Source organism: Nonomuraea longicatena, assembly GCF_039525605.1.
Classification (GTDB): Bacteria; Actinomycetota; Actinomycetes; order Streptosporangiales; family Streptosporangiaceae; genus Nonomuraea; species Nonomuraea longicatena.
Genome location: NZ_BAAAHQ010000023.1, coordinates 56,627 through 112,253, shown reverse-complemented (window position 1 = coordinate 112,253; position 55,627 = coordinate 56,627). Strand labels below are relative to the sequence as shown.

Here is a 55,627-nt window from a genome sequence, read left to right as displayed (position 1 = left end):
GTGGACGGCCGCGATGGCGGCCTGCAACTGGTACGGCCCGAGCGGCGTGCCGGCGAGCGCGCCGCTGACCAGGGCGACGCCCTCGTCGATGGCCCGGCGGTCCCAGCGGGAGCGGTCCTGCTCGGCCAGCGGGATCAGCCTGCCGTCCGCGTCGGTGCGCGCTGCGCGCCGGGCGTCGGTGAGCAGCATGAGCGCCAGCAGTCCCATGACCTCGCCGTCGTCGGGAAGCAGGCGGCGCACCTCGCGGGTGAGCCGGATGGCCTCCGAGGTCAGGTCGGCGCGCTGGAGGTCGGGGCCGGAGGTGGCGGTGTAGCCCTCGTTGAAGATCAGGTAGAGCACGTGGAGCACGACGCGGAAGCGTTCCGCGCGCTCGCCGTCCGGCGGCGGTGCGAACGTGGCGCCCGCCGCCTTGATGCGCTGCTTGGCACGGCTGATGCGCTGGGCCATGGTCGCCTCGGGCACCAGGAAGGCGCGGGCGATCTCGGCCGTGGTGAGACCGCCGACCGCGCGCAGGGTGAGCGCGAGCTGGGAGGGCGGCGTGAGCGACGGGTGGCAGCACAGGAACAGCAGGGTCAGTGTGTCGTCCTGGCCGGGCACCTCGCCCTGCGAGGGCGCCCATGCGGAGACGGTCTCCTCCCTGCGGCGCCGGGCCGATTCGCTGCGCACCTGGTCGATGAGGCGACGAGAGGCGACGGTGACGAGCCAGCCCTTCGGGTTGTCCGGCACGCCGCGCTCCGGCCACTGGGTGGCGGCCTCCAGGAGGGCCTCCTGCACGGCGTCCTCGGCGGCGTCGAACCGGTCGTAGCGCCGGGCGAGGACGCCGAGGACCTGCGGCGCGAGTGTACGCAGCAGGTCCTCGGCTCCGCTCACTCGGTGACCTCCCCGATGACCGCCCGCACCTCCATCGCGCTCTCGCGCGCGTCGGGCCAGCGTGCGGCGATCTCGGTGGCGCGCTCGACGCTCTCGACATCGACGACCAGGAACCCGGCCATCAGCTCCTTGGCCTCCAGGAACGGGCCGTCGGTGATCACGGGGACGTCGTCGCGGACCTTGACCGTGCGGGCGGTGTCGGCGAGCGCCATGCCGCCGACGAACTCGCCGGAGGCCCTGAGCTCATCCATGATCGTGTCGACCTCGGCCCTGATCCGGTCCATGTCGGCGGACTGCCGGGACTCGGCGTTGTTGTAGATCAGCAGCATGTACTTCACGTGCTGGCTCCTCTCTCATCACCACCTGAGTCGGAGCCGAAGACGCCGCCTCGACTTGCCTTTATACGGCAAGCCGGAGTGCGGTCACCACGTCGGGGTGAGGTTGAGGCGGAACAGGTCGCCGGGATCGTAGGCGCGCTTGACCTCGCGCAGGCTCTGCAGGTTGGCCGGGGTGAAGGAGCGGGCGGCCCGCTCGCGGTCGGCGGCGAAGTTGAGGAACGCGCCGCCCTGCGGCAGACCTTCGAGGAGGCGGTCGGCGACGACGGTGAAGGCCGTGTCGCGGTGGGCGGCGGGTCCGGCGTCGGGGCCCGGTTCGGCGATGGCGCCGCCCCAGTGCCTGATCTCGACGGTGGTGTCCGCGGTGGCCGCGAGCCGTTCGACGAGGGCGTCGCCGAGCGAGGTGTACGCCTCCATCGTGCGGGCCGGGGTGCCGCCCATAGCGGTGCGCGAGTACGGCATCGGCCGCAGGTCGTCGGTGAGCGAGGCGCCGAGACGCCGCCAGAGGGGTGCCAGCAGCCGCCCGGTGACGCGCGCCTCGCCGAGCGCCTTGATCACGAGGGTGCGTTCCGGGGTCACGACGGCGGCGGTGCTCAGCTCGGGGCAGGCGTCGGCGGCCCAGTCGCGGTACTCGGCCAGTTGCGCGGCGAGGTCGGTGACGGTGAAGGTGACGGTACCTGCGAGAACGGTCGTCACCGGGTAGAGTTCGAACTCCAGTTCTGTGACCACCGCGAAGCCGGCGCCGCCGCCACGCAACGCCCAGAACAGTTCGGGGTGGTCGTCGTGGCCGATGTCCAGGATGCGTCCGTCGGCGGTGACGACCTCGGCGCGCACGACGCTGTCGGCGGCCAGGCCGTACCTTCGGGCCAGCCAGCCGAGCCCGCCGCCGAGCGTGTAGCCGATGACGCCGACCGTGGTCCCCGAGCCCGACAGCGGCGCGAGCCCGTGTCGGGCGGCCGCCTTCACCACCTCGCCCCACTGGGTTCCCGCGCGGACGACGGCGGTGCGGCGGACCGGGTCGACGTGCACCCCCGTCATGGACGAGGTGCGCAGCAGCAGGCCGCCGTCGGCGGGCACATGGGTGCCGTGGCCGGTGGACTGGACCGCGAGCGGCAGGCCGAGCTCGCTCGCGGCGACGACGGCGGAGCGCACAGCGTCGGCTGTTTCAGCCTCCACGATCATCGCGGGCCGGGGGTCCATCTCCGGGTTGATCGGATTGCGCCGAAGCTCGTCGTAACCGGGATCGCCGGGCAGAAAAGTGCTTGATGCGGTGATCAGGAGTGCCATGTCACCACTGTGCTCCGGGCCGTTTACGGAATCTTTCCGATGCGCTTACGGTGACCCTTACGCGTTCCGGGACAGACCGGACCGCCTATCGCGGAACCAAGCTTGCCGCGATAGGTCGTACGGTGTGCTTCATGAACGAGCTCACGTGGTCACAGGTCAGCGCGCGGCGGCTGGACAGGCAGGGCCTGGCCGGACCGGTCGAGGGCGCCTCCCCCGCCGACGCGGTCTCGGCCATGTGCGGCGCGCACGCCCAGGTGCTGTCGGCCGCCGAGTTGTCGGTCGCGCTGCGGCTGCGCGGCGCGGACAGGACCCGCGTCCAGGACGCGCTCCGGGGCGGGCAGAGCCTGATCAAGACGTTCGGCCCGCGCGGCACGGTGCATCTGCTCGCCGCCCGCGACCTGCCCGTGTGGCTCGGCGCGCTGTCCACGATCCCCGCGACCCACAACCGGATGCCCGACGGCGTCCGGCTCACCCCCGGCCAGCACGAGGAGGTCGTGGCCGCCATCAGGACGGCGCTGACCGGTGCCTGCCTGACCACCGACGAACTCGGCGCGGCCGTCGTCGAGGCCACCGGCCCGTGGGCGGGCGAGAAGGTCATGCCCGCTTTCCAGGACCTGTGGCCGCGCTGGCGGCAGGCCGTCCACAGCGCCGCGCACCAGGGGGCGCTGTGCTTCGGCCCGAACCGGGGCCGCCTGGTCACCTACACGGCGCCGCCCGCCTCCGGCCCGGTCGGCGACGCGCGCGCCCGGCTGACGGCGGCCTATCTGCACGCCTACGGCCCGGCCACCCCTCAGCAGTTCGCCCGCTGGTTGGGCACCCCCGTGACCTGGGCGCGGGCGGCCTTCGCCGAGGTGGAAACCGAGGAGGTGCGTTTCGCGGGCGGCACGGCGTGGGTCCTTCCCGGCGACGCCTCGGCGCCGGAACGGGAGCCGCGCGGGGTGCGGCTGCTGCCGTACTTCGACGGGTACACGATCGCGGCGCAGCCGCGCGAACTGCTGTTCCCCGGCCGGGCGGCCGAGCGGGCGCTGGCGGGCGGCCAGGCGGGCAACTACCCGGTGGTGCTGGTCGACGGCGTCGTCGGCGGGGTGTGGCACCAGCGGCGCGCGGGCAGGCGGATCGCGGTGACGGTGGAGTCGTTCGCGCCGCTGTCGCGGGCGCACCTGCTGGAACTGGAGGAGCAGGTCGCCAGGGTCGGCGAGATCATGCTCGGCACACCCGACCTCACGCTGGGCGAGGTCTCCGTCGGCCCGCACGCCTGAAGCGCGGTTCCGGCCGTGGGGCGCGACGAAGCGCCGCCGCGCCCGCGCCGCCGTACCCGCGCCGAGTGAGCCCGCGTCGGGTGAGCCCGCCCGGGACGGTCGGGCTTAGGTCGGGCTCAGGTCGGACACGGGTCGGGCGGGCTCAGGTCGGGCGCGGCGCGGCGGGTGGCTCGGGTCAGGCGTCGAAGACGGCCGCGAACGACGGGATCCGCGCCCGGTAGTCCTCGAACAGCCGCCTGGCCACACTCACCGAGTCGACCAGCGGGTGCAGCGCGAAGGCGGCCACCGCCAGCCGGGGGGAGCGGGTCAGCGCGGCCTCGATGGTCGTCTGCTCGACGGCCTTGACCTGCTGGACCAGACCGAGGAAGCGGCCGGGCAGCGGCTCGGTGGCCAGCGGGCGGATGCCGGCGCCCGTCACCGAGCAGGGGATCTCGACGACCGCGTCGGCGGGCAGGCCGGGCACGGCGGCGCCGTTGCGCACGTTGAGGATCATCGTGGACGGCTCGCCCCTGGCGATGGCCGCCATCAGCGCCAGCGCGATGCCCTCGTAGCCGCCCGCCGCGAGATCGACGGCGTCGCGCTCGCCCGCGTCGGTGATGTCGCGGGTGTCGGCCATGTAGCTCTGGTCGCGCTCGCGGCGGGTGCGCTCCCAGACCTCCAGCGCCCGCGAGGGGTGCTCGCACACCTCGGTGTAGAAGCGGTCCTGCTGGCCGAGCAGGGCCTCGCCCCGGGTCTGCCGGCCCAGCGCGGCCACGGACTCGCGGTTGAAGTAGTAGTAGTACAGGTACTCGTTGGGCAGCGCGCCGAGCGTGCGCACCCAGTCGGCGCCGAAGATGCGCCCCTCCTCGACCTGCTGGAGGGCGTGGTCGTCGGCGAGCAGGTCGGGCAGCACGTCGCGGCCGTCGTAGGTGAGCCCGCGCAGCCAGCCGAGGTGGTTGAGACCGACGTAGCCGGGCGTGGCCCGCGCCGGGTCGAGGCCGAGGGCGGCGCAGGCGCGCCGGATGAGGCCGATCGGCGAGTCGCAGATGCCGACGACCCGGTCGCCGAGGACTCCCCTCATCGCCTCGGTGATCATTCCGGCGGGGTTGGTGAAGTTGATGACCCAGGCGTCCGGCGCGAGCGCGGCCACCCGTTCGGCCACGTGCATGGCGACGGGGACGGTGCGCAGGCCGTAGGCGATGCCACCGGGGCCGGTGGTCTCCTGGCCGAGCAGGCCGTGATCCAGCGCGACGCGCTCGTCGGCGGTGCGTCCGTCCAGGCCGCCGACGCGGATGGCGGAGAACACGAAGTCGGCTCCGGCCACCGCGTCGTCGAGGTCGGTCGTGGTGCGGACCGGCAGGTCGCGACCGTGGCGGGCGGCCTGCCTGGCCAGGACGTGCTCGATGGCGCGCAGCCGTTCGGTCGAGACGTCGTGGAGGACGACCTCCTCGACCCGGGGCTTGCCGGTGTCGCCCAGCAGCGCGCCGTACACCAGCGGCACGCGGAAGCCGCCGCCCCCGAGGATGACCAGCTTCACGCGAACACCACCTCGGCTCCGGCCGCGGAGCAGTTGGCGAGGGTCTCGGCGTCGGCGCCCCGGTTGGTCACGATGACGTCGATGTCCTCCGGCCCGCACACGCGTAGTGCGCCGCTGCCGGGGAACTTGTGGTGGTCGACCAGCAGGACCACCTGCCGGGCCGAGGCGATCATGGCGCGTTTCAAGGGGACCTCCGCGAGTGTGGTGTCGACGAGTTGTCCGTCCGGTCGGACGCCGCTGCCTCCGAGGAAGACGCGGTCGGCCACGACCTGGCGGAGCGACTCCTCCGTCAGGACGCCGACCAGCGAGTGGTACTGCTTGCGCAGCCTGCCGCCGAGGAGCAGCAGTTCGACGACGGGGTCGGAGCGCAGGACGTCCAGGACGGCCAGGCTGGAGGTGACGACGGTGACCTCGCGCCCGCGCAGCCTGCGGGCCAGGCACACGGTGGTGGTACCGATGTCGAGCAGGACCACGTCGCCGTCGCGCACGAGTTCGGCGGCGCGGGCGGCGACGGCGTCCTTGTCCTGTTCGTCCACCGCGGCGACCTCGGAGAACGGCCGGTCGTCGTCGGCGTCGAAACTCGCGAGGGCGCCGCCGCGCACGCGGCGCAGGGTCCCGTCGCGGTCGAGCACCTCGAGGTCCCTGCGGATGGTGGAGGGGCTCACGCCGAGCAGCCTGGCGAGGTCGGCCACGCTGGTGGCACCGGACTGGCGGACTCTGCGCATGATTTCTTCATGCCTGAGGTGCTGAAGCACGGCATGATGCTAGCAGTCATATCCACCCAATTGCGAGCAACTTTCCGCACAAGAGACTTGATATGAGCGACCAAACATGCAAGATTGCGCACATCGTGCGACCAGCCGAGGAGGGAACTCCCGTGTCCGAGCCGGCCTATGACCCCCTCGCCGCGCTGCGCGGTCCGCAAGGCCCGCAGTTCGACGTATTCCTAGCGGGCACCGTTTTTCTCGACATCATCTTCACCGGCCTGCCCGCGATGCCCGCGTCGGGCACCGAGGTCTGGGCCGAAGGTATGGGCTCCTGTCCAGGTGGCATCGCCAACCTGGCCATCGCCACCAGCAGACTGGGCCTGCGTACGTCGCTCGCCGCCGCGTTCGGCGACGACGACTACGGCGACTTCTGCTGGCGGACGTTGGAAGAGCAGGAGTCGGTCGATCTGTCCCGCTCCCAACGATTCAAGCAGTGGCACTCACCGGTCACCGTCTCCATGGCCGTCGACCGCGACCGGAGCATGGTGACCCACGGCCACGCCGCCCCCGTGAAACCCTCGGAGATGATCGGCTCCCCGCCGCGCTCCGAGGCCGTCATCGTCACCCTCGACCCCGACGAGCCACTCGGCGGCACCGGTGACGACAACTGGGCCGAACTGGCCCGCCGCAACGGCGCGCTGATCTTCGCCGACATCGGGTGGGACCCGACCGGCGACTGGTCACCCGCCCTGCTGGACCAGCTCGCCTACTGTCACGCCTTCATGCCCAACGCGGTCGAGGCGATGGCCTACACCGGCACCGACACACCGCGCGACGCGCTCTACGCGCTCGCCGACCGGGTGCCGCTGGCCATCGTCACCGACGGCGTGAACGGCTCGATGGCCATCGACGCCAAGACCGGCGAGGAGGCGTTCGTACCCGCTCCACGGGTCGCGGCGCTCGACCCGACCGGCGCCGGCGACGTCTTCGGCGCCGGCATCGTGCTCGGCACGCTGTGCGGATGGCCGCTGACCGACCGCCTGGCCTTCGCCGGGCTGTGCGCCGCGCTCGCCGTCCAGCAGTTCGGCGGATCCCTGGCCGCTCCCGGCTGGGGCGACATCGCCGACTGGTGGCACGAGGTTCGCGCCGCCGCCGGGCACAACGGCGCCTACGGCGAGTCCCTCGCCCGCCGTTACGCCTTCCTCGACCGGCTGGTGCCCACGGTCCCGGTGGGCGCCGTACACCGGGCGGCCGCCACCATCGCCCGCTACGCGGACCTGCAGCAACCGGCACACAAGGAGTAACCCAGATGGCCGCCTCGATCCCCCGGACACTCCTCGCGATCAGCGCGGGCCTGCTCACGCTGGCCGCGTGCGCGCCCGGAACCTCGGCACCTCCCGCATCGAACTCCGCCCAGCCGACCCCCGCCTCGGTACGCACCGACCCGGCCGCCATGGGCAAGATCACCCTCACGGTCTGGGACCAGGAGGTGCGCGGCGGGCAAGCCGCCCAGATGAAGGCGCTCAACACCGCCTTCCAGGCCAAGTACCCCAACATCACCATCAACCGGGTCTCGCGCTCGTTCGACGACCTCAACACCACGCTGCGGCTGGCGCTGTCGGGCAACGAGCCGCCCGACGTCGTCCAGGCCAACAACGGCCGCCCGCAGATGGGCGCCTTCGTCAAGGCGGGGCAGCTGCGCCCGCTCGACCCCTACGCCAAGGCGTACGGCTGGAGCGAGCGCTTCCCCCAGTCGGTGCTGCAGTACGTGAGCTACAGCCCCGACGGCAAGGACTTCGGCCAGGGCAGCCTGTACGGTCTCCCCCAGGTCGGCGAGGTCGTCGGCATCCTGTACAACAAGGACAAGCTCACCAAGCTCGGCCTCCAGCCGCCGAAGACGTGGGCCGACTTCGAGGCCGCGCTCGCCAAGGCCAAGTCGGGCGGCGAAGTGCCGATCCAGCTCGGCAACCTGGACAAGTGGCCCGGGGTGCACGTGCTGGGGACCGTACAGGGCCAGCATGTGCCGGCCGACCAGATCCGCGCCCTCGGCTTCGGCCGCAAGGGCGCCACCTGGAACACGCCGGAGAACACCAAGACGGCGCAGCAGCTCGCCGACTGGGTGGGCAAGGGCTACTTCAACAAGGGCTTCAACGGCCAGGGCTACGACCCGTCGTGGCAGGCGTTCGGCAAGGGTGAGGGCGTCTTCCTCATCGGCGGGAGCTGGCTCATCGCCGACCTCGCCAAGACGATGGGCGCCAAGCTGGGCTTCATGCTGCCGCCCGGCTCGCCGCCGGTGGCCACGGGCGGCACCGGGCTGCCGTTCTCCGTCACCTCCAAGAGCGCCAACCCCGACGCGGCCGCCGCCTACATCGACTTCATCACCAACGCCGAGGCGATGAAGGTGCTGGCCGAGAACGGGCTGATGCCGGTCTCCGACACGCAGTCCCAGCAGGTGGCGGAGGGGCCGGTGAAGGACATGTTCACGGCGTTCGGCACGGCCAGCCAGGAGAACGGCCTGGTGCCCTACCTCGACTACGCCACCCCGACCTTCGGTGACACGCTCGGCGCCGCGCTGCAGGACCTGCTGGCGGACAAGAAGTCGCCGCAGGAGTTCCTGGACGCGCTGGAGAAGGACTACAAGTCGTTCGTGGACAGCAACGGATGACCGGCAGACCGCCGGGAGAGCCGCGCCGCGCCGCCTACCTGTTCATCCTGCCCGCCTTCCTGGTGTACGCGCTCTTCCTGCTCTACCCCATCGGCCGGGCGGTGCAGTTGTCGCTCTACGACTGGGACGGGCTGTCGCTGGGCACGTGGGCGGGGCTGGACAACTATGTGGAGATCGTGGCGGACGAGGGGCTGCGCGCCGCCTTCTGGCACGCTTTGGTGCTGATCGGCTTCTTCTGCGTGCTGCCGCTCGGCATCGGGCTGCTGCTGGCCGCGATCCTCAACCACTCCAAGGTGCGCGGGCTCGGTTTCTTCCGGACGGTCGTCTTCCTGCCGCAGGTGGTCGCCATGGTCGTGGTGGCCGTGGCCTGGCGGCGTGTCTACGCTCCCGACGGCACGCTCAACGACGTGCTGAGCGCGATCGGCCTCGACGGGCTGACCAGGGGCTGGCTGGGCGACTACGCCTTCGCGCTGCCCGCCGTCGGCGTGATCGGCACCTGGTTCGAGACGGGCCTGGTGACCGTGCTGCTGCTGGCGGGCATGAGCCGGATCCCGGGCGAGTTGTACGAGGCGGCCCGGCTCGACGGCGCGGGTGCGGTCCGCGAGTTCTTCGCGGTCACGCTCCCCGCCGTGCGCGGCGAGATCGCGGTCGCGCTCACGCTGACCGTCATCGCCGCGCTGCGCACCTTCGACCTCGTGTACATGACCACGCGCGGCGGCCCGGGCGACTCCACGAGCGTGCCCGCCTACGAGGTGTACTCACGGGCCTTCGAGGAGGGCCAGGTGGGCTCGGCGGCGGCGATCGGGGTGACCATCACCGTGGTCATCTTCACCATCTCGTTCGCGATCAACCGCTTCGCCGACAGGGGCAGCTCGTGATCTCCAACGCCGAACGCATGGCCAACTACGCGATCCTGCTGGTGTTCGCGGCCTTCGCGCTGTTTCCGATCGTGACGATCCTGGGGGCGGCGCTCGGCCCCTCCGACAGCGGCGACACGGCCGGGCTCGCCAACTTCGCGCAGGCGTGGGAGATCGGCCGGTTCGGCTCCTACCTGCGCACGAGCGTCCTGGTGTCGGTGTTCGTGGTGGTCGGCAGCGTGGTGCTGTCGGTCATGAGCGGGTACGCCTTCGGCACCATGCGCTTTCGCGGCTCGTCCGCGCTGTTCTACCTGTTCCTGCTCGGGATCATGATGCCGAGCGAGGCCATCGCCGTACCCCTCTACTTCGACCTGCGCTCTCTCGGCCTGACCGACACGTTCTGGTCGATCGCGATGCCGCAGCTCGCGCTCTCCGTGGCGTTCGGCACGTTCTGGATGCGCGCCTACTTCCGGGCGAGCAACCGGGCGATCGTCGAGGCCGCCCGCATCGACGGCGCCTCCACCTGGCGCATCCTGTGGCAGGTGCTGGTGCCGCCGGCGCGGCCCGCCATCGTCACGCTGACCGTGCTGGTGTTCATGTGGACGTGGAACGAGTTCCTCATCCCGCTGATCATGGTCACCAAGGAGTCGCTGCGCACCGCCCCCCTCGGCCTGGCCTTCTTCCAGGGCCAGCACACCGCCGGCTTCACCCTGCTCGCCGCCGGCGCCGTCATCGTCGCGACCCCGGTCGTGATCTTCTACCTGTTCCTCCAGCGTCACTTCATCCGCGGTCTGCTCCACGGAGCGGTTCGCGAGTAATCCTCACGGAGGTCCCATGCGCGCGCTCCTCATGGCCGCACTACTCCATCTCTCACCCGCCCAGGCGGCCGCCGCGCCGCCGCCGTTAGCGCCCGATCCCACTGCTTCGCCGTCGGCCGCTGCCGCCGAGCGGGCCGCGTCGTCGCCCGCCGACCTGGACGCGCTGTTCGTCGGCGCGCATCCCGACGACGAGGCCTTCAGCCTGTCCACGCTCGGGCAGTGGAACGAGGACCACGGCGTGCGCACCGGCGTCGTCACCGTCACCAGGGGCGAGGGCGGCGGCAACGCGGTCGGCCCCGAGGAGGGCCCGGCGCTCGGCCTGCTGCGCGAGCAGGAGGAACGCGCCGCGGTCGGCAAGGCCGGGGTGCGCGAGGTGTTCAACCTCGACGACGTCGACTTCTACTACACGGTCAGTGCCCCGCTCACCGACCAGGTGTGGGGCGGCGACACGCTGGAGAAGGTCGTCCGGCTGGTCAGGCAGACCCGCCCGGAGATCCTCATGACGATGGACCCGGCCCCCACGCCGGGCAACCACGGCAACCACCAGCAGGCCGCCAGGCTGACCGCCGAGGCGTTCTACGCCGCCGGCGACCCGTCGGTCTTCCCTGACCAGATCCGCAAGGAGGGACTGCGCCCGTTCGCACCCGCCAAGCTGCTGCTCGGCCGGCCGCGCGGCAACTCGCAGAACGGCCCGTCGTGTTCGTCGACGTTCCGGCCGAACGACCCGACGCAGAACGTCTTCGGCGTCTGGAGCGGGAAGACCTCCACCTCCCAGAAGCGCACCTGGGCCGCCATCGAGCGCGACGCCCAGCGCGTGTACGCCTCGCAGGGCTGGGCGGGCTTCCCCGACGTGCCCACGGATCCGGCGCAGCTCGGCTGCGACTTCTTCGCGCAGGTGGACTCGCGGGTGCCGTTCCCGGCACCCGGCTCGGCGGCCGCCGCGGCGCCGACCGCGATCCTCGACGGCGCCCTCACCAGGGCGGCGGGGACCGTCCCGCTCGGCACCCGGCTGGAGCTGTCGCCCAGTTCGTTCGCGGTACGGCCGGGCAAGCCGTTCACGGTGAAGGTCACCGCGAGCGGCACCGGGGAGCTCGGCCGCTCCTCCGTGGCGCTGCGGGTGCCGGAGGGCTGGCAGGTCAGCGGCTCCGGCGACCTCGGACGGCTGAAGCCGGGCCGAGACGCGAGCGCGAGCTTCACGGTCACGCCCTCGAAGGAGGGGCGGGCCCGGGTAGGGGCCGAGCTCACCACCGAGCGGGGCACGGGCTACACCGACCGGCAGGTCGAGGTGGGCCCGGCCGTACGGGCGACGCAGCAGCTCCTGCCGCAGGTCGCGCAGTACGAGAAGTGGGCCGAGCCCATGCCGCAGTTGCGCGGGCTGGTGCCGCCGGTGCTCACGCTGCCGTCCGGCGGCACCCGCACGGTCGGCGTGGCCGTCTCCAACTCCGGTGACAGCGCCCAGTCGGGTACCGTGCGGATCCAGTTGCCCGACGGCTTCACCGCCGACCGGACCGAGGCCCCGTACTCCGGGCTGGCGCCGGGGGCGACGACGACGGTACCGTTCACGGTCACCAACTCCGACCCGTCGCTGAAGACCTCCAACGAGGGCGGCGACTACCTGTACACGATCACCGCGACCGGCTCGGACGGCTCCAGCGTGGCCAAGCCCGCGCTCGAACTCGTACCCGCCACCACGATCCCGCAGGCGTCCTCGGCCCCGGTCGTGGACGGCGCCGAGGGCGACGGCGAGTACTCCGGCGCCGCGCTGGACATCTCCCGGCTCTGGGAGGGCAGCGCCTGCACGTCGGCGGCCGACTGCTCGGGCACGGCCAAGCTCGCCTGGCACGGCACCGACCTGTACGTGCTGGCCAAGGTGAAGGACGACGTGCTCGGCACCCGTCTGGCCGCCTCCGACTGCAAGCGGCACTGGCGGACCGACGCGGTGGAGGTCACGCTCGACCCGCGCGGCACCTCGGAGAACACCTCGACGACGTTCAAGGCCGCGGTGCTGCCGGTGACGGCGGAGGGCCCGGCGTGCGTGCTGCGTGACGCCGACAGCGGCCAGGGTCAGCAGACGCCGGGGCTGAAGGCGGCCTCGAAGGTCGGCACCGGGGAGTACACGGTCGAACTGGCCATCCCGTTCGCCGCGCTGCCCGACAAGGTCGATCCCCGCAAGCTGGGGGTGAACGTGCTGGTCTACGACTCCGACACCCAGGACAAGACCGGTCAGACCCGGATCGGCTGGTCCACGTGGGGCGGGGTGCAGGGCGACCCGTACCGCTGGGGTGCGGCCGAGCTCACCGGGTACGAGCCGCCGGCCCGTGAGCCGTCGGCGCCGGTGATCCCGGATGTGGCGCTGTCCAGCCTGGACTCTCCGCAGTCGCTGGAGCAGTCCGTACGGCTCGGCCTGCCGCTGGCCGGCGGCCCCGCCGCGAAGGACCGGGCCCGGATCGTCTCGGCCAAGACCGAGCAGGGCGGTGTGAAGGTCACGTTGCGGGCGGGCGGGGCGGGCAAGGCCCACCTGTTCGTCCGCGACGCCGACGGCACGGCGGGCAGCCGGGTCGTCGACGTCGCCGGGGCGGGCACCACTACGGTCACCGTCCCGCTGACCCGGGCGGCCTCGGCGCGGCCGGTCGTGCTGGCCGGTTGGCAGGCCGCCTCGGGCGGGACGCACGCCTCACAGGCGCGAGTGCGTTGATCGGCGGGCGGGCGGCATCCTCCAGCAGGGCCGCCCGCCTACCTGTCTGTCAGGGGTTGCCGGGGTAGATCCTCGGCGCGACGGGCTGGAGTTGGCGGCTGTTCCCGGCCGCCCCGAACGGGGCCTTCACCTGGGCGATGGTGGTGTCGGTGGCCTCGGCGTGGTCGTTGAAGACGATCCAGTGGACCGGCGTGTACGGGGAGGACGTGAGCGAGCCGGAGTAGCGGAAGCTCGCCTTGCCGGCCGGGAGCATTCCGGCGAGGTTCACGGAGCCGATGTTCCAGCTCCCGCCGTGGTTGGTCGGCACGCCGTTGAAGGCGTGGTCGTGCGCGTCGGAGGCCGGAAAGCTCACGCCGTCGATGAGGACGCCGAGCACCACGGTGTCCCCGGCGGGGGTCTTGTTGACGAAGTGGGCCTCTGAGGGGGCCACTGCCTGGCCCTGGAACTTGTGCTCGGCGTCGAAGTGGTAGTGCACTTCTTCGAGCACGTACTTCGTGCTGCCGTACATGACGTGCGGGTCGCTGAGCTTGTCGGGGATGAAGGCGACATCGTCGTGGCTGTCGACGACGCCCAAGGGGGCCTTGTCGCGGAACTCCATCTTCCCGTCGGCGTAGCCGTAGTTGATGGTGAGCGCCGGGGTGGCGGGGCCGCAGTTCTGCGAGCGGTCGATCTCCACCGGGCTCTGGACGTGGCCGGGGGCTCCGGTACACGCCTGCTGGGCCTGCGCGGGTGCTGCGACGAGTGCTGCCGTCGTCGCGACGGCGATCAGTAACTTGGTTAAGCGAGAGAGCATGTACTACCTTTCGTTCGCGGATCATCCCGGACTCGGTGGTGGCACGCGCGCGCTGGAGCCGTCACCGCCGAGACGAATCTGCCGGTGGGGCGTTCTCACGATAAGTCGGGATTCGTGATCATTCGAGGCTTGCGTTTTCCGGCAAAACCGTGACCCTAGGCTTCGGTCGGCCGAATTCGCACGCCAGAGGGGGTGCGGGCCGAATCAAAAATGATCTAGATTCTTCCGGAAACGGGGGTACGGCTCGGCTACGGCCGCCCGCGCTCGAAGATTTTCAACCCGCGATCGCCACCCGGCGCGTACTCTCCCTCACTCACCGCCACGACACTCGCCCTCTCCCGGCACCCGCCCTCTCCCGGAACCCGGCTTTCCCCCCGCACTCGCCTCCCGCGCCCCTTCCGGCCTCGGCGGCCCGTCCGGGACAGGGGCGAGGGTGGCACTGTCGTGCCGGTACAGCTCCGGGCGGGGGGCGTAGTACGGCAGGTGGTCGAAGGGGCACCACAGCAGCCGCATGACGTCCGTGCCGCCGGGGAAGGGCGGCTCGGTCACGTCGGCGGCGAACAGTTGCACGACCGGCACCAGCGGGTGCGGCCGCGACCTCCGGGAAGACCTTCTCCACGTCGATCGGGCGCGGCGGGGTGGTGCGGGCCATCGGGGCGGCTCCTGGGCTGGGCGTGATCTTCCGTCACACTCTGAGGTCGGCCGCCCATTCGCCGAGCCCGCGCATGACGGGCTGGTCCGGTTCGGTGAGGGCGACGGCGTGGAAGGCGTGCGGCAGCCCTTCGTGCACCTCCAGCCGCACGTCCACGCCCGCCTCCCGGGCGGCCCGTGTCAGCCGCAGCGCGTCGTCCAGCAGGATCTCGTCGCCGCCCACGGCCACCAGCAGCGGCGGCAAACCGGCGAGGTCGCCGTGCAGCGGCGACTGCGGCGCCCGATCGGGTTCGGCGCCGTCGAGGTAGGCGGCGACCGAGACGGCGAGCAGGTCCGGCGGCAGGATGTCCAGGCCCGCTCCGCCGCGCAGGGACCCGCCGCTCAACGTCAGGTCGGTGACCGGCGCGAACAGCGCGGCCCCGCGCGGCATGGCGGCGCCGGCGCGCTTCAGTTCCAGCAGCGCCGACAGCGCGATGGCGCCGCCGGCGGACTCGCCGAACACGAGCACGTCCTCCGGCCGGACACCCTGGGCCAGCACGGCGCGGTAGGCGGCGACCACGTCGTCCATGGCCGCCGGGAACGGGTGGGCGGGGGCGAGCCGGTAGTCGACGTGCCGCACGGGACGGCGCAGGGTCTGCGACAGCCGGTAGGCCATCACGGCCTCGATCTCCGGCTGTGCCATGACGAAGGCGCCGCCGTGGACGTACAGAACGGCTCCGGGACCGGAGCCGGGCGCACTGATCCACGAACCGAGGACGCGGGCGTCGGCGGGCAGGTTCATCGGCAGCGCGGCGAGCCCGGCGAGGTAGGCGCGGACGTGGTCGCGCTCCTGCGGGGAGTAGGGGACGTGCATGGGGTAAGTGTGGAGGCCGCGGGTCAGCTGAGGTAGTCGCGCAGCGCCAGGGAACGCGACGGGTGACGGAGCTTCGACATCGTCTTCGACTCGATCTGGCGGATGCGCTCGCGGGTCACGCCGTACACCTTGCCGATCTCGTCCAGCGTCATCGGCCTGCCGTCGGCCAGGCCGTAGCGCATGGTGATGACCCCGGCCTCGCGCTCGGACAACTCGCCGAGCAGGTCGCGCAACTGCTGCTGCATGAGCGTGAAGGAGACGGCGTCGGCGGGCGAGACGGCCTCGGTGTCCTCGATGAGGTCGCCGAACTCGCTGTCGCCCTCCTCGCCGAGCGGGGTGCTCAGCGAGATCGGCTCGCGGCTGTATGCCTGCACCTCGACGACCCGCTCCGGGGTCAGCTCGACCTGCGGGGCGATCTCCTCCGGCGTCGGCTCGCGGCCCAGCTCGATCTGGAGCTGCCGTTCGACCCGGGCCACCTTGTTGATCAGCTCGACCATGTGCACCGGGATGCGGATCGTGCGCGCCTGGTCGGCCATCGCGCGGGTGATGGCCTGCTTGATCCACCATGTCGCGTACGTCGAGAACTTGAAGCCCAGCCGATAGTCGAACTTCTCGATCGTACGGATCAGGCCGAGGTTGCCCTCCTGGATGAGGTCGAGGAACAGCATGCCGCGCCCGGTGTAACGCTTGGCGATGGAGACGACCAGGCGCAGGTTGGCCTCCAGCATGCGCTCCTTGGCGCGGGTGCCGTCGTGGACGATCCACTCCAGTTCGGCACGGAGTTCGGCGGCCATGGCCGGCTCGGTGTCGAGCCGCTCTCGGGCGAACAGCCCCGCCTCGATGCGCTTGGCCAGTTCGATCTCCTGCTCCGCCGTGAGGAGGGGGACCCGGCCGATCTCCTTCAGATACGCCTTCACTGAGTCGCCGGTGCCCGGTGCGCTGTCGTCGAGTACGGGAAGCTCTGCTACGTCGGACAAGACACTCTCCTCGCTTCGGTCGGCCGGCTTCGGCTGGAGGTCTCCATTCCACGCTACCCAACGAGGCGCGAACCCTACCGCCACAGAATTCGCGAGACCCGGCCCGGCCCAGCTCACCTGGGAGAACACCGGTCCGTCCGGGAAACTTCCCCGTGGGGGCCCCGGATTCCGGCCCGGTGCGGCGTGGCGGCGGGTGGCGCGACCCCGTCAGGAGCGTCTCCCTGGAGGCCCCCGGCCGGAGTGCGGCGGGTGGCGGGTGGCCGGCCGGGCCGTGCGAGGACTCAGGGCCAGCGCACCCGCGCGGCCGGGAAGCCGCAGAAGGCCAGCAGCCGCGCCCCCTCCTCCTCCAGCTCCGCGCGCGTGCCGTCCGGCAGCGGCGCGAAGGGCCGCATGACGAGGGTGCCGTCCGCGATGTCCCACATTCCGGCGACCGCCCCGTCCACCAGGAACGTCGGGTACACGGCGGCTCCGACGCACACCTGCCTGCGCCGCTCGTCGGTGAGCATGCGCCTGCGGTCGGCGTAGGCCACGATGAGGTTGTCGAACCACGGCAGGAAGCGCACCGGCGCCGGGGTGTCGGCGGCGACGAGCGGCGCGCCGGGCAGGTCGTAGAGGACTCTGCCCGACTCGTCCAGGTAGGTGCGCAGGTCCATGCGCTCGGCGACGGCCTTGAGACGGGTCAGGCCCGACCACGCCTGTATGTCCATGACGCTCGCCGGGCCGAAGGCGGCCAGGTAGCGGGTCACGAGCCGATCCAGTGGCGGGTCCGCCTCCAGCGGGTGCCCCAGCCACTCCTCCGCCAGCGTGAACGGCGTCGCGCCGCCCTGGTTCCAGGTGCCGTTGGGCGGGGTGTGCACGATCGGGACCAGGAACTGCGCGGACGCGGCCAGCGCGAGGGGCTCCACCCCGGGCCAGCGTTCGGCCAGCAGGTCGCGCAGCCGAGGCCGGGTGAGGGTGCGGCCGGTCAGGTGCCGCCGGGTCAGCGCGGTCAGTTCACCCAGGTCCACGTCCCGCGTCGCCTTGCCGAAGGCGCCCTTCCGGGTACGGCTCATCGGCGCCTGCGCGAGCGACCTCAGCCATCGGTAGTCGGCGGCGGAGCTGAGGTGCTGGGTGGCGCGCAGCAGCGTCCCCCTGACCACCTGCCTGCCGTACAGGAGGGAGGTCAGGTCGTCGTGGGCGAAGCCGTTCAGCCGCGACCACAGTCCGACGTACGGCGGGTTGGCCTCCTGTCCCTGCACGGCGACGAGCCGTTCGATCGCCTCCAGGGCGGTGAGGTCCGCCCGCTCCAGCAGCAGTTGCCGCTGGAGGGTGGTCCGGTTGAGTGTCGCCTGGCTCAGTGGCATGACCGCCACGGTAGGCGGCGATGCGGCAGGATTCGTTCCGCGATTCCCGATCCCCTAGGCTCGCCCGAATGACGATCGTTTACGCATGGCGGGGCGACTTCGACAACGCGGCCGTCAACGCGCTGCACGCCGAGGGCTTCGAGCACCCGGTGCTCGACATCGACTGGGCGGCGCAGGTCCACCGCCACAGCCTCGGCTGGGTCACCGCGCGGCGCGACGGCGACCTCGTCGGCTTCGTCAACGTCGCCTGGGACGGCGGTGTCCACGCCTTCGTCCTGGACACACTGGTCAGCCTGGCGACACGCCGCTCGGGGGTCGGGACCGGGCTCGTCGCGCGGGCCGTCGAAGGGGCGCGGGCAGCCGGGTGCGAGTGGCTGCACGTCGACTTCGACGACCACCTGCGGGCGTTCTACTTCGACGCGTGCGGCTTCGAGCCGACGGACGCGGGGCTCATCGCCCTCCGACGGTGAGGACGCGCTCCCGTCCCACGTCTGTCCCGGCCCACGGGAACGGCCCCGAGTGGGCGGGGGAGCCACTCGGGGCCGGAGACGGTCGGCCGACCGGGAATCAGCCGACTGTCAGGCTCAGCCCGTAGGCGGAGAGGATCTCGTTGACCGGCTGGTGGTAGGTGGTACCGCCGACCGAGCAGTTGCCCGAGCCGCCGGACGTGACGCCCTGGGCCTGGTTGCCCGAGATGAACGAGCCGCCGGAGTCACCGGGCTGCGCGCACGCGCTGGTGCGGGTCAGGCCGGTCACGGTGCCCTGCGGGTAGCGGACGGTGGCGTTGTGCTGCTGGATGGTGCCGCAGCGCCAGCCGGTGGTGGAGCCGGAGCGGCAGATCGAGGCGCCGACGGACGCCTGCGTGGAGCCCCTGACGATCACCGTGGCGCCGCCGGAGCCGCGCACCCACGGCCGGACGGTGTTGCCGGGCGCGGCGACCCACCCGTAGTCGTTGCCGGGGAAGGAGGAGCCCTGGAAGCTGCCGCTCGGGTTCGTGGTGGTGGAGCCGACGCGGCCGCAGTGTCCCGCGGTCACGAAGCCCGGGGTGGCGCCCCGGGTGACGGAGAAGCCGACGCTGCAGCGGCTGGAGCCGATGTAGTACGCGGATCCGCCGATGATGTCGATGTACGGCTTGGGCGACTCGCCGGACACTCTCACGGCGACCGCGTTCCTGTCGACGCCCGCGGCGTCGGCCAGAGCCTCACCGGCCGCCTGGGTGGGGGCCACGACGGCGACGGTGTTGGCGGTCACGTCGATGAACCAGGCGGCTGCGCCGGACTTGGCGCCGGCCGCGTCGAGCTGGTCCTTGACGCCGGTGAGCTGGGTGAGCGAGCGGCCGACGACGACGGGCTGGGCGCCGCGCGCCTCGATGGCGGCGGTCTCGGCCTTGTCCGTGGTCGCCACGAGCAGCCGGGAGGCGTCGGCGTTGAGCCACGAGCCCGCGTACGACTCGCCGAGGGAGGAGCTGAGTTCCGATTCGGTGGCGGCGGCGCGCTGCTCGTTGGCCAGGCGGGTTCTCGCCTGCTGCTCGGTGAGGCCGAGGTCGCGTTCCATCGCGTCGATCATCGCGGGGTCCGCCGCGCTGGAGGGCGGTTCGGCCGCGAACGCGGGGCCGAACGGGGCCGCTACGCACAGCGCCAGGATGGCGGCACCTGCGAGGACGGATCCTTGACGTAACATGTGCACTCCTTTTGGGGGGTGCTGTAAAGATAGACATGGATGTCCCGATGCGTGACATCCCAAAGTGCATCTACCGCCGCGTTATGCAGCTCCGCCTCGGCGAGTATGAAGGAGTCATGGTCTACTCCCTCGAAACTGTGCGAAACGACTACCCAGCGCTCTCCGACGGATACGCCTACCTCGACGGCGCCGCGGGCACGCAGACCCCCGCCCCGGTGATCGAGGCCGTCGCCCGCGCCTACCGCGAGGGGATCGGCAACGTGGGCGGCGCCTTCCCGGCCAGCCGCCGCGCCGACGCGATCGTCGCGGCCTGCCGGGCCGCGGTCGCCGACCTGGTCGGCGGGGTGCCCGAGGGGGTGATCCTGGGGCCGAACATGACCACGCTCACCTACCGTCTGGCCCGGGTGCTGGCCGGTCCCGGCGACGAGGTGGTGGTGTCACGGCTGGACCACGACGCCAACGTGCGGCCGTGGGCGCAGACCGGGGCGCGGCTGCGCTGGGCGCAGGTGGATCCGGTGACGGGCGAGCTGCCGGTCGAGCAGTACGCGAAGCTGGTGGGGCCGCGCACGCGGGTCGTGGCCGTCACCGCGGCCAGCAACATCCTCGGCACCAGGCCGGACGTGGCGGCCATCTGCGAGATCGCGCACGCGGCCGGGGCGCTGACCTATGTGGACGGCGTGCACGCGACCGCGCACGGGCCGGTGGACGTGCACGCGCTGGGCGCCGACTTCTACGCGACGAGCGCCTACAAGTGGTCGGGTCCGCACGTGGGCGCGGTGGTGGCCGACCCGGTGGCGCTGGCGTCGCTGCATCCGGACAAGCTGGTGCCGGCGCCGGAGACCGTACCGGAGCGGTTCGAGATCGGCACCTCGGCCTTCGCCGACCTCGCCGGGGTGACGGCGGCCGTCGACCATCTGGCCGGGCTGGTGCCCGGCGGCGGAAGCAGGCGCGAGCGGCTGCTGGCCTCGATGCGGGTGGCGCAGGAGCACGAGCTGGAGCTGTTCGCCGGCCTGCTGGCGGGACTGGAGCGGCTGCCGCACGTCACCCTGTACGGGAAACCGGCCCGCCGCACCGCCACGGCGTACTTCACCGTGGCCGGGCTGAGCCCGCGCCAGGTCGCCGAGCGGCTCGCGGCCCGCAAGGTGAACGTCTGGAGCGGCCACAACTACGCGTGGGAGCTGACCGGCGCGCTCGGCCTGCGCGAGTCGGGCGGCGCGGTGCGCGCCGGGCTGGTCCACTACAACGACCGCTCGGACGTCGAGAGGCTGCTCGACGGGGTGGCCGAGCTGAGGCAGGACCGGCGCTGACCCTTGGCCAGGAATTTACTCGGCCTTTTTCCCGCTACTGGGGACATGAACGACAGCAGCCCTGCCCGAACCGCGGCCCAGCTCCTGGTCCAGGCCCTGGAGGCCGAAGGCGTCGAGTACGTCTTCGGCATCCCGGGCGAGGAGAACATCCACTTCGTGGACGCGCTCAACGACTCCTCCATCCGCTACATCCTGGTCCGCCACGAGCAGGGCGCCGCCTTCATGGCCGAGATCTACGGCCGCCTCACCGGCAAGGCCGGGGTCGCCTCCGCCACGCTCGGTCCCGGCGCCATCAACCTGCAACTCGGCGTCGCCGACGCGACGACCAACTCCACCCCCGTGGTCGCGATCACCGCCCAGGTCGGCCTCGACCGCATCTACAAGGAGTCGCACCAGGTCGTGGACCTGGTGTCGCTGTTCCGCCCGATCACCAAGTGGGCGGACCTGGTACCCACCGCCGAGGCGCTGCCCGAGATGGTGCGCAAGGCGTTCAAGACCGCGCAGACCGAACGGCCGGGCGCGGTGTACCTGGCGATCCCCGAGGACGTGGAGAAGGCGCCGGTGCCCGACGGTCTCCAGCCGCTGAAGGTGAACGTGGTGCGCCCCCACGACCCCTCCCCCACGCAGGTGGCGCGGGCCGCCGAACTGCTCGGCCAGGCCAGGCGGCCGGTCGTGCTCGCGGGCCACGGCGCCAGCCGGGCGGGCGCCTCCGAGGCGCTGGTGCGCTTCGCCGAGCGGCTGGGCCTGCCGGTGGCGACCACGTTCAACGGCAAGGGCGTCTTCCCCGACGACCACCCGCACGCGCTCGGCGCGGTCGGTTTCATGCGCCACGACTACGTGAACTTCGGTTTCGACGAGGCCGACGTGCTGATCAGCGTCGGGTACGAGTTGCAGGAGTTCGACCCGGTCAAGATCAACCCGAACGGCGACAAGCGGATCATCCACATCCACCGGTTCCCTGCCGAGGTGGACGACCACTACGACGTCGCGGTCGGCATCCAGGGCGACATCTCGCGCTCGCTGGACGCGCTGGCGGCCGCCGCGCCCAAGACGTTCGCCATCAACGGCACCGGCGAGAAGATCCGCCGCCTGATCGGCGAGGAGCTGGCGCAGGCCGCGAACGAGGACGGCTTCCCGCTGACGCCCCGCCGGGTGGTCGCCGACATCCGGGAGGCGATGGGGCGGCAGGACATCGTGCTCGCCGACACCGGCGCGGTGAAGATGTGGATGGCCCGCATGTACCCGACGTACGAGCCGAACACCATGCTGGTCTCCAACGGGCTGTCGTCGATGGGCTTCTCCGTGCCCGGCGCCCTCGCGGCCAAGCTGGCCTTCCCCGAGCGGAAGGTGCTGGCGGCCACCGGCGACGGCGCGTTCCTGATGAACTCCCAGGAGATCGAGACCGCCGTCCGCGAGCGCATCCCGCTGGTGGTGCTGGTGTGGGTGGACGACGCCTACGGGCTCATCGAGTGGAAGATGGACCTGGAGCTCGGCCGCAGCTCCCACATCGCCTTCGGCAACCCGGACTTCGTGAAGTACGCCGAGAGCTTCGGCGCCAGAGGCTACCGGATCGAGGCGGCCGACGAGCTGCTGCCGACGCTGCGCAAGGCGCTGGACGACGACGGGGTGTCGGTGATCGCCGTGCCGGTCGACTACTCGGCCAACCTGGAGCTGACCGACAAGCTGGGCGAGCTGACCGGACCGTTCTGAGCGGGAGCCGTAGGATCTCACGGGTGAGCCAGACTCTCGCGCGCTTCGACCCCGAGCAGGCGGTCGAGCCGGCCAAGGACCCCTACCACGTCTACCTCGACTCCCTGACCAGCCCCGAGTCGCGGCGGACGATGCGGGGCTGCCTCGACCGGATCGCCCGGCTGCTCACCGGTGTGGAGACCTCGACGGGCGCGGGCCAGCCGTGGCACCTGCTCAGGTACGAGCACACGGTCCGGATCAGGACCCTGCTCACCGAGCAGGGCTGGTCGCCCGCCTACGTCAACAAGCACCTGGTCGCGCTACGGCGGGTGCTGAAGGAAGCGTGGCGGCTCGGGCAGACCAGCGCGGAGGACCTGGCGCGCGCCGGCGACCTCGCGCCGGTGCGCCAGAGCCGGCTGCCGACCGGCCACCACGTGCCGCCCGAGGTCGTCGGCGCCGCGCTGTCGGCCTGCGACGACACGATCGCCGGAGTGCGCGACGCGGCGCTGATCGCCGTCCTGTACTCCACGGGCTGCCGCAGGGCGGAGGTCGCGGGGCTGGAGCTGGCCGACTACGATCCGGGCGCGAGATCGCTGCGGGTGCGCGGCAAGCGCGACAAGGAGCGGCTGGTCTATCTGACGACCGACGCGATCGGGCTGCTGGAGCGGTGGCTGGCCCGGCGCGGCATGGCGGCGGGGCCGCTGTTCAGCCCGCTGAGCAAGGCCGGGCGGCTGCGGCCCCGGCCGCTGAGCGGGCAGGGCATCTCCGACATCCTGACGCGGCGGCTCGGCGAGGCCGGGGCCGCGCGGCGGACCGCGCACGACTTCCGGCGCACCTTCATCGGCGAACTGCTGGACGCGGGCGTGGACCTCGCGACCGCGCAGGCGCTGGTGGGGCACTCCTCGCCCGCCACGACGGCCCGCTACGACCGGCGGCCGGAGAAGACCAGGCGCGAGGCCGTCGACCGGATCAAACTGCCCGCCGCGCGGCCGCTCGGGTGAGCAGCTCAGGCGCGTGAGCGGCGGCGGAACTCACCGGGCGTCATGCCGTACCACTGGCGGAAGGCCAGGTGGAAGCCGACCGGCGAGCGGTAGCCGACGCGTTCGCTGATGCGGCCGTGCGCGAGCGTCGTCTCGGCGAGCAGCCGGGCGGCCTCGCGCAGGCGGCGGGCGGTGAGGTGGCGCATGGGCGCCTCGCCGACGAGCGAACGGAAGTTCGCGGCGAACACCGAGCGCGACAGTCCGGCCTCGGCAGCCAGTGTCTCCAGGGTCCAGGGTTCGGCGAAGCGGGTCTGGACGGCGTGCAACGCCGCGCCGATCCTCGGGTGGCGCAGCGCCTGCAGCACCGGCTCGGTGTCGGCGAGTTCGCCGACCGCGGCCTGCAGGGCCAGGACGTACACGAGCTCGAAGACCCGCAGCACCACGAGCGAGGCGCCCGGCTCCGGGCTCCCCCACTCGGCGGCGAGGTTGCGGAGCGTGTCGTGCAGCAGCGGATGCGCCCGCAGGGCCGCCCGGTCGAGGACCAGCATCGGCGGCAGCGCCTGGTAGAGCGGCGAGGCCGCCGCCCGGTCGTAGTGGAGGCCGCCGCACAGCACGACGGTCTGCGGGCCGTCGCCGCCGACCTCGATCGTCGTCATCTCGCCCGGCCTGCGCTCGGGCAGGACCGACGACAGCGGCACCCCTGGCCGGCCGTGCCGGTCGCCGAGCGTGTGGGCGGTGCCGTGGGGGAAGACGGCGAGTTCGCCCTCCCGCAGGAGGACGGGGTCCATGCCGGGCAGTTCGATCGCGCACGTGCCGTGCTGGACGTAGTGGAGCAGCGCGCACTCCTCGGGCTCGCCGGCCACGGCCCAGGGGGCGCGGGCCTGCCAGCGGCTGTGGAAGACCCCTTGGAGGCGGAGTGGCGTCAGCAGCGCGCCGAGCAGATCACCGTCCACGGACGAACCTTAAACAAGATCGGATATTGCTTTATAGAAGCGTACCGGCCATCGGCGCCATGCTTCACATCATGACCTATCTTGTCATCGGCGCGACGGGGGCGCAGGGGGCTGCGGTCGCCCGGCGGCTGGTCGCCGAGGGCAGGCGCGTCCGGGGGTTCGCGAGGAGCGCCACGATGCCGCCCGGGGTGGAGCCCGTCCACGGCGACCTCAGCGACGCCGCCGCCGTGCGGGCGGCCTTCGCCGGGGCGCGGCGGGCGTTCGTGTCGCTGCCGCCCGTCTACTACTCCACCGTCGTGTCCCACTACGTGGCCACGATCCGCGAGGCCGCGCTCGCGGCGGGGGTGGACCGGCTGGTCTTCAACGTGGGTACCCGGCTGCCCGCCCGCGAGAGCGGCCTCGCGGTGTTCGAGACGCGGCGGCGGGCGATCAGGACGCTGCGCGACGCCGGGCTGCCGGTGCTCGCGCTGTGCCCGACCCTCTACCTGGACGACCTGGCCGCGCCCGCCGTGTCGGGGCCGCTGGCGGAGGAGGGGGTGCTGCGCTGTCCGCTGCCCGCCGACCTGCCGGTGGCGTGGATGTCGCACGACGACCTGGGCGCGGCGGCGCACGCCGCGCTGGTGCGCGAGGACGTGCCGCTGCACGGCAGCGCGCGCGTCGGCGGCCCCTCGGCCGTGACGGGGGACGAGCTCGCCGCCGCGTTCGGGGCACGGTACGAGCCACTGGATCCGATGGACTTCGAGGCCGAGCTTGCGGGGGCACTCGGCATCGGAGCCGCGTCGGCGGTGGTCAGCGCCTACGAGTGGGCGGCCGTGGACCGGACCCTGTACGCGGCGGCACACGACCTGCCCGGCGTCAGGCCCGCCGCGCTGCGTTCGTGGATCGCGGCACAACCCTGGGCGGACCTCTCACCCGCCTGCCGCCGATGATGCCGGGCCGGCGGGAAACACCGCGCCGTTCTTCCGCCGGCCCCTTGTGCGGCTGCGCCGCCTCCTCCTCCGTCACAGCTCCACGCGCGGAGGCGGCGCAGCACTCCCCTCGCTGACGCTCAGAGCCGAAACCTCCCCTCACCAGATCGCCGGTGCCTTAAATGGTGGTGACCGAGCGAAAGGGGGAGCGTCATGGCTCGTACGGAGCGGCCTTTGGACGAGGGGGACGGCCCTCTGGTGGATTTCGCGGCCGAGCTGCGCGGGCTGCGGCGGCGCGCGGGCAACCCGACGTACCGGGCTCTCGCCTCGAAGGCGCATTTCTCGGCCACGACCCTGTCCGAGGCGGCGGCCGGGCGGCGCCTGCCCAGCCTGCAGGTGACGCTGGCCTATGTCAGGGCCTGCGGAGGCGACGCCGAGCAGTGGGAGGCCCGCTGGCACGAGCTGTCCGGACGGGTCGCGGCCGGTGACGCGTCGCCGTACGCGGGGCTCGCGGCCTTCCAGCCGGAGGACGCGGCGCGTTTCCACGGGCGTGAGCGGCTGGCCGCCGAGATCGCCGAACGGATGCGGAGCCGGCCGCTGGTCGCGGTGTTCGGGGCGTCGGGGGCGGGCAAGTCGTCGCTGCTGCGGGCAGGGGTGATCCCGCTGCTGCACGCCGAGGGCCCGGTCGCGTTGCTGACGCCGGGCGCGCACCCGCTCGAAGAGCTTCGCCGCACCTTCGACAAGGAACCGAAGGTGCTGGTGGTGGACCAGTTCGAGGAGGTCTTCACGCTGTGCGCGCCCGCGGAGCGCGCGGAGTTCCTCGCCGAATTACTGGCCGTGACCGGCACCGGGGAGATACGGGCGGTGCTGGGCGTGCGGGCGGACTTCTACGCGCACTGCAGCGGGCACTCCGGGCTGGTCGAGGCGATGCGCGACGCGCAGGTCACCGTGGGCCCGATGACGGCCGACGAACTGCGGCGCGCGGTGACCCGTCCTGCGGCGGACGCCGGGTGCACGCTGGAGGGCGCGCTGCTGACCACGCTGATCGCGCAGGCGGCCGGACGGGCCGGGGTGCTGCCGCTGTTGTCGCACGCGCTGGTGGAGACATGGGTCAGGCGTCGGGGCACCGTCCTCACGCTGGCCGGGTTCGAGGCGGCCGGCGGGATCGGCGGGGCGCTGACGCGGACCGCCGAGGCGGTGTACACGTCCTTCGACGAGGTGGGCAGGAGCCGGGCGCGCGACCTGTTCCTGCGGCTGACGGCGCTCGGCGACGGCACCGGCGACACCAAACGCCGCATCCGGCGCGAGGAGGTCGCCGGGATGGGGCCGGGCACGACCGAGGTCGTCGAACGGCTGGCGGCGGCGAGGCTGCTCACACTGGACACCGAGCACGTCGAGGTGGCGCACGAGGTGCTGATCGGCTCCTGGCCCCGGCTGCGGTCCTGGCTGGACGCCGACAGGGACGGGCTGCGCGCGCACCGGGCGCTGACCGAGGCCGCCGCCGCCTGGCTGGCGCTGGCGCGCGACCCCGGGGCGCTGTACCGGGGAGCGCGGCTGTCCTCGGTGCGCGAATGGCTGAACGGGCCGGTGCCCGGCGGCGCGCTCACCGCCTCCGAGCAGGAGTTCGTGAAGGCCAGCGCCTCCGCCGAGGAGCGTGAGACGACGACGCTGCGGCGCACGGCCCGGCAGCTGCGGGTGCTGGTGACGGCGCTGAGCGTGATGCTCGTGCTGGCCGGCGCGGCCGTCGTGGCCGCCGTGCGCGCCCAGGACTCCGCTTCGGCCCAGCGCAACGAGGCCGTCTCCCAGCAGCTCGCGGTCCGCGCCGGCACGCTCCGCCAGACCGACCCGGCGCTGGCGGCCCAGCTCGGCCTGGCCGGGTACCGGATCGCCCCCACCGTCGCGGCCCGGAGCGCGCTGCTGAGCACGTTCGCCGCTCCGTACGCGACCCGGCTGGCGGGTCACGACGGCGGAGTGGAGTCGGTGACGTTCAACCGCGACGGCACCCTGATCGCCACCTCGGGGATGGACCGCACGGCGCGGCTGTGGGACGGCACCGACCCTTACCATCCTCGGGAACTGGCCACGCTCCCCGGCCACACGGGGAACGTGTCGGACGTGGCCTTCGCGCCCCGGGAGCACCTGCTGATCACCGGCAGCGACGACCGCACCGCCCGGCTGTGGGACGTGCGCGACCGCAGGCGGCCCGTCGAGCTGGCCACGCTGACCGGGCACACCGGGGCGGTGCTCGGGGTGGCATTCGATTCGTCGGGACGGCTCGCGGCCACGGCGGGCGGCGACGGCGTGATCCGGCTGTGGGACGTCGCCGACCCCCGGCGGCCGACGCCGAAGGCGGAGCTCACCGGGCACACCGGCCCGGTCGACGACGTGCTCTTCGCCGACGGCGACCGCATGTTGCTGACCGCGGGCTGGGACCGCACGATCGGCGTGTGGGATGTCTCGGACCCGGCACGCCCCGGCCCGCCGATCCTGCGAAGGGGCCACACCGACGTGGTCAACTCCCTGTCGCTCAGCCCCGACGGCACCGTCCTGGCCAGCACCAGCCCGGACAGGACCGTACGCCTGTGGCGGGTGAACGAGCCCGCCCAGGCGGCCTTCGGCGTCCTGGAAGGCCACACCGACCACGCCAGGACGGCTGCCTTCAGCCCGGACGGCCGCACCCTGGCCACCACCAGCCACGATCGCACCGTCCACCTGTGGGACCTGTCGGACCCCCGGCATCCGCGCCGGGTCGGAGTGCTGACCGGACACACCGAGTTCGTCATCTCGGCCGCGTTCAGCCCCGACGGCCGCGTCCTCGCCACGGCGGGCAACGACCGGCTGGTGCGCCTGTGGCACCTGCCGCTGCCCGCGCTCGCCGCACACCGGGACTCGGTGTACGGCCTCGCCTACCATCCGGGCACCGGGCTACTGGCCAGCGCCGGGTACGACCGGACGGTCAGGTTGTGGGACACCGGCGCCGCCGTCCTCGCCGAGACGGCCACGCTGAGCGGGCACACCGACGCCGTCAACAGCGTCGCCTTCTCCCCCGGCGGCCGGTTGCTGGCCAGCGGCAGCGCCGATCGCACCGTCCGCCTTTGGCAGGTCGGCACCCCACCCGGGCCGGTACCGCTGACGACGCTGACCGGTCACACCGACGCGGTCAACGCGGTGGCCTTCGCAGCGGGCGGACGGGTGCTGGCCAGCGCGAGCGCGGACTTCACCGTCCGGCTGTGGGACGTCTCGGACCCGGCGCGGGTGACGAGGCTGTCCACCACGGCCGGGCCCGTCCAGGTCCGTTTCGGCACGGTCGGATTCAGCCCCGACGGCGGCAGGCTGGCCGCAGCCGGGTCCGACGGGCAGCTGCTGCTCTGGGACGTCGCGGACCCGCGCCAGCCCCTGCCGCTGCCGTCGCCGACCGCTCGGCACGGCGACACCGTCAAAGCGCTGGCCTTCAGCCCGGACGGCCGGATGCTGGCCAGCGCGAGCGCCGATCACACCGTCCGGCTGTGGGACCTGCCGGCCGCCTCGGCCCCGGTGCCGCTGGCGACCCTGCGCGGTCACACCGACACCGTTCACGCCCTGGCCTTCTCCCCCGGCGGCCGGTTGCTGGCCAGCGCGAGCGCCGACCGCACCGTCCGGCTGTGGGACCTGTCGGATCCCGCGCAACCGGGCGAACTGGCCGTGTTCACCGACCCCCGCGACCGCGTGTACGCCGTGTCCGTCGCGCCCGACGGCTCGGCCGTGGCGGCGGGCGGCCAGGACCGCGTCGTGTACCGCTGGGACCTCGACACGCGGCGGGCCACCGCCCGGATCTGCGCGGTCTCGGCCGTCTCGCGCGCCGACTGGGCGCAGTACCTGCCGGGACAGCCGTTCCAGCCGCCCTGCGGCGGCGGCTGAGATCGCCCGCGGGCATTGCAAATCCGGGCGCGCCGTCGCAGACTGCTGCTGCGGGCGATCCGGTCCACCGCCTGCGGCGTTCTGCAGATCACGCGTCCCGCTGGGGGACGCGGAAGCACCGATGCACAAGGAGTGCAGCATGCAGTTCTCACGGACCAAGCACCGCATCGCCGCCGCCGCGTTCGCGGCGGCCACCGCCGGCCTCCTGATGGCGGCGGGCGGCCCGGCTCTGGCCGCTGGGCCGGCTGCTGGGTTGGCCCCAGTACCGGCCGCTGGGTCGACCCTTGGGGAGGCCGCGATCTGTGTCCCCGAGGCGCCGGTGTGCGCGGAGATCACCGGCGAGCCGGGCGCCTACCGGCTCAGCTTCACGATCAGGCCGGCGCCGCAGCAGCAGTCGGTGTCCTTCACGGTCAACGGCGCCCGCGCGTCCGGCAGTCTGCAGAGCGGCGTCTCCGGGAACGTCCTGAGAGGGCAGTTCCGGCCGTCCACGCCGCTGGTGCGGGGTGACGTGGCGTGCGTGCTTTCGGGCGTTCACGCTCCGGCCTGCGCCACCACGCCCTGATCAGGCCACGTGCCACCGTGTCCGGACGACCGGTGGCACGCCGGTCTCGCCGTGCCCGCGCCCGTTCGGCCCGGCGCGGTCGGAACAGCTAGGCCGGGGTGACGATCTGGATCAGGTTCCCGCAGGTGTCGTCGAAGACCGCCATGGTGACCGTCCCGGCGTCCAGCGGCTCCTGTGTGAACGTCACCCCGAGCGCGCGCAGCCGCTCGTACTCCTCGCGCACGTCGGCGACCTGGAAGGAGGTGGCCGGGATGCCGTCGGCGACCAGTGCCTTCTTGTACGGCCCGACCGCCGGGTGCCCGTCGGGCTCCAGCAGCAGCTCCGTACCCTCGGGGTCCTCCGGCGAGACGACCGTCAGCCATCGGGCCCCGCCCACCGGGATGTCGTGCTTGGCGACGAAGCCGAGCGTCCCGGTGTAGAAGTCGAGGGCTTTCTGCTGGTCGTCCACGAACACGCCGGTGACGTAGATCTTCATGGTTGCGGTCCTTTCCCGGTGAGCGGCCATCGCTCGAAGATGGCCGCCAGCGGAGCGGTGTCGAGATGATGGAACTTGTACCGGCCCTGCCTGCGCGTGGCGATCAGCCCTGCCTCCTCCAGCACCGCGAGGTGCTGTGAGACGGCCTGCCTGGTCAGGCAGAGCCCGTGCCGGCTCGTCAGGCGGACGCAGATCTCGAACAGGGTCTGGCCGTCGCGCTCGGTCAGTTCGTCGAGGATGATGCGCCGGGTCGGGTCGGCGAGGGCCTTGAAGACATCGGCCATACCCGCGACAATAGGCAAGTCGCTACTTGCCTGTCAACGCGGCGCGGCGGGCGGGTCACCGTACGAGGTCGCCGTGGCGCGCCGTCCCGGACGGGTCACCGCATGAGGTCGCCGTGGCGCGCCGTCCCGGACGGGTCACCGCATGAGGTCGCCGTGGCGCGCCGTCCCGGGCGGTCACCGCACGAGGTCGCCGAAGGCGCGGCGGACGGCGGCGGCCGCCTCGGGGTACAGGTCGTCGGCCGACGCACCCTCCGACAGACGCAGCCAGAAGCGGCGGGCCAGCACCCGCTGTGTGGCCAGCAGCTGGGCGGCGAGCACCGCCGCCGCCAGCGCGTCGTGGCGCTCCTCCAGCACCTCCGCCAGCGCCGCCTCCTCCCGTTCCATGTAGTGCGCCACCCGCACCGCGAGGCTCGGCGTCTCGAACACCAGCCGGTGGTAGGCGAGCACGGCGGGCGTGTCGTTGAGCCCGGTCACCGGGTCGCGCCGTTCCAGCCCCCGCAGGAAGTGCTCGCACAGCGCCCCCACCGGGTCGGCGCCTCCGGCCGAGGCCACCCGGGCGGCCTCGCCCCTGTGGTCGGAGATCCGGTCCATGACGAGGTCTTCCTTGGCCGCGAAGTACTTGAACAGCGTGGGTTTCGACACCCGCGCCGCGGCGGCGACCTCGGCCACGGACACCTCGTCGAAGCCTCGCTCCAGGAACAACGCGATCGCCGCCTCGGAGATGGCCTGGTGGGTCTGCTGGCGCTTGAGCTGTCGAAGTCCGGTCACCCACCCATGTTAACCTAGTTAAAAAGTTAACTCGGTTAAGTGGAGGGGCGATGTCAGCACTCGACGAGGAACAGCGGTACGTCGAAAGATGCCGCGCCGCGCTGCGCCGCATGCTGGAGGCCGCCCGCGACAACGTCGTCATCGGCGAGACCGTCGCGAGCAGCGGCTACAGCGCCGAACGGCTCGGCATCCATCTCAGAACCCTCGTCAAGGAACTCGGCGAGGCCCCCGACGGCCCGCCCTTCTTCGGCCGCCTCGACTTCGGCGCGGGCGAGCACGCCGGGCGCACCTACTACCTCGGCCGCCGCCACCTGTCCGGCGAGCACGGCGAACCGCCCGTCGTCATCGACTGGCGCGCCCCGGTCTCCCGCGCCTTCTACCGCGCGAGCGCCCGGGACCCGTACGGCATCGACAACCGCCGCCGCTTCGGCTGGTCCGGCCTGGCGCTGACCGGCTTCGAGGACGAGCGCCTGACCAGCGGGCAGCAGGGCGACAGCGCCATCGTGGCCGCCGAGATCGAGCGGCCCCGTGTCGGCCCCATGCGTGACATCGTCGCCACCATCCAGCCCGACCAGGACGACCTGGTCCGGGTGGACCTCGCCGACAGCGTCTGCGTCCAAGGGGCGCCGGGGACCGGCAAGACCGCCGTGGGCCTGCACCGCGCCGCCTACCTGCTGTACACGCACCGGCAGCGGCTGGAGCGCTCCGGCGTGCTCGTGCTCGGGCCCAACCGGACCTTCATGCGCTACATCGCGGCCGTGCTGCCCGCGCTCGGTGAGGTCGAGGTCGAGCAGACGACACTCGACGAACTGCTCGGCGGCCGTCCGGCCGGACAGGGGCCGGGAGAGGAGCTCAAGCACGACGCCCGTATGGCCCGCGTGCTGCGCCGGGCGCTGTACGCGCGGATCACCAGGCCCGGTGAACCGGTCGTGGTGACCGACGGCGCCACCCGCTGGCGGGTCCAGGAGGAGCACCTGCTGCGCATCGTCGACGACACCCGCCGCGCCGACGTCCCGTACGCGGTCGGCCGCGAGCGCGTACGCGCCCAGGTGATGGCCCTGGTCATCCGGCAGGCCGAGCTGAGCGGCGTCACCGCGACCGCCGCCTGGGTCAAGCGGATGGGCCGGCAGGTCACCCCCTTCCTCGACCGGGTCTGGCCGTCGGCCAAACCCGACCAGGTGCTGGCCGAACTGCTCGCCGACCCGCGCGAAGCGGGCGAGGGCCTGCTGTCCGAGGCCGAGTGCGCCGCCCTGTCCGCCTCGCGGCCGCGCAGGAAGGGCGCCTGGACGGCCGCCGACGCCGTGCTCCTCGACGAGCTGGCCGGGCTGCTCGACCGCCCCAGGGGCTACGGCCACGTGATCGTGGACGAGGCCCAGGACCTGTCGCCGATGCAGTGCCGCGCCATCGCCCGCCGCAGCGAGTACGGCTCGCTGACCGTCCTCGGCGACCTGGCCCAAGCCACCACGCCGTGGGCGGCGCGCGACTGGGCGCGGCAGCTCGACGCGCTCGGCAAGCCCGGCGCCGAGGTCGTCGCGCTCACCACCGGCTTCCGGGTGCCCGCCTCGGTGGTCGAGCTGGCCAACCGGCTGCTGGCCGCGCTGGAGGTGGCCGTACCGCCCACGACGTCGTTCAGGCAGGACGGGCGGGTGAGCGTGCGCGCGGGCGCCGACCTGCGCGAGGAGGTGGCGGCGGCGGTCCGCGCCGCGCTGGAGTGCGAGGGCTCCGTCGGCGTCATCGCCTCCGCGCGGACCTCGGAGAAGCTGTCCGAGGCCCTCTGGGACCGGGGCGTGGACCTCGGCGGACGGGTGAGCGTGCTCCCGGCCGCCGACGCCAAGGGACTGGAGTTCGACCACGTGATCGTCGCCGAGCCCGCCGAGATCGCCGAAGGCGAGCGGCGCGGCCTCAACCGCCTGTACGTCGCGCTCACCCGGGCCGTCTCCCGCCTCGACGTGGTGCACACCCGGCCGCTTCCCGCGCAGCTCATCGCCTGACCGGCTCGACAGGGTGGATCGAGTGCGATGTGATGGGTGGTGAACCTGGATGAGGGAGCCGGTCATGACCACGCCTGACAACCCGCCGCCCGGCGACGACCAGTCGCCGACGCCTCCGCCCTCCTATCAGGCTCCGCCGTACCAGCAGCCCTACGGCCAGCCGAAACCCAGCTCGGGCACCCAGCTCTTCTCGATCTTCGGTTTCGTCTGCGCGGGGCTGGCCCTGCTGATCCTGCCGATCGTCTTCGGGCCCATCGGCATCGTGCTCGGCATCGTCGGCCACACCAGGGGCGAACAGCTCGGCAAGTGGGCGGCCGTCACCGCCGGCGTGCTGATGGTGGTGGGCATGCTCCTCGGGTACCTCGTCTTCGCCGGCCTGTCTCGTTGACCCCGCCGTAGCGTCAACGTTTTAGATGGGGGCATGCGCATCGGACAACTCGCCGCCCTGGCCGGGGTCTCCACCAGGGCGGTACGCCACTACCACCATCTGGGCCTGCTGCCCGAGCCGAGGCGGCTGGCCAACGGCTACCGCGAGTACACCTTGCGCGAGGCCGTCACGCTGGCGCGGATCCGCCGGCTGAGCGAGCTCGGACTGGCGCTGGAGGAGATCCGCGACGTCCTCGACGACGACCGGGGACGGGAACTGCGCGAGGTCCTCGTCGAACTAGACGAGGACCTGGCCCGGCAGGAGGAGGAGATCAGGGACCGCCGCGCCCGGCTGGCGCCCCTGCTCGCGCAAGACGAGCTCCACCCGGACGACGCCGTCTCGCCCGACATGGCCACCGTCCTGGGACGGCTGCCGCAGGCCGAGGGCGAGATGGCCCAGCGCGACCGCGAATGGCTGGCCCTGCTGGACACCACTCTCGCCGACCGGGACCGGCCCGACGTGATCGCCTCGCTCCTGAGCATGCCGGAGCCGGACGCGGACCACGCGGCCCGCGTGCAGGAGGTGTTCTCCGAGCTCGACGCCCTGGCCGACGCCGACCTCGACGAGGACGACCCCCGCGTCGACGAGCTGGCCCGGCGCCTGATCGAGCTGACCCCGTCCGCGTTGCTGCCAGCGGGCGAGTTCCGGATCCCCGAGGAGTCCGACGCCTTCATACGGGCCTTCCTCGCCGACCTGCCGCCCGCCCAGAGCGTGGTCGTCCGCCGGGTCATCGCCCTGCTGGCGGGCTCGTGAGGGGGCGCGCGGCCGGCCGCCTGCTCGCCGTCGAGGCCCGCCACCTGGCCAGCCTCGGGTACTGGATCGCCCGCCGCAGACACGGCGTGAAGGACGGGCGCGCCTTCGGCTACGACCGGAACAGCGCGACCACCATGTGGATGTGGGTGTTCGCCATCGTGGTCGAGGGCGTGGTGCTGGACCTGTTCTTCGGCTCGCTCGTCCTGATGGCGCTGCACGCCTACTTCGTGCTGTCCATGCTGGGCATGATCGCCGCCGCGCGGGTGCGACCCCATGTCGTCACCGACGGCGAGTTACGGCTGCGCTCGGGCGGCGCCTTCGACCTGCGAGTGCCCCGCCGCCTCCTGGTCGGTGCCCGCGCCGTCGCCCGCACACACGACGGCGGATTCCTGGAGGCGGACGGCGAACGGCTCGCCCTCGTCGTGGACGCGCGCACCAACGTCGTCGTCGAACTGGCCGAGCCGGTCGCGTACACGCGGCCGCTGGGACGAACGGGCTCGGCGCGGGAGCTGCGCCTCTTCGTGGACGATCCGCGAGAATTCCTGGCAGCGCTGTCGATATCCACGCCTCCCGCACGTCATGGGGGTGACAGAAGGGAAAACCCATGAAATACCTGCTTCTCGCCGTGGGCGACGAACGGCCCTGGGCCGAGGCCGGGCCGCAGGAGCGGCACGCGCTCTACGCCGAGTGGGGCCGCTTCGAGGCCATGCTGGCCGAGCGCCGGGCCCACCACGGCGGGTTCGAGCTGGCCCCCTCCCCGACCGCCACGACCGTGCGCAAGCACGGCGGCCAGGTCCTGATCACCGACGGGCCGTACGCGGAGACCGTCGAGCAGATCAGCGGCTATGTGGTCGTCGAGGCCGCGAGCATGGAGGAGGCCGTCGAACTGGCCGGGCAGATGCCCTCGGACGTGCACGTGAGGGAGATCGCGGGATGAAGTACGCTCTGCTGCTGTACAGCGCCACGGGGGCCTGGGCCGAGGCGAGCGAACAGGAACAGGCCGCGATCATGGCCGAGCACGAGAAGTTCACCGCGCTGCTCGTCGAACGCGGCGCCCTGGTCGGCGGCGAGGCGCTGCACGGGCCCGAGCAGGGGGTGACGCTGCGCCGCTCCGGCGGCGACGCGCTGCGCACCGACGGGCCGTTCGCCGAGACGGTCGAGCACCTGGGCGGCTTCTACATCGTCGAGGCCGCCGACCTGGACGCGGCGATCGAGCTGGCCAGGGCCTGCCCCGAGGAGATCGTGGAGGTGCGGCCGGTGGTGGAGTCCTCGGGATGAACCCGCTTGAGCGGGCGTACCGCGACCACTGGGCGCGCCTGCTCGCCATCCTCACCGCCGAGTTGCGGGATCTGGACGCGGCGGAGGAGTCCCTGCAGGACGCCTTCGCCTCGGCGGTGTCGGCGTGGCCGCCGCTGCCGGACAACCCGCCCGCGTGGCTGCTGACCGCCGCCCGCAACCGGGCGGCGGACCGGCGGCGGCGCAACGCGGTCGCGGCGCGCAAGCTGCCGCTGCTGATCGTCGACGAGAGTGAGCAGCCCTCGGACGACCGGCTCAGCCTGATCTTCACCTGCTGCCATCCGGCCCTGTCGATGGAGGTGCGGGTGGCGCTGACGCTGCGCTGCGTCGGCGGGCTCGGCACCCGGCAGATCGCCCGCCTGTTCATGGTCTCCGAGACGACCATGCAGGCGCGGATCACCCGGGCCAAGAAGAAGATCAGCCAGGCGGGCATCCCGTACCGGGTGCCCGCCGGGCCGGAGCTCGCCGCCCGCCGCGACGGGGTGCTGGCCGTGCTCTACCTGATCTTCACGGAGGGGTACGCGGCGGCGGAGGGAGAGCGGCTGATCCGCGACGAACCGGCGGCCGAGGCCATCGCGCTGGCCCGGATGCTGGCCGGGCTGATGCCCGACGACGACGAGGTGGCCGCTCTGCTGGCGCTGATGCTGCTGCACCACGCCCGCCGCGACGCCCGTGTGGACGCCGAAGGCAGGCTGGTCACCCTGGCGGAGCAGGATCGTTCGCGCTGGCACCGCGACGAGATCCGGGAGGCACTGGCGATCATGCGGCCGGGGCCGCCCGGGGCGTACCTGCTGCAGGCGGCCATCGCGGCCGAGCACGCGACGGCCGCCAGGGCCGAGGACACCGACTGGCCGGCCATCGCCCAGTTGTACGCGCTGCTGGAGGCGCTGACGGGCTCGGCCGTCGTCCGGCTGAACCGGGCCGTGGCCGTCGCCGAGGCGCGGGGGCCCGAGCGCGGGCTGCAGTTGCTGGAGGGGCTGGAGGAGCGGCTGCCGCGCCACCATCTGCTGCCTGCGGCGCGCGCCGAACTGCTGCGGCGGCTGGGGCGGCTGGAGGAGGCCGCCGCCGAGTACACGCGGGCGCTGGCGCTGGTGGGGACCGTACCGGAACGCGAGTTCCTTCAGGCGCGGCGCGCGGAGCTGTGACCGGACGGACGGCGAGCGGCCGCGTCAGGCCCGCGCCCAGGTGTCGAGGACGGCGAAGTCCGCGTCGGTGAGCCCGGTGCGCCCGTCCACGCGGAGCAGCAGCGCCCGCCCGGGATGATTGGCTTCGACCCATTGCCGGTCGAGGTCGCCGATCTCGTCGTCCACCCACGCGAAGGCCCGGCCGCCCGCCGCCGCGACCAGCGCCGAGGTCTTCCAGTGCAGGACGTCCGGCTCGTCCTCCTCGGGCGCGTCCGGCAGGTCTGCCACTGGGAGCCGGGGCAGGCCGAGGCGGGGGGCGACGACGTCGTTGGCGTCGTCCATCCACGCGGTGGCCCACACCAGGTCGCAGCCGAGGGCAAGCAGGCGGGCGCCGTGGGCGGGGACGAGTTTGGCCAGTTGCGGGTTGGCCGCGCTCTGCCACAGGTCCCATTCGGCGAGGCCGGACGGGGGCGGCGCGCCGTACGGCAGGAGGGTGCCGTCGACGTCGAGGAACAGAAGCGGGCGTAACGGGTGATCGTCCACGCCCGCCACGATAGCGGCGAGGACGCCGAACCCGGGGATTGACCCGTTCCAGCCCACCAACCTACGATGTTACGAAATATCGGAATATCGGAGGAAGCATGGAAGATCGCCTGGCGGCACTGGAACAGCGGATAGCCCGGCTGGAACGGCGGGCCGAGCGAACTTCCGCCGAGCCCCCCAGCACGCTCGCGCTGGACCTGGCCCACCGCTTGCGCGAGCGTGCCACCGAGAACGGAACCTCGGGAACGGTGGCCTACCAGGGGACCGTCCACGTCAACGGCCTGGAGTACACGTGGGCGGGCCAGCGCGAGGTCGACGACCTCATGGCGGCCGACCGGACGCACGCCGCCACCGTGCTGGAGGCGATGGGCAGCCCGCCCCGGCTGGCGATCCTCAGCGGGCTCGTCGGCGGCACGCGTACCTCCGCCGAGCTACAGGAGACGCTGGGCGGGGAGAGCTCCACCGGACACCTGTACCACCACCTGCGCGAACTGCAGCGGGCCGGGCTGATCACCCAGCGGAGGCGGGGCGCCTACGACATCTATCCGCAAGCCGTCATCCCCCTGCTGGCGATCCTGGCCGCCACACACGATCTCAGGCCGGGCGATCCGGCCTCGGGCGCCTCCCCCGACCCCGACCCCGACCCCGGGCCCGGGCCCGGGCCGGGCGAGCCGGGCACGGTCACGACCGGACCGGAGCGGTCATGACACCGCACCGGCCGCGAACGGCAACCGCCCGGACCGCGTGGCGGGCCGGCGACATCGACGAGGCCGCGCGGCTCGCCGCCTCCGCAGGGGACGAACGGCTGCCGATCCTGGCCGATCTCGTACGCGGCCGGCTGGAGGAGGCGCTGACCCGCTACGACGGGCTCCGCCGCCGGCCCCGCGCCCTGGACCGGCCGATCGCCGACGCCTGGCTGCACCTCGACCAGCCTGGCCGGGCCTGTGAGCACCTGTGCCGCAGACATCGCCGCATCCCGCCGCACCTGGCCTTACGCCGCGATCACCCGATGACGGTGGAGGCGGCCGGTCCGGTCGAGCTGCCGTTCGCCGACCACCCGCTGGCCCCGTACCTGCCCGCCGTCGCGGCCACGCTCAACGGCCGCCACACGCTCCTCCACCTCGACACCGGCGGCACCTTCCTGGTGATGGGCCCCGAACGGGCGGCAGAGGCGGGCATCGTGTCGGTCCCGAACGGGCGCAGCTTCCACGGCGTCACCTCGGTGTCCGCCCGCACGGGTCTCGTGGGCGAGCTGAACCTGGGCGGGACGGTGCTCACGAACGTGCCCGTGGACATCCTGCCGACGCTCACCGGCCCCCAGGACCTGGTGATCATGGGCACCTGCCTGCTGCGGCGGTTCCTGTCCACCATCGACACCCCGGCGGCCCGGCTGCTGCTGGCCCCCCGCGGATCGGCCGTCCCGCCCGGGGGCACACGGATGCCGTTCCGTCTGTGGGGCGACCACTTCATGTACGCCGCCGGCGGCTACGGCGAGCGCGACCTGACCTTCTTCGTCGACTCCGGACTGGTCCAGCTACTGGAGGACGGCGGCACGCTGCGCCAGGCCGCCGTCCTCGCCAGCAGGAGCCAGTACCGGTCCTGGGGCCTGGCGCCCGGCGAACTGTCCGGGACCCACCTCAGGGCCGCTCGCCCGCTGCGGCTGGGCCCGCTCGAACAGGACGGGCACCTGCTGTCGATCGCGCCGGGCCGACGGACGCCCTGGTCGGAGCTGGGTGGGGTGAAGGTGGACGGCCTGCTCTCGCAGGCGTTCCTCGCCCGGTACGCCTGGACCCTCGACTTCGATCGCCACGAGTACACCTTCAGACCCGGACACACCTGACCCTCCGCCCCGTCCGGACAGCCGCCTGGCTCCGCAGAGCCGGTCGCGCCTGCGACCTGGGCAGGACACTCGGCCGGGATCTACGGACGCAGGCCGAGGACGGGTGACCAGGTGGAGCCGGGGCTGGGCCGTCCTCCGGACCCGTCCGCACCGCGCCCGCGATCGGCCGGTCCTCAGTCCTCGTCCTGGCCGGCGGGCTGCTGGTGACGGTCCTGTCCCCGCGCGGCACACTGCTCGCGGCGGCGGCTCTCGAACTCGCCGCCGCGCTGATCGCCTATGCGGGGCTGACCCGGCGGCCCGCGCGCGCCGCCGGGCGGCCGTCGATCACCGCGACGTGGTGGTCCAACGCGCTGCTGTGGTCGTCGAAGCCGCGCCGCCGTGTCTACCTGGCGCTGTGGGTGCCGAACGGGCTGGTCGTCGGGTGCGAGGCGCCTGGCCGCTCCGCTGCGGCTGCTGCTGGCCGCGCCGTACCTGGTCTTCATGCTTGAGCCGCCGCTGCCGGTGGCGGCGGCGGCCGTCGCGGTGGCCTCCGCCGGGTTCGCGGCGAGCCTGCCGCTCCAGGAACGACTGGTGGCGCTCACCCCCGCCGACGTCAGGGGGCAGGCGCTGGGGCTGCACTCCTCCGGCATGATGACCATGCAGGGTGTGGGGGCGGCGCTCGCGGGCGTGATCGCCCAACACACCTCGCCCGTCGTGGCCATGCCCGCGATGGCGGGGGCCTCACTGCTCGTCACCGTGTGCCTGGCGCCCGGTCTGCGCGCCGACCGGTCTCGGACGCCCTCCACCCAGGACGACGAGTCCTCCGAGTCGCCGGAAAGACCGTTCACACGTCGTCCATGACCCAGAAGCCGGGGAGGTTCGCGCGTCCGAGGTCCGGATCGAGGCGGTGGACCGCGTCCGCCAGGAACCCCAGGTGGGCGTAGCGGTTGCGGCGGATCAGGTCGCGCAGCGACATGTTCTCCTCGTCCACCACGTCGAGCCGCGCGCCCGCCTCCGTCAGCGCCCTGACGGCCGCTTCGGAGGCGCCGTCGCCGACGGCCACGTGCAGTGGGGTACGGCCGGCGCGGTCGCGCTCCTCCAGGTCCAGGCCGGCCGCCAGGAGCCGGGGCAGCAGGAGCGGGTGGTCGAGCAGGTGGACGTGGTGCAGCAGGCTCCGCCCGCGCGAGTCGCGTACCCGGGGGTCGACGCCCGCCTCCAGCAGCCACAGCACGGCGGGGGTGTCACCGTGCCGCACCCGCGCGAACAGCTCCGCGCGCTGCCGCCGCAGCCCCTTGGGCAGCCATCCGGGCCCCTGCGTCCAGACCCTCCGGGCGGCCGCGCAGCCGCCGATCGGGCCGCCGGGGGCGGCCGGTGCCGGCTCGCGGCGGATCTCGTCCTCGTCGTGGGGGACGGCGAGGACCCCGTCGCGCGAGGCCACCTCGTGCCATTCGCGCCCGCACCGCACCCGGACGGGCCGGGGCGGCTCCGGTCCCGGCGGCCCGGTCGGCTCACCGGTCCACTCGGGGAACAGGGACCGGCGCACCAGCGGGTGCAGGTCGCCGGGGCCCAGGTACCCGTGTCTGAGCAGGTCGAGGTCGGGCAGCCGCCGCCAGTGCGCGGCGGCCAGCTCGGGCAGGTCCAGGCGGAAGCCGTAGCCCTCCCACCGGGCGATCGGCCTGCCCTCCTCCGTCCGCAGGTGCACGATGAGTCCGGCCCACCGTACGAAGAAGCCGTCGCCCGTCTCGCCGAGTGCGGCCAGTTCCCGTCCCAGCCTGGGCAGGTCGAGCGGAAAGCGGGCGAGCGCGGCCAGCCAGCGCGGATCCACCGGCTCCAGGCCGACGCCCGAGGCGGCGAACGCCGTCTCGACCCGGCCGTGTTCCAGGAGCAGGCTCACCCCTTCGTCGTGGGACGTCGGCGGGCGCGGGGTGCCGTCGAGGTGGAAGAAGGGCGGCCGGCCGCCGTGCCGCTCGCGCAGTTCGTCCGTACGGCGGGCGTCCCACAGGTACCTGGCGGTGCGCCAGTCCTGCGTGCGGCGGCCGGGCGGGCCGAGCCGCAGCCGCACCCACTGCGGCCCGTCGACCATGTGCGGCGTGACGGCGTGCAGGACCTGCCCGCCGTACGCGTCGAGCACGACGGATCTGCGGGGGTCCAGCACGCTGCGCCCGCCGAGCGACCTGGGCAGGTGCCAGTGCAGCAGGTCGGGGACCAGGTGGTGAAGGTCCTCCGCCAGGCGTCCGGCCTCGGCCGCGCCGAGTTCGCGGGCGGCCCGTGCGAGGTCGATCTCGGCGTTCACGTGCGCGGCCGCGCACGCGCCCCGCCAGTCGCCGGCCAGCCGCCGCTCGGTGGCCTGCTCGATCATCCAGGCGGGTACGGCGTACCTGCGCACGCGCGCCCAGCTCCGCAGGTCGGTCCGGGTAAGCTGGTCCGCGAAGGCGTCCGTCACCATGGCGCCGGCCGGTAGTCCTTCAGGAACAGCCCGGACAGGCGCTCCCCCGCCACACCCCGGACGATCGGGTCGTACACGCGGGCGGCGCCGTCGACCACGTCGAGCGGCGGCCGGAAGCCCGCCGCCCGGCCCGCCTGTTTGACGGGGTGGGGGCGCTCGTCGGTCACCCAGCCGGTGTCGACGCTGGTCATGTGGATGCCGGAGGCGGCGTAGTCCTCGGCGCAGGTGCGGGTGAGCATGTTGAGCGCGGCCTTGGCCATGTTGGTGTGCGGGTGCCTGACGGATTTGGCGAGGCGGGAGAAGCTGCCCTCCATGGCCGACACCTGCACCACGTACCGGTCCGGCCGGGGGGAGGCCGCGAGCAGTCCGCGCAGCCGCGAGGTGAGCAGGAACGGCGCGAAGGCGTTGACGAGCTGCACCTCCATCCACTCCGCCGGGTCCACCTCGTGCAGGCGCAGCATCCAGCTGTTGCTCGCGCGCAGGTCGAGCGGCTGGCCGCTCTCGTCGCCGAGTCCCGCCGGGAAGTGCGCGGCCGGTTCGACGCGGGCCGGGTTCCGGGCGTTCCGTGGGGAGATCCCGGTCTCGGCCGGGCCGTCCCACACCCGCACCCGCGCGGCGGCGGCGGTGAGCGGCGCGGCCTCGGCCGCGCGTACCTCGCGATGGTAGGCGGGTGGCCGGCGGATGGTCTGCGCGGCGTTGTTGACCAGCACGTCCAGGTGGTCGAAGCGGGCGTTCACGCTGTCCAGGAGCCCGGCGACGCCGGGGATGTCGAGCAGGTCCACGCCGTACACGTGGAGGCGGTCGAGCCAGTCGCCGCTGTCGGGCACGGCGGCGAAACGGCGGGCGGCGTCGCGCGGGAACCTGGTGGTGACCAGCACCTCGGCGCCGTCGCGCAGCAGCTTCAGCGCCACGTGGAAGCCGATCTTCACCCGGCCACCGGTCACCAGGGCGCGGCGGCCGCCCAGGTCGGCGCGGGCGTGCCTGCGGGCGGCGTTCTCGGCGGCGCAGGCGGGGCACAGCAGGTGGTAGTCGGCGTGCACCTCGCGGTAGGCGGCCTTGCACACGTAGCAGGGGCGGGCTCTGGCGAGGAGTCCCGCGGGCGGCCTGGAGGGACCGGGCAGGCCGGTCGGCGGGTCCTGCTCCTGGAAGCGGGTCGTGGCGGACAGGATCGCGAGGTCGTGGCGGCGGCGCTCGGCCCGGCGGGCCGCTCTGGCGGCCTTCTTCTCGGACTTGCGGACCGCCGCCACCGCCTGGCGCACCTGCTCCCATCGTGGGTCGCCGGGCTCGGCCGCGCACGCCTGGGACAGGACCCGCAGGCAGACCGCCAGGTCGTCCGGGTCTGGGGGCGGCATCGGTGGCTCCTCACGAGTGGGAGCAAGACCGGCCGGATTCGAACCGGCGTCTTCCTGAATGCCATTCAGGTGCGACGACCTCTGCGCTACGGCCTTGCTGCCCCGGAGTATAGCCAAATGATCATTAATGGTATGAGACCGCGCATTGACCTCAAGATGACTTGAGGTTCTACCGTCCCCTTACATGAGCCATTCCACTGTGACCAGGGCCGGGCGGCGGGAATGGGCCGGTCTGGCCGTTCTCGTCCTGCCCACGCTGCTGCTGTCCATAGACATGAGCGTGCTGCACCTCGCGTCCCCGAAACTCAGCGCGGACCTGCGCCCGAGCGCCACCCAGCTGCTGTGGATCAACGATGTGTACGGCTTCCTGGTGGCCGGATTACTGATCACGATGGGCACGCTGGGCGACCGCATCGGCCGCAGGCGGCTGCTGCTGATCGGCGGGGCCGCGTTCGGGCTGGCGTCGCTGCTGGCCGCCTACGCGCCCACCGCCGAACTGCTGATCGCCGCACGGGCGCTGCTGGGCGTCGCGGGTGCCACGCTGATGCCCTCGACGCTGTCGCTGATCCGGACGATGTTCCACGACCCCGCCCAGCGCACGGTCGCCATCAGCGCGTGGATGACCGGCTTCACCGGCGGCATGGTCCTCGGCCCCGTGGTGGGCGGGCTGCTGCTGGAGAACTTCTGGTGGGGTTCGGTCTTCCTGCTGGGCGTGCCGGTGATGGCGGTGCTGCTGGTGGCGGGGCCGCTGCTGCTGCCCGAGTACCGCGCGCCGGACCCGGGCAGGCTGGACGGCGTCAGTGTGCTGCTGTCGCTGGCGGCCATCATGGCGATGACGTACGGGCTGAAGGAGATCGCCGCCTACGGCCCCAGCGCGGCCGCCGTGCTCGTGCTGCTGGCGGGGGTGGCGGGAGCCGTGGTGTTCGCGGGCAGGCAGCGGCGGCTGGCCGATCCGCTGCTCGACCTCAAGCTGTTCGCCGAGCGGCGCTTCTCGGTCTCGCTGGGCGCGCTGATGCTGGTCATCCTGGCCGGTCCCGGCATCGGGCTGCTGGCGGCGCAGTACCTGCAACTCGTGCTCGGGCTCTCTCCCCTGGAGGCCGGGCTGTGGTCGCTGCCACCGTCGATCGCGGTCGCGCTGGGCATCGTCGTGACGCCGCTGCTGGCGCGGTGGGTACGGCCGGCCGTACTGATCTGCTCGGGCCTCGCGGTGTCGGCGGCCGGCATGCTGCTGGTGTCGCTGGCCTCCACGGAGTCCGGGCTGGCGGCCGTCGTGACGGGTCAGGCGCTGTTCTTCGTCGGCAACTCGCCGCTGCTGGTGCTGGGCACCGACCTGATCGTGGGTTCGGCGCCACCTGAGCGGTCCGGTTCGGCCTCCTCGTTGTCCGAGACGGTGCAGGAGTTCGGCGCGGCGTTCGGGCTGGCGGTGTTCGGCAGCGTCGCGGCGGCGGTGTACCGGGCGGGGGTGAACGTACCGGCTGGACTGCCGGAGCAGGACGCGGCACAGGCGGCGGACACGCTCGGCGGCGCGGCCGAGGCGGCCGGCAGAGTGGGCGGCCCGGCCGCCGAGGAACTGCTCGCCTCGGCGGGGGCGGCCTTCACCGGCGGGTTGCAGATCTCGGCGGTGGTGGGCGCGGGGCTGGCGCTGGCCGCCGCGACCCTGGTCGCCGTGTTCCTGAGAAACCTACGCTGAGAGATGGCGCAGCAGCAGCTCGGCCGTCCGCGCCGGGTCCTCGACCGGGATCAGATGACCGACACCGGGCAGACTCACCCGCTCCGCGCGAGGCAGGGTGGCGGCCAGCCGCGCGGCCAGGTCGGCGAAATCGGGCAGGTCGCGGGTTCCGGCCGCGACGAGCACCGGCAGGTCGAGCGCGGGCAGCGCGGCCACCAGGTCCGGTACGGCGCCGCGTTCGTACTCTCCCGATCGCCGCTGGTTCTCCAGGGACACGCGCACGGCCCGCCTGAGGCGCTCGGCGTGCGCGCGCAGCGGCCCGTCCCACTCCCGGGACGGGCCGCGCACCCACATGTCCAGGTTGAGGTCGACAGCCTTGTCGAGGTCGCCGGCGTCCAGCGCCGCCTCCTCCTCGGCGTCGTACTCGCGCATGGCCGCCGACCAGTCGTGGCCGGGCAGCGGTGCGGCCAGCAGCGCCAGGGAGACGACCCGGCCGGGATGGGCGGCCGCGAGGTCAAGGGCGACCCTGCCGCCGTAGGAGGACGCCGCGAACGCGGCCCGCTCGACGCCGAGGGCGTCCATGAGCGCGACCAGGTCGCCCGGGTGGCTGAACGGCGCGCTCGCGGGCAGCGACTCGCCGAACCCCCGCAGATCCGGACGGATCACCCGGTGCCGCCGCGCGAGCGCGGGCACGACACCGTCCCACATACGGCGGTCCGCCACACCCGCGTGGACGAGCACCACCGGGGGGCCGTCACCGTCGATCTCGGCGGCCAGGTGACCGCCGGGGACGTCGATCCGCTCGACCGCCATGAAGACATCACTCCGTGAATCATCAGAATCCGACCACTCAGCATAGGCCGTCCGTGCCGGTCCCCCGCTTGTCGGACAGCCGCAAACGCAGGTCAGAGGGCATCCATCGGGAATGACAGCTTTCCCATAGAAACTGTTGATGGGCGGTGTTGTGTCACATAGAGTCGAGCCCGGCAAATGATCACGCGGAGCGCCTGGCGACCGCGTACAGATGGGGGCATCTATGACGATCACGCTGTCCCGACTGACCCGCGCCGCCGCCGACGGCGCCCGACTGACGATCGAGGTCCCGCAGTCCGTTGGCACGCTCCACTGGAGTGGTCTGACCAAGCTGGCCGGTCCCGGTTTCGCCCGCGCCTTCACCTTGACCCAGCGGGGCGGCAACAAGGCCCTGCCCACCCACGTGTTCCCCGGCGGCCGGGTAGAGACCTTCCGCCGCCAGGGTTACGACCTCACCCTGTACGAGGCCGCCGACCGCTCCGACAGCTGCCTGGTGTGGGTCGGACCGTACAACGAGGCCAAGACCTGGTTCAACGGGCCCGCGCCCCGGCGCTCGGTGCTCAACACCGTCCTCGCCGCGGTCGATTTCGCCGACGGTCCCGACGGCGCCGTCCTGCGGGCCCGCCGCCCGTCGGTCCTCCACCAGTTCGCCACGACCGTCATCGGTGCCGGCGACGGCTTCCAGGTGATCGCCACCGACGCCCGCGCCACCCGTGAGGCCCTGCCCGACTGGCAGGGCGCCACCCGGGGCGACAGCGAGGTGTGGCGGGTCGCCCTCGACCTCGACCCGGACGAGAAGCAGCGGCTCGCGGGCACGCCGTACGAGTGGAAGTACACCTTCGCCAACGCCAGCGCCGTCTACACCGTCCATTTCATCCCGGAACCGGGTCCCGGGGCCCTGCGCGCCGCCGACGGCACCCTGGTGGACGACGTCCTCTCGGGCCTCAGGGTGACGTGGGCAGCGTGAGCCTGCCTCTCGCGCTCACCCTGCTCTCCCTGCTCATCTCGCTGTTCACACTGGTGGCCGTCGGCGCCGTCTACTCCCGGCTGCGCGTGCTGGAGCAGACCGCGCTCAACCCGGCGGCGGTGCGACTGGCCGACGAGCAGAAGACCGTGGTGCCCGAACTGCGCCCGCAGGACGGCGAGGTCGCCTCCGTCGTCCTGCTGATGGACAGCACCTGCGCGATCTGCCACCAGGCGTGGGCCATGCTGCACGAGACGTCGTGGCCGGGGCTGCGCATCATCGGCCTGGTCGCCGAGGCGCACATGGCGTCGGCGTTCTCCGGCGGGCCCGTGCACGCCGACGCCGACCAGTGGGCCGAACTCTACGAGGGCTACGCCCCCTGCCTGTACGCCGTCGCGCCCTCCGGCACGGTCATCGCCCGCCGTTTCGTCTACGGCGACACCGACCTGCCCGAACTGCTGACCACACTCCTATCCTCAAGGAGCAGCCATGCGCTTTGACGAGATCCCGGTGATGGACGCCGCCCCTTCAGGTGCGGCTCCCAGCCGGGTCAAGACCCTGATCGGCGCCTTACCCGCCCGGCGCAGGACCCTGATCAAGGGCCTCGCGGTCTCGGTGATGACGGCCGCCCTCGTCCCCCTTGAGTGGGCGACGAGCAAGCGGCGGGCCCTGGCCGGTCCGAGTACCGTCTGGACCGAGAACAGCTGCGAGAACTCCTACCCCGGCGGGTACGGCGAGGGCGCCAACAACTGGTGGAGCGACGGCAAGTCCGTGTGCTTCGGCGGCTGGCGCATGGGCGCCTACCCGTGCAACACCGCCAACCGGCACTTCGAGGGCAGCCGTACGCACCGGCCCGGCACCGTCCACCAGGAGGTCTACAGCAACGTCATCCGGCTGGAATCCTGCAGCGGGCTCAACGCCTGGCGGTGGAAGCTGGGCGCGACGCAGTACATCTGCTCCGACGCCCAGACCAAGGTCACCTGGCCGGACGGCACCCACCACACCGACCTGACCATCGCCATGTGCTGATGCGGGCCACCCTCCGCTCGCCGGCCCTGCACCCGCCGGCCACGCGGAACCTTCCGGTCCCGCCCTCGGTAGAGAGGGCATGAGACGAATCTTCCTGTCCGTGGCACTGGCGGTGACGGCGCTGCTGGTGCCGCTGCTCACGGCGACTCCGGCACTGGCCAAGGGGATCTCCCACGGCCGGCTCACCGGTCCCGGGCTGTCGGCGCCGATCAAGGTGGTGCCGGGCAGCCGGGCGCGCGACACACGGCTCAACACGCTGCGGACCGGCACCTCCGCGCACGCCGCCGTCTACGCGTTCATGCCGAAGACGTTCGGCTCGCGCCGCCCGCCGGGGCGGCTCGGCCCGTGCTACCGCCTGGAGTGGTACGGCCCGCCCGGTGACACGCCGGTGCTGCTCCAGTTCGTGTACCCGTACGCGGCGCGCGGCCCGGTGGTGCGCACGCCGAAGCAGAAGGGCGCCGTCCAGCACGGGTGGGTGCGCGCGCCCGCGTACACCAAGGACGTCCTGCGCGAACTGGGCCTGCCGAAGCGGGCCCCGGCGGGCGGACGCACCTGCCCGTGACCCGGTCTGGCCGGTCAGGAGAAGGTCTGGTCAGGAGAAGGTCTGGTCCAGCAGCCGTTCGAGGGCGACCTGCACCGCGCCGCGCACCACCGGGTCGCCGTCCACGGCGGCCGCGACCACCCGCGTCGGCAGCGGGATCGCCACGCCTATGCGTTCGGCGACCCGCTCGGCCAGCGCGGCGCCGCCCGCACGGCCGTGGTGCCCGGCCAGCACGACGAATCCCGGATCGAGCACCGCACAGGCGCCCACGACGCCGAAGGCGACGACCTCGGCCATCCGGTCGAGCGCCTCGGGGCCGCCCTCGCGCAGGAAGTCGCCGGAGGCCGTCGTCCAGGTGTCGATCGCCCGGTGGTACGGGCCGCCCTCCAGCCCCACGGGCAGGTACGACAGCTCTCCCGCGCCGCCTGAGCGGCCCCGGCGCAGGCGGCCGTCGAGGAAGACGGCCATGCCGACGCCGGGGCCGTAGGCGATGAGCGCGAAGTTCTCCTGCCCGCGCGCCGCCCCCAGCCGGTGCTCGGCCAGCGCGACCAGGTTGACCTCGTTCTCGACGAGCACCGGCACCTCGCCGAGGCGGGCGCGCAGGCCGGGCAGCAGGTTGCGGTGCCAGGTGGGCAGGGCGCCGATGTAACTGACGTCGCCGCTTTCCGGATCGACCAGTCCCGGCGTGCCGACGACGAGCCCGCCGAGCCCGTCGAGGCCGAGCCCGNCCCCGCCGCCAGGGTGTCGAAGACCAGCCGGTCGGGTTCGACGTCCGGGTCCTGCGGGCGCCGCGCCGCGCCCACCTGCCGGGCCCGCAGATCGTTGACGGAGGCGAGGACCTCGTCCTTGCGCACCTCGACGCCCGCGACGTGGGTACGGTCGGCCACCAGGTCGTACAGCAGGGCGTTGGGGCCGCGCCTGCGCGAGTGGGACTCGCCCACCTGGCCGATGAGGCCGCCGTCGACCATGCGGTCGACGAGGTCGCCGACGGTCGCGCGCGACAGGCCGGAGCGCCGCTGCAGTTCGGCGCGCGACATCGGCCCGTGTTCCAGCAGCAGCTCGTACGCCGTCCTGTCGTTGATCAGGCGGGCGGTGCGTGGCGAGGCGGTGCGCGGCATGGCGCATGTCTATCACAGCCAGCCTTTCTTTCTGGCTCCCATCCTGTTAATTTTCGAAGTGGCCCCTTCGCCACGTGAAAGGTACGTTCTCCATGGCCTACGACCTCCTTCTGCCCGCCCCCCGTCAGGCCGCCGCCACAGCAGGAAACTTCACGCTCGGACCGGCCACCGGCCTGCGCGGCGAGCCGGGCCTGACCCGGATCGTGCGCCGGCTGCTCGGCCTCGACCTCCAAGACTCCCCCGAGGGCCGCGTGTCCGTACGCCTGGAGGCCGGCGAGCCCGAGAGCTACCGGCTGAGCGTCACCTCCGACGGCATCGAGATCACCGGGGCCGACGAGGCCGGCGTGCGCCACGCCGTACAGACGCTGCGCCAGCTCATGGGCTCCGGCGCGTTCCGGGCGGCCAAGCCGGACGAGTGGCAGGTGCCGTGCGGCGAGGTCGTCGACCGGCCCGCCGTGGAGTGGCGCGGCATGATGCTGGACGTGTCGCGGCACTTCAGTACCAAGCGGACGGTCCTCAAGTACATCGACCTGCTCGCCCAGCACCGGATGAACCGCTTCCACTTCCACCTGACCGACGACCAGGGCTGGCGTATAGAAAGCCGGAAGTACCCGCAGATCAACGAGAAGTCGACGCACCGGGCCGCCACGCTCGCGGGCAACCTGCGCGCCGACGACAGCACCTACGACGGCACCCCGCACGGCGGCTACTACACGCTCGACGACCTCGCCGAGATCAGCGCCTACGCGGCCGAGCGCGGCATCCTCGTCGTACCCGAACTCGACCTGCCCGGCCACGCCTCCGCGCTGCTGGCCGCCTTCCCCGAACTCGGCACAGGTGAGGCCAAGGTCCAGGGCCACTGGGGGGTGCTGTCGGGGATCCTCAAGCCGATCCCTGCCTCGGTCAAGCTCATCTGCGAGCTGATCGACGAGGTGCTGGAGGTCATGGACACCCCGTACGTGCACCTCGGCGGCGACGAGTGCGTCACCCGCGACTGGGCCACCGACCCCGAGGTCACCGCCCACCGCGACGCCGTCGGACTGTCGTCGACCGGCGAGTTGCACGGCTGGTTCCTGCGCCAGGTCGGCGAGCACCTCGCCGCACGCGGCAAGCGCATGATCGTGTGGGACGAGGCGTTCCAGACCGGCGGCGTCCTCCACGACACGATCGTCATGTGCTGGCGTGGCGACGCCATCGGCAAGGCCGCCGCCGCGGCCGGGTACGACGTGGTCCGCTCCCCCGTCTACCCCGCCTACCTCGACTACGACCAGTCCAACCTGCCCGAGGAGCCGCTGTCGCTCGGGGGGCCGATCATCCTTGAGGACTCCTGCTCCTTCGAGGTGCTGCCCGCCTCCTGGAGCGAGGAAGAGCGGGCCCGGGTGCTCGGCGGTCAGTTCAACGTGTGGGCGGAGTACATCCCGAACGACCGGCACCTCGACTACATGACCTTCCCGCGCGGCGCCGCCCTCGCCGACGCCATCTGGACCGGGGCCCCCGCCGACCACGCCGACGTGGTCCGCCGGCTGACCGGGGCGCACTTCGCCCGGCTGGAGGCCGCCGGATGCGAGTACCGGCCGCTGGAGGGGCCACTGCCCTGGCAGCAGGGCGGGACGGGGCGGCGGGCCCGGCACACGGGCAACCGTACGTGGGACACGGCGCAGTGGCGCGAGTGGCGGGACAAGGTGCCCGACTCCGGCGAGGTCCACTGACCTCCGTCCACTGAGATGAGAAGGCCGCGATCGGGTTGTCCGGTCGCGGCCTTCCGCTTTCGCGGCGGCCCCGAATCAGAGTTCCGTACCCGGATTCGGCGGCGGCCCGCTTCGCCGACCCCGTGCGAGGCCGGCTCAGCCGCACAGGCCGAACAGGAACCGGGTCGGCCGGGTTCTGCGCACCAGCAGGTCGTAGGCCGCGACGGTCAGGGTCAGCGCGGGCCACGATCACGAGGTACTTGACCGCCATCGGGGCCTCCCACCGGACCACGCCGAAGGCGACCGCGACGACGATCGGCTGGTGGAGGATGTACACCGGCAGTACCGCGGGCCCGAGGCAGGCGAACGCCCGCTTCGCCGCTCCCCACCGGGCCCGGCGGCCGGGGCAGAGCAGGGGGTGAGCCCGACCACCACCAGGGCCCGGAGGCCGTCGAGTTCGGGTCGCCGCGCCCGCGTGCTCCCCTGCTCCGCCATCCGCCCGCCTCCGCCCGAGACCAAGGCCAGTGTGAAGGCTCACGCCCCGCCCGCCAAGGCCCATGTCCTCCCTCCCGTCGGCCGGGCTCGCCGCACGGGCGCCACCGGGAGACAGGAGATTCCCGGCGCCCCCACCACGGCTGAGCTGCGGCGGGCCGTCCGGCGGGGGAGAACGTGACCGAATCTTGGTGCGCGTTGGAATACGCGGCGCCGGATGTCCGTTAGAGTCGAGTGGCCGCTGTGGTCTGTGTCCCCCGGGCCGCAAATTACCGCCTTCACGGAATACCGTTCGGCTGGAGCCGTGTTGTGCCTCTCGCCGAGGAGGCGACCGCCACAGCGGCCTTAACCGCTTTCAGCAGGCGTCCCACGCGAGTGGGGCGCCTGCTTTATCGTTATGGGCGCCCAGCAGAACGATTCAGGAGTGTCTGTTGCTGTACCAGATGGTCAAGTTCGCCGCCGCTCCCGTCGCCACCGTGATGTGCCGCCCCCACATCTCGGGCGCGGCCAACGTGCCGAGGGCCGGGGGAGCCATTCTGGCCGCCAACCATCTGTCGATACTCGACTCCTTCCTCCTGCCCGCCCTGCTGCCGCGCCACGTGACCTTCGCCGCCAAGAGCGAGTACTTCTCCGGCAACGCCGTCTCCCAGTGGTTCATGCGCCTCGGCGGCAGCCTGCCCACCGACCGCGACAGCGCGCACGCCGCGCAGGCCATGCTCGACGCCGCCGCCACACTGCTGGAGAACGGCGAACTGTTCGGCATCCATCCCGAGGGCACCCGTTCCCCCGACGGCCGCCTCTACCGGGGCAAGATCGGCGTGGCCTGGCTGGCGCTCAAGACCGGCGTCCCCGTGCTGCCGGTGGCGCTGTCGGGCACCGAGCGGGTGCTGCCGGTGGGCGCCAAGGTGCCGCGCCCGTCCCGCATCGGCATCACGATCGGCGCCCCGATGCGCTTCGAGGGCCGCCACACCGACGCCCGCGACCGGCGCCGCGTCACCGACGAGATCATGGCCGCCATCCAGGGGCTCTCCGGCCAGGAGTACGTGCCCACGTACGCGGCCAGCCGCAAGGCCCTGAACGGACGGAAAGACACCGAGTCCTGAACGGACACTGAGGCCGGAACCCGAACGAACCTCGACGGACGCGAAGGCACGGGCCTGAATACGCGACGAACCCTGACGGGCGCGAAGGCACGAGCCCGAATGCGCAGTTCCTCCAGCCGGGTGGCAGAGGACTCTGCGCGCGACGCCTCGGCGAGCGGGGCGCCGCTTGCCGGCACGGCGGCGGGAGCGTGAGCGGGGCGAGCCTGACGGCCGGGGCGGCCGGATTCCGGGCCGGGAAGGGAATGTCCAGATCCGCCCGCTAGGCTCGTTACCCTGTGTCGACCGAAACGGGGAGCTGATCACGTGGCGCGGGGCCGTACCATCGCGATCATATCCGGGGCGTCCGTGCTGACCCTGGCGGCAGCAGGGGGCGCCGCCTACTACATCCTGCGCACCACGGGCAGCCCGGCCGAGACCGCCCAGCGTTTCGCCGCCGCCTGGCAGAGGGGCGACACCTCGGCGATGAGCGCGGAACTGGCCACACTCCAGCCGCTGACCCCCTACGAGCAGTTGCGGACCGGGCTGGCCGTCGAGTCGACCTCCGTCGAACTGGGCGCTCCGGCGCCGGAGCGCGACGGCCGCTCCAGCGTGCCGTACACCGCCACTCTGAAGCTCAAGAACGTCGGCGAGTGGACCTACAAGGGGCAGATCGACGTCGAGGTCGTCGAACGCACCTGGCGGGTCGCCTGGACCCCCAAGACGCTGCACCCCGAGATGACGGCCGGTACGAGCTTCTCCCTGAAGACGAACTGGCCCGAGCGGGCGGCCGTCACCGATTCCTCCGGCGCCCGAATCGACACCGGCGACGTCGGCGGATCCATCCGGCAACTCGTCGGTTTCCTGGACAAGGCCACCAAGAAGGACGTGGCCAAGCTCGGCCCCTCCTACGCCGTCGGGCAGGCCGTCGGCCGAGGCGGCCTCCAGGAGTCGTTCCAGACACGTCTGGCGGGCACCCCGTCCACCGAGATCAAGCTCGGCGACAAGACACTGCACACCATCGAGGGCAGCAAGGGCGAGGGCCTGGAGACGACCCTCGATCCCGAGATCCAGTCCGCCGCCGTCGCCGCCGTCAAGGACCTCGACAAGCCCGCCGCCCTCGTCGCCCTCGACTCCGGCAACGGGGAGATCAGGGCCGTGGTCAACAACCGGGGCGGCTTCGACCGGGCGATCAACGGACAGTACGCCCCGGGCTCCACGTTCAAGGCCGTCACCGCCATCGGGCTTCTCGCCGATGGCGTGTCCCCCACCTCGCAGGTCACCTGCCCCAAGTACGCCACCGTCGGCGGGCAGCGCATCCGCAACTCGGAGCGGGCCGAGTTCGGGTCGCTGAGCTTCACCGACTCCTTCGCCCACTCCTGCAACACCACGTTCGCGCCGCTGACCAAGGAGCGTCTGAACGCGGCCAAGCTGCGCGAGACGGCCGAACTGGTCGGGTTCAACGAGCCGCTGTCCATCGGCGTCCCCGCCACCGAGCCGAGCTTCCCCACGCCCGAGTCGGACGCCGAACTCGCCATGGCCTCCTTCGGTCAGGGGCGCATCACCGCGAGCCCGCTGTCGATGGCGGCCGTCGGGGGCGCCATCGCCGACGGCACCTGGCGTCCGCCGACGCTCGTTCCCGGCCTCGACCAGAAGGCGAAGCCCCGTGAACTGCCCGCGCAGGCGCGTGAGCACCTCGACGGGATGATGAGCGCCGTCGTCACGAGGGGCACGGCCAAGTCGGCCGGACTGCCCAAGGGGACGCGCGGCAAGACCGGCACAGCCGAGTTCGGCACCGGTCCCAAGCTCGACCTGCACGCCTGGTTCATGGGACACAAGGGCGAGCTCGCCTTCGCGGTCATCGTGGAGGGCGGCGGAGGCGGCGGCAAGGTCGCCGCCCCGGTGGCGGCCCGCTTCCTGCGCGGCCTGTAACGCACCACGCCCTGACCGGGCAACGCCCGTACCCGAGGACGGGCGGCCGTACCCGCAGTGTGAACCACCGTACCCGCAGTGTGGGTGGCCGTACTCACCGTGCGGACGACCGTACCCGCAGTGTGGGCGTCCGCACTCACCGTGCGGGGGAGCCGTACCCCGCAGTGTGGGCGGCCGTACCCGCAGTGCGACTCCCCCGTACTGCGGGTAGCCGCATCCGCAGTACGAGGAGCCGCTCGCACACCGGGAGCGCACGGGTGCGGGAAGCCCGTCAGCGGTCCCGGTCGCTGTCAGAACACGAACGTCAGGGCGGCCGCCTCGTGACGCAGCAGCAGGATCAGGAGCGTGGCGATCAGGGTCGCGATCAGAACCCAGCTGACCATGATGATCACCGTGGACCGGCGCGGTCGGCGGCGCTCGGTGCGCTCGCTCCTGCCGCTCCGCCCTTCGCTTCGGCGCGCCCGGCGGTTGAACGACTCCAGGCGCGAAACCAGCCTCGGGTCCTCGTCGAGGAGGTGCCGCTCGATCTGGGCGAGCAGCCGCTCCTCCTCCTGCGACCAGGCCATGGTGCACCTCCGGAACGCAAGCTCTGTTCCGACTTTCTGCCCAACCATGAAGATCATTAGCCGTGATCTTGCCAGGGAATTGCCGTCACTTTTGATTTGCGATCATCTCGAACTGCTGTTCTAATCGTCGCATGCGCTGGGACAACCTGCGGCTCGTCGACACCGACCCCGACGATCCCGCTCTGCCGCTGTTCGCCCGAGGGGCGGTGACCCGTACGTTCGACACGCCCGAGTTCCACGGCATGACGTTCTACGAGATCCAGGCGCGCACCATCGTCAACCGCGTCCCCTCGACCAGCCGCGTGCCGTTCGAACACACCATCAACCCCTACCGGGGCTGCGGCCACGCCTGTTCCTACTGCTTCGCCCGCAACAGCCACACCTACCTCGACCTCGACGCGGGCCTCGACTTCGACTCCAAGATCGTGGTGAAGGTCAACGCGGCCGAACTCGCCCGCAAGGAACTCTCCGCGCCACGCCTGCGCGGACGCCACATCGCGATGGGCACCAACGTCGACTGCTACCAGCGCGCCGAAGGCCGCTACCGACTGATGCGCGGCATCCTCACGGCCCTGCGCGACGCGGGCAACCCTTTCTCGATCCTCACCAAGGGCACGCTCGTCCTGCGCGACCTCGACCTGCTCACCGAGGCCGCCGAAGCCGCCGACGTGGGCGTCAACGTCTCCGTCGGCTTCGTCGATCCCGCCCTGTGGCGTGCGGTCGAACCCGGCGCCCCCAACCCCCGCCGCCGCTTGGAGACCTGCGCCACGCTCACCGCCCGGGGCATCGGCTGCGGCGTCCTCATGGCTCCCGTCCTCCCCTACCTGACCGACTCCCCCGCTCAGCTCGAACAGAC

General features: G+C 72.6%; 52 protein-coding genes, 1 tRNA gene and 3 pseudogenes (2 of these 56 cut by a window edge). 33 read left to right on the top strand and 23 right to left on the bottom strand.

Going from position 1 to position 55,627, the window contains the following annotated elements; all coding sequences use genetic code 11:
- The 3 genes from ABD120_RS21680 to ABD120_RS21670 form a co-directional block, all read right to left on the bottom strand.
- Positions 1-870: the 5' portion of an RNA polymerase sigma factor gene (locus ABD120_RS21680; RefSeq protein ID WP_343951787.1), read on the bottom strand. It extends 327 nt beyond the left edge of the window; the window shows 870 of its 1,197 coding nt (coding positions 1-870); it begins with the start codon at positions 868-870; its stop codon lies off the left edge, out of view.
- Positions 867-1,199 carry a YciI family protein gene (locus ABD120_RS21675; protein ID WP_343952185.1) on the bottom strand — a complete coding sequence of 111 codons (333 nt, stop codon included), beginning with the start codon at positions 1,197-1,199 and terminating at the stop codon, positions 867-869. The genes ABD120_RS21680 and ABD120_RS21675 overlap by 4 nt, the downstream gene beginning before the upstream one ends.
- A gap of 93 nt (positions 1,200-1,292) precedes the next feature.
- A complete protein-coding gene (locus ABD120_RS21670; protein WP_343951786.1) occupies positions 1,293-2,492 on the bottom strand; it encodes an FAD-binding oxidoreductase in 1,200 nt (399 codons plus the stop codon).
- A gap of 131 nt (positions 2,493-2,623) precedes the next feature.
- Here ABD120_RS21670 and ABD120_RS21665 point away from each other — a divergent pair, with 131 nt between their 5' ends.
- A complete protein-coding gene (locus ABD120_RS21665; protein WP_343951785.1) occupies positions 2,624-3,751 on the top strand; it encodes a winged helix DNA-binding domain-containing protein in 1,128 nt (375 codons plus the stop codon).
- 175 nt (positions 3,752-3,926) lie between these two features.
- Here ABD120_RS21665 and ABD120_RS21660 read toward each other — a convergent pair whose 3' ends face one another.
- Both ABD120_RS21660 and ABD120_RS21655 read right to left on the bottom strand, forming a co-directional pair.
- Positions 3,927-5,267, bottom strand: a complete 1,341-nt coding sequence (locus ABD120_RS21660; protein WP_343951784.1) for a 6-phospho-beta-glucosidase — start codon at positions 5,265-5,267, stop codon at positions 3,927-3,929.
- Positions 5,264-6,022, bottom strand: a complete 759-nt coding sequence (locus ABD120_RS21655) for a DeoR/GlpR family DNA-binding transcription regulator (RefSeq protein ID WP_343951783.1) — start codon at positions 6,020-6,022, stop codon at positions 5,264-5,266. Before ABD120_RS21655 ends, ABD120_RS21660 begins: the two co-directional genes overlap by 4 nt.
- Positions 6,023-6,144: 122 nt before the next feature.
- Here ABD120_RS21655 and ABD120_RS21650 point away from each other — a divergent pair, with 122 nt between their 5' ends.
- Genes ABD120_RS21650 through ABD120_RS21630 form a run of 5 tightly spaced genes read left to right on the top strand, consistent with a single transcriptional unit; the run spans position 6,145 to position 13,009 of the window.
- Complete coding sequence (locus tag ABD120_RS21650) at positions 6,145-7,278, top strand: carbohydrate kinase family protein (protein ID WP_343951782.1); 1,134 nt, start codon at positions 6,145-6,147, stop codon at positions 7,276-7,278.
- 5 nt (positions 7,279-7,283) lie between these two features.
- The gene (locus ABD120_RS21645) at positions 7,284-8,639 is read left to right on the top strand and encodes an extracellular solute-binding protein (RefSeq protein ID WP_343951781.1); all 1,356 of its coding nucleotides are present in this window, start codon (positions 7,284-7,286) and stop codon (positions 8,637-8,639) included.
- Positions 8,636-9,517, top strand: a complete 882-nt coding sequence (locus tag ABD120_RS21640; RefSeq protein WP_343951780.1) for a carbohydrate ABC transporter permease — start codon at positions 8,636-8,638, stop codon at positions 9,515-9,517. Before ABD120_RS21645 ends, ABD120_RS21640 begins: the two co-directional genes overlap by 4 nt.
- Entirely contained in the window at positions 9,514-10,314 is an 801-nt protein-coding gene (locus ABD120_RS21635) for a carbohydrate ABC transporter permease (RefSeq protein WP_343951779.1), read from the top strand. Before ABD120_RS21640 ends, ABD120_RS21635 begins: the two co-directional genes overlap by 4 nt.
- Positions 10,315-10,330: 16 nt before the next feature.
- The gene (locus tag ABD120_RS21630) at positions 10,331-13,009 is read left to right on the top strand and encodes a sugar-binding protein (protein WP_343951778.1); all 2,679 of its coding nucleotides are present in this window, start codon (positions 10,331-10,333) and stop codon (positions 13,007-13,009) included.
- A 49-nt stretch (positions 13,010-13,058) separates the two neighbouring features.
- On the opposite strand, the gene ABD120_RS21625 is transcribed toward ABD120_RS21630, so the two are convergent.
- The 5 genes and pseudogenes from ABD120_RS21625 to ABD120_RS21605 form a co-directional block, all read right to left on the bottom strand.
- The gene (locus tag ABD120_RS21625; protein WP_343951777.1) at positions 13,059-13,802 is read right to left on the bottom strand and encodes a carbonic anhydrase family protein; all 744 of its coding nucleotides are present in this window, start codon (positions 13,800-13,802) and stop codon (positions 13,059-13,061) included.
- A 309-nt stretch (positions 13,803-14,111) separates the two neighbouring features.
- Positions 14,112-14,372 carry a hypothetical protein gene (locus ABD120_RS21620; protein ID WP_343951776.1) on the bottom strand — a complete coding sequence of 87 codons (261 nt, stop codon included), beginning with the start codon at positions 14,370-14,372 and terminating at the stop codon, positions 14,112-14,114.
- 115 nt (positions 14,373-14,487) lie between these two features.
- On the bottom strand, positions 14,488-15,306 hold the full coding sequence (locus tag ABD120_RS21615; protein ID WP_343951775.1) for an alpha/beta hydrolase: 819 nt from the start codon (positions 15,304-15,306) through the stop codon (positions 14,488-14,490).
- A 23-nt stretch (positions 15,307-15,329) separates the two neighbouring features.
- Positions 15,330-16,313 (bottom strand): annotated as a pseudogene (locus ABD120_RS21610) (RNA polymerase sigma factor); the annotation flags it as partial.
- 251 nt (positions 16,314-16,564) lie between these two features.
- Positions 16,565-17,626, bottom strand: a complete 1,062-nt coding sequence (locus ABD120_RS21605; protein WP_343951774.1) for a winged helix DNA-binding domain-containing protein — start codon at positions 17,624-17,626, stop codon at positions 16,565-16,567.
- Positions 17,627-17,694: 68 nt separating this feature from the next.
- On the opposite strand from ABD120_RS21605, the gene ABD120_RS21600 reads away from it, so the two are divergent.
- Entirely contained in the window at positions 17,695-18,096 is a 402-nt protein-coding gene (locus tag ABD120_RS21600) for a GNAT family N-acetyltransferase (RefSeq protein WP_343951773.1), read from the top strand.
- A 97-nt stretch (positions 18,097-18,193) separates the two neighbouring features.
- On the opposite strand, the gene ABD120_RS21595 is transcribed toward ABD120_RS21600, so the two are convergent.
- The gene (locus ABD120_RS21595; protein WP_343951772.1) at positions 18,194-19,306 is read right to left on the bottom strand and encodes a S1 family peptidase; all 1,113 of its coding nucleotides are present in this window, start codon (positions 19,304-19,306) and stop codon (positions 18,194-18,196) included.
- Positions 19,307-19,353: 47 nt separating this feature from the next.
- Between ABD120_RS21595 and ABD120_RS21590 the strand changes: the two genes are divergently transcribed.
- The 3 genes from ABD120_RS21590 to ABD120_RS21580 are packed head-to-tail and all read left to right on the top strand — an operon-like array spanning position 19,354 to position 23,303.
- Positions 19,354-20,613 carry a cysteine desulfurase-like protein gene (locus tag ABD120_RS21590; RefSeq protein ID WP_343951771.1) on the top strand — a complete coding sequence of 420 codons (1,260 nt, stop codon included), beginning with the start codon at positions 19,354-19,356 and terminating at the stop codon, positions 20,611-20,613.
- Between the two features lie 45 nt (positions 20,614-20,658).
- On the top strand, positions 20,659-22,323 hold the full coding sequence (locus tag ABD120_RS21585; protein WP_343951770.1) for an acetolactate synthase large subunit: 1,665 nt from the start codon (positions 20,659-20,661) through the stop codon (positions 22,321-22,323).
- Between the two features lie 23 nt (positions 22,324-22,346).
- The gene (locus ABD120_RS21580) at positions 22,347-23,303 is read left to right on the top strand and encodes a tyrosine-type recombinase/integrase (protein WP_343951769.1); all 957 of its coding nucleotides are present in this window, start codon (positions 22,347-22,349) and stop codon (positions 23,301-23,303) included.
- A gap of 5 nt (positions 23,304-23,308) precedes the next feature.
- On the opposite strand, the gene ABD120_RS21575 is transcribed toward ABD120_RS21580, so the two are convergent.
- Positions 23,309-24,235, bottom strand: a complete 927-nt coding sequence (locus ABD120_RS21575) for an AraC family transcriptional regulator (RefSeq protein WP_343951768.1) — start codon at positions 24,233-24,235, stop codon at positions 23,309-23,311.
- Positions 24,236-24,306: 71 nt separating this feature from the next.
- Between ABD120_RS21575 and ABD120_RS21570 the strand changes: the two genes are divergently transcribed.
- From ABD120_RS21570 to ABD120_RS21560, 3 genes are all read left to right on the top strand, one after another.
- The gene (locus ABD120_RS21570; protein ID WP_343951767.1) at positions 24,307-25,164 is read left to right on the top strand and encodes an SDR family oxidoreductase; all 858 of its coding nucleotides are present in this window, start codon (positions 24,307-24,309) and stop codon (positions 25,162-25,164) included.
- Between the two features lie 192 nt (positions 25,165-25,356).
- Positions 25,357-29,040: an nSTAND1 domain-containing NTPase gene (locus tag ABD120_RS21565; RefSeq protein ID WP_343951766.1), complete on the top strand. Its 3,684-nt coding sequence runs from the start codon at positions 25,357-25,359 to the stop codon at positions 29,038-29,040.
- A 139-nt stretch (positions 29,041-29,179) separates the two neighbouring features.
- A complete protein-coding gene (locus ABD120_RS21560; protein WP_343951765.1) occupies positions 29,180-29,602 on the top strand; it encodes a hypothetical protein in 423 nt (140 codons plus the stop codon).
- An 88-nt stretch (positions 29,603-29,690) separates the two neighbouring features.
- Here the strand turns inward: ABD120_RS21560 and ABD120_RS21555 are convergent, their stop codons facing one another.
- The 3 genes from ABD120_RS21555 to ABD120_RS21545 all read right to left on the bottom strand — a co-directional run bounded on the left by ABD120_RS21555 (position 29,691) and on the right by ABD120_RS21545 (position 31,129).
- Entirely contained in the window at positions 29,691-30,077 is a 387-nt protein-coding gene (locus ABD120_RS21555) for a VOC family protein (RefSeq protein WP_343951764.1), read from the bottom strand.
- On the bottom strand, positions 30,074-30,361 hold the full coding sequence (locus tag ABD120_RS21550; RefSeq protein WP_343951763.1) for an ArsR/SmtB family transcription factor: 288 nt from the start codon (positions 30,359-30,361) through the stop codon (positions 30,074-30,076). Before ABD120_RS21550 ends, ABD120_RS21555 begins: the two co-directional genes overlap by 4 nt.
- A gap of 174 nt (positions 30,362-30,535) precedes the next feature.
- Positions 30,536-31,129 (bottom strand): TetR family transcriptional regulator, encoded by a 594-nt coding sequence (locus ABD120_RS21545; protein ID WP_343951762.1) that lies wholly within the window; start codon positions 31,127-31,129, stop codon positions 30,536-30,538.
- Between the two features lie 50 nt (positions 31,130-31,179).
- On the opposite strand from ABD120_RS21545, the gene ABD120_RS21540 reads away from it, so the two are divergent.
- The 7 genes from ABD120_RS21540 to ABD120_RS21510 all read left to right on the top strand — a co-directional run bounded on the left by ABD120_RS21540 (position 31,180) and on the right by ABD120_RS21510 (position 36,741).
- Entirely contained in the window at positions 31,180-33,120 is a 1,941-nt protein-coding gene (locus tag ABD120_RS21540; protein WP_343951761.1) for a HelD family protein, read from the top strand.
- 64 nt (positions 33,121-33,184) lie between these two features.
- Positions 33,185-33,508 (top strand): hypothetical protein, encoded by a 324-nt coding sequence (locus ABD120_RS21535; protein ID WP_343951760.1) that lies wholly within the window; start codon positions 33,185-33,187, stop codon positions 33,506-33,508.
- Between the two features lie 33 nt (positions 33,509-33,541).
- Positions 33,542-34,300, top strand: coding sequence for a MerR family transcriptional regulator (locus ABD120_RS21530; protein WP_343951759.1), 759 nt, complete (start codon positions 33,542-33,544; stop codon positions 34,298-34,300).
- Positions 34,297-34,908 (top strand): hypothetical protein, encoded by a 612-nt coding sequence (locus tag ABD120_RS21525; protein WP_343951758.1) that lies wholly within the window; start codon positions 34,297-34,299, stop codon positions 34,906-34,908. Before ABD120_RS21530 ends, ABD120_RS21525 begins: the two co-directional genes overlap by 4 nt.
- Positions 34,905-35,237 carry a YciI family protein gene (locus ABD120_RS21520; RefSeq protein ID WP_343951757.1) on the top strand — a complete coding sequence of 111 codons (333 nt, stop codon included), beginning with the start codon at positions 34,905-34,907 and terminating at the stop codon, positions 35,235-35,237. The genes ABD120_RS21525 and ABD120_RS21520 overlap by 4 nt, the downstream gene beginning before the upstream one ends.
- Positions 35,234-35,578 carry a YciI family protein gene (locus ABD120_RS21515; protein WP_343951756.1) on the top strand — a complete coding sequence of 115 codons (345 nt, stop codon included), beginning with the start codon at positions 35,234-35,236 and terminating at the stop codon, positions 35,576-35,578. The genes ABD120_RS21520 and ABD120_RS21515 overlap by 4 nt, the downstream gene beginning before the upstream one ends.
- Positions 35,575-36,741 (top strand): RNA polymerase sigma factor, encoded by a 1,167-nt coding sequence (locus ABD120_RS21510; RefSeq protein ID WP_343951755.1) that lies wholly within the window; start codon positions 35,575-35,577, stop codon positions 36,739-36,741. The genes ABD120_RS21515 and ABD120_RS21510 overlap by 4 nt, the downstream gene beginning before the upstream one ends.
- A 24-nt stretch (positions 36,742-36,765) precedes the next feature.
- On the opposite strand, the gene ABD120_RS21505 is transcribed toward ABD120_RS21510, so the two are convergent.
- On the bottom strand, positions 36,766-37,263 hold the full coding sequence (locus ABD120_RS21505) for an HAD domain-containing protein (protein ID WP_343951754.1): 498 nt from the start codon (positions 37,261-37,263) through the stop codon (positions 36,766-36,768).
- Between the two features lie 98 nt (positions 37,264-37,361).
- Here ABD120_RS21505 and ABD120_RS21500 point away from each other — a divergent pair, with 98 nt between their 5' ends.
- From ABD120_RS21500 to ABD120_RS21485, 4 genes are all read left to right on the top strand, one after another.
- The gene (locus tag ABD120_RS21500) at positions 37,362-37,970 is read left to right on the top strand and encodes an ArsR/SmtB family transcription factor (protein WP_343951753.1); all 609 of its coding nucleotides are present in this window, start codon (positions 37,362-37,364) and stop codon (positions 37,968-37,970) included.
- Positions 37,967-39,103 (top strand): retropepsin-like aspartic protease, encoded by a 1,137-nt coding sequence (locus ABD120_RS21495; RefSeq protein ID WP_343951752.1) that lies wholly within the window; start codon positions 37,967-37,969, stop codon positions 39,101-39,103. The genes ABD120_RS21500 and ABD120_RS21495 overlap by 4 nt, the downstream gene beginning before the upstream one ends.
- A 203-nt stretch (positions 39,104-39,306) precedes the next feature.
- Complete coding sequence (locus ABD120_RS21490; RefSeq protein ID WP_343951751.1) at positions 39,307-39,591, top strand: hypothetical protein; 285 nt, start codon at positions 39,307-39,309, stop codon at positions 39,589-39,591.
- Positions 39,584-39,943: an MFS transporter gene (locus ABD120_RS21485; RefSeq protein ID WP_343951750.1), complete on the top strand. Its 360-nt coding sequence runs from the start codon at positions 39,584-39,586 to the stop codon at positions 39,941-39,943. The genes ABD120_RS21490 and ABD120_RS21485 overlap by 8 nt, the downstream gene beginning before the upstream one ends.
- Here the strand turns inward: ABD120_RS21485 and ABD120_RS21480 are convergent.
- From ABD120_RS21480 to ABD120_RS21470, 3 genes are all read right to left on the bottom strand, one after another.
- Positions 39,927-41,528, bottom strand: a complete 1,602-nt coding sequence (locus tag ABD120_RS21480) for an ankyrin repeat domain-containing protein (protein WP_343951749.1) — start codon at positions 41,526-41,528, stop codon at positions 39,927-39,929. The genes ABD120_RS21485 and ABD120_RS21480 overlap by 17 nt on opposite strands.
- Entirely contained in the window at positions 41,522-42,880 is a 1,359-nt protein-coding gene (locus tag ABD120_RS21475; RefSeq protein ID WP_343951748.1) for an SDR family NAD(P)-dependent oxidoreductase, read from the bottom strand. The genes ABD120_RS21480 and ABD120_RS21475 overlap by 7 nt, the downstream gene beginning before the upstream one ends.
- Before the next feature lie 23 nt (positions 42,881-42,903).
- Positions 42,904-42,976 (bottom strand) — tRNA-Ala (locus ABD120_RS21470).
- A gap of 88 nt (positions 42,977-43,064) precedes the next feature.
- Between ABD120_RS21470 and ABD120_RS21465 the strand changes: the two genes are divergently transcribed.
- A complete protein-coding gene (locus ABD120_RS21465; protein WP_343951747.1) occupies positions 43,065-44,570 on the top strand; it encodes an MFS transporter in 1,506 nt (501 codons plus the stop codon).
- On the opposite strand, the gene ABD120_RS21460 is transcribed toward ABD120_RS21465, so the two are convergent.
- Positions 44,562-45,362, bottom strand: a complete 801-nt coding sequence (locus ABD120_RS21460; RefSeq protein WP_343951746.1) for an alpha/beta fold hydrolase — start codon at positions 45,360-45,362, stop codon at positions 44,562-44,564. The two genes, ABD120_RS21465 and ABD120_RS21460, sit on opposite strands and share 9 nt — an antisense overlap.
- Before the next feature lie 223 nt (positions 45,363-45,585).
- On the opposite strand from ABD120_RS21460, the gene ABD120_RS21455 reads away from it, so the two are divergent.
- From ABD120_RS21455 to ABD120_RS21440, 4 genes are all read left to right on the top strand, one after another.
- Positions 45,586-46,329 (top strand): hypothetical protein, encoded by a 744-nt coding sequence (locus tag ABD120_RS21455; protein WP_343951745.1) that lies wholly within the window; start codon positions 45,586-45,588, stop codon positions 46,327-46,329.
- Entirely contained in the window at positions 46,326-46,826 is a 501-nt protein-coding gene (locus ABD120_RS21450) for a hypothetical protein (protein ID WP_343951744.1), read from the top strand. The genes ABD120_RS21455 and ABD120_RS21450 overlap by 4 nt, the downstream gene beginning before the upstream one ends.
- Entirely contained in the window at positions 46,816-47,355 is a 540-nt protein-coding gene (locus ABD120_RS21445) for a hypothetical protein (RefSeq protein ID WP_343951743.1), read from the top strand. The genes ABD120_RS21450 and ABD120_RS21445 overlap by 11 nt, the downstream gene beginning before the upstream one ends.
- Positions 47,356-47,434: 79 nt before the next feature.
- Positions 47,435-47,917, top strand: coding sequence for a hypothetical protein (locus ABD120_RS21440; protein ID WP_343951742.1), 483 nt, complete (start codon positions 47,435-47,437; stop codon positions 47,915-47,917).
- A 30-nt stretch (positions 47,918-47,947) separates the two neighbouring features.
- Here ABD120_RS21440 and ABD120_RS39855 read toward each other — a convergent pair.
- Together ABD120_RS39855 and ABD120_RS39850 are read right to left on the bottom strand one after the other, a co-directional pair.
- Positions 47,948-48,598: pseudogene (locus ABD120_RS39855) on the bottom strand (ROK family protein); the annotation flags it as partial.
- A gap of 257 nt (positions 48,599-48,855) precedes the next feature.
- A pseudogene (locus tag ABD120_RS39850) lies at positions 48,856-49,014 on the bottom strand (winged helix-turn-helix domain-containing protein); the annotation flags it as partial.
- A 92-nt stretch (positions 49,015-49,106) separates the two neighbouring features.
- On the opposite strand from ABD120_RS39850, the gene ABD120_RS21430 reads away from it, so the two are divergent.
- The 3 genes from ABD120_RS21430 (at position 49,107) to ABD120_RS21420 (ending at position 54,205) form a co-directional block, all read left to right on the top strand.
- Positions 49,107-50,723, top strand: a complete 1,617-nt coding sequence (locus ABD120_RS21430; protein WP_343951741.1) for a beta-N-acetylhexosaminidase — start codon at positions 49,107-49,109, stop codon at positions 50,721-50,723.
- Between the two features lie 902 nt (positions 50,724-51,625).
- Positions 51,626-52,297 carry a lysophospholipid acyltransferase family protein gene (locus ABD120_RS21425; RefSeq protein ID WP_343951740.1) on the top strand — a complete coding sequence of 224 codons (672 nt, stop codon included), beginning with the start codon at positions 51,626-51,628 and terminating at the stop codon, positions 52,295-52,297.
- A 345-nt stretch (positions 52,298-52,642) separates the two neighbouring features.
- Complete coding sequence (locus ABD120_RS21420) at positions 52,643-54,205, top strand: penicillin-binding transpeptidase domain-containing protein (RefSeq protein ID WP_343951739.1); 1,563 nt, start codon at positions 52,643-52,645, stop codon at positions 54,203-54,205.
- A 290-nt stretch (positions 54,206-54,495) separates the two neighbouring features.
- Here ABD120_RS21420 and ABD120_RS21415 read toward each other — a convergent pair whose 3' ends face one another.
- Positions 54,496-54,771: a DUF3040 domain-containing protein gene (locus tag ABD120_RS21415; protein ID WP_343951738.1), complete on the bottom strand. Its 276-nt coding sequence runs from the start codon at positions 54,769-54,771 to the stop codon at positions 54,496-54,498.
- 131 nt (positions 54,772-54,902) lie between these two features.
- Between ABD120_RS21415 and ABD120_RS21410 the strand changes: the two genes are divergently transcribed.
- Positions 54,903-55,627, top strand: partial view of an Rv2578c family radical SAM protein gene (locus ABD120_RS21410; protein WP_343951737.1) — the 5' portion only. The gene runs 295 nt beyond the window's last position; only the first 725 of its 1,020 coding nucleotides appear in the window; the start codon lies at positions 54,903-54,905; the stop codon falls past the right edge of the window.

Excerpts from the sequence above, each read along its gene's own strand:
- ABD120_RS21535 (WP_343951760.1), top strand. The coding sequence starts at position 33,185 with ATGACCACGCCTGACAACCCGCCGCCCGGCGACGACCAGTCGCCGACG.
- ABD120_RS21625 (WP_343951777.1), bottom strand. The coding sequence starts at position 13,802 with ATGCTCTCTCGCTTAACCAAGTTACTGATCGCCGTCGCGACGACGGCA.
- ABD120_RS21510 (WP_343951755.1), top strand. The coding sequence starts at position 35,575 with ATGAACCCGCTTGAGCGGGCGTACCGCGACCACTGGGCGCGCCTGCTC.
- ABD120_RS21595 (WP_343951772.1), bottom strand. The coding sequence starts at position 19,306 with ATGTTACGTCAAGGATCCGTCCTCGCAGGTGCCGCCATCCTGGCGCTG.
- ABD120_RS21670 (WP_343951786.1), bottom strand. The coding sequence starts at position 2,492 with ATGGCACTCCTGATCACCGCATCAAGCACTTTTCTGCCCGGCGATCCC.
- ABD120_RS21640 (WP_343951780.1), top strand. The coding sequence starts at position 8,636 with ATGACCGGCAGACCGCCGGGAGAGCCGCGCCGCGCCGCCTACCTGTTC.
- ABD120_RS21500 (WP_343951753.1), top strand. The coding sequence starts at position 37,362 with ATGGAAGATCGCCTGGCGGCACTGGAACAGCGGATAGCCCGGCTGGAA.
- ABD120_RS21515 (WP_343951756.1), top strand. The coding sequence starts at position 35,234 with ATGAAGTACGCTCTGCTGCTGTACAGCGCCACGGGGGCCTGGGCCGAG.
- ABD120_RS21520 (WP_343951757.1), top strand. The coding sequence starts at position 34,905 with ATGAAATACCTGCTTCTCGCCGTGGGCGACGAACGGCCCTGGGCCGAG.
- ABD120_RS21465 (WP_343951747.1), top strand. The coding sequence starts at position 43,065 with ATGAGCCATTCCACTGTGACCAGGGCCGGGCGGCGGGAATGGGCCGGT.
- ABD120_RS21645 (WP_343951781.1), top strand. The coding sequence starts at position 7,284 with ATGGCCGCCTCGATCCCCCGGACACTCCTCGCGATCAGCGCGGGCCTG.
- ABD120_RS21555 (WP_343951764.1), bottom strand. The coding sequence starts at position 30,077 with ATGAAGATCTACGTCACCGGCGTGTTCGTGGACGACCAGCAGAAAGCC.
- ABD120_RS21430 (WP_343951741.1), top strand. The coding sequence starts at position 49,107 with ATGGCCTACGACCTCCTTCTGCCCGCCCCCCGTCAGGCCGCCGCCACA.
- ABD120_RS21570 (WP_343951767.1), top strand. The coding sequence starts at position 24,307 with ATGACCTATCTTGTCATCGGCGCGACGGGGGCGCAGGGGGCTGCGGTC.
- ABD120_RS21590 (WP_343951771.1), top strand. The coding sequence starts at position 19,354 with ATGCGTGACATCCCAAAGTGCATCTACCGCCGCGTTATGCAGCTCCGC.
- ABD120_RS21615 (WP_343951775.1), bottom strand. The coding sequence starts at position 15,306 with ATGCACGTCCCCTACTCCCCGCAGGAGCGCGACCACGTCCGCGCCTAC.
- ABD120_RS21540 (WP_343951761.1), top strand. The coding sequence starts at position 31,180 with ATGTCAGCACTCGACGAGGAACAGCGGTACGTCGAAAGATGCCGCGCC.
- ABD120_RS21485 (WP_343951750.1), top strand. The coding sequence starts at position 39,584 with ATGCTTGAGCCGCCGCTGCCGGTGGCGGCGGCGGCCGTCGCGGTGGCC.
- ABD120_RS21665 (WP_343951785.1), top strand. The coding sequence starts at position 2,624 with ATGAACGAGCTCACGTGGTCACAGGTCAGCGCGCGGCGGCTGGACAGG.
- ABD120_RS21585 (WP_343951770.1), top strand. The coding sequence starts at position 20,659 with ATGAACGACAGCAGCCCTGCCCGAACCGCGGCCCAGCTCCTGGTCCAG.
- ABD120_RS21550 (WP_343951763.1), bottom strand. The coding sequence starts at position 30,361 with ATGGCCGATGTCTTCAAGGCCCTCGCCGACCCGACCCGGCGCATCATC.
- ABD120_RS21475 (WP_343951748.1), bottom strand. The coding sequence starts at position 42,880 with ATGCCGCCCCCAGACCCGGACGACCTGGCGGTCTGCCTGCGGGTCCTG.
- ABD120_RS21530 (WP_343951759.1), top strand. The coding sequence starts at position 33,542 with ATGCGCATCGGACAACTCGCCGCCCTGGCCGGGGTCTCCACCAGGGCG.
- ABD120_RS21455 (WP_343951745.1), top strand. The coding sequence starts at position 45,586 with ATGACGATCACGCTGTCCCGACTGACCCGCGCCGCCGCCGACGGCGCC.
- ABD120_RS21480 (WP_343951749.1), bottom strand. The coding sequence starts at position 41,528 with ATGGTGACGGACGCCTTCGCGGACCAGCTTACCCGGACCGACCTGCGG.
- ABD120_RS21460 (WP_343951746.1), bottom strand. The coding sequence starts at position 45,362 with ATGGCGGTCGAGCGGATCGACGTCCCCGGCGGTCACCTGGCCGCCGAG.
- ABD120_RS21495 (WP_343951752.1), top strand. The coding sequence starts at position 37,967 with ATGACACCGCACCGGCCGCGAACGGCAACCGCCCGGACCGCGTGGCGG.
- ABD120_RS21600 (WP_343951773.1), top strand. The coding sequence starts at position 17,695 with ATGACGATCGTTTACGCATGGCGGGGCGACTTCGACAACGCGGCCGTC.
- ABD120_RS21415 (WP_343951738.1), bottom strand. The coding sequence starts at position 54,771 with ATGGCCTGGTCGCAGGAGGAGGAGCGGCTGCTCGCCCAGATCGAGCGG.
- ABD120_RS21440 (WP_343951742.1), top strand. The coding sequence starts at position 47,435 with ATGAGACGAATCTTCCTGTCCGTGGCACTGGCGGTGACGGCGCTGCTG.
- ABD120_RS21560 (WP_343951765.1), top strand. The coding sequence starts at position 29,180 with ATGCAGTTCTCACGGACCAAGCACCGCATCGCCGCCGCCGCGTTCGCG.
- ABD120_RS21630 (WP_343951778.1), top strand. The coding sequence starts at position 10,331 with ATGCGCGCGCTCCTCATGGCCGCACTACTCCATCTCTCACCCGCCCAG.
- ABD120_RS21605 (WP_343951774.1), bottom strand. The coding sequence starts at position 17,626 with ATGCCACTGAGCCAGGCGACACTCAACCGGACCACCCTCCAGCGGCAA.
- ABD120_RS21445 (WP_343951743.1), top strand. The coding sequence starts at position 46,816 with ATGCGCTTTGACGAGATCCCGGTGATGGACGCCGCCCCTTCAGGTGCG.
- ABD120_RS21565 (WP_343951766.1), top strand. The coding sequence starts at position 25,357 with ATGGCTCGTACGGAGCGGCCTTTGGACGAGGGGGACGGCCCTCTGGTG.
- ABD120_RS21675 (WP_343952185.1), bottom strand. The coding sequence starts at position 1,199 with ATGCTGCTGATCTACAACAACGCCGAGTCCCGGCAGTCCGCCGACATG.